Raw genomic sequence first — 57671 nt, 5'->3', positions numbered from 1 at the left:
TTCTCCGGGTTATTATAATCAAAGGCTATCCGCGTTATTCGTTGCATTATTGATTTAATTCCTTGCAGTTGACTATTATTCTTATACTAAAATAACACTAACTTGAAACGTTTTTACGAATAGAAATATCAAAAACGAGATATTCAATTATCTAGTATTATTTGTAAATAATTATTCACATATCGGTTTACTAATATTCATATTCGAAACGGCATTATTCATTTGTTTAACTATCTGTGTTGGGTTTTGAGCGATATAAACCTTACCTCCTGTTTTTTCCGCTACACAGTCAATTTTATGTTGTCCAGCAATATCGACAATATTTATCTTTAGACGGGGTTGTTGAGCTGCGATCTTGCCGGCTAAAGTACAAATATTCGCTTTGGTACAATTATCTTCGCCATCACTAATTACTAAGATGTAATCATCATGGTTTATGCCATCAAGCATTTTACTCGCTTGCTTTATACCACTGTATAAAGGCGTTGCACTGTTATTTTCTAATGGATTTAACCGACTAATTTTATTTTTTAGTTTACCTCTATTTTCATAATGATAAAACGAGGTAGTTTGTGCAGCAGGGCAAGCAGAAAGGGTAACTAACGCAATATTAACATCGGGTTGTATTTTATCAATAGTCGATAATGCAACCTTTTTACTACTTGATAAACGATTAGGTAAACGTGTCATACGTTTTTCGTATGCATCAGCTTCTTGTTCGGTCATTGAATACCAATCAGAATTTAAGTATTGATTAATGGAGGCTTGAGATTCCATCAATGTCAATGTCATTGAGGCTGAATTGTCAAATATCATAACCATTTTAGGCTTGTCAGTATTATTTGCAATTTCTTCACGAGTAATACAATTTTTAGGTGCTGGTATCGGTTCAGGCTCCGATTTTACAACGGGTTGTTCCTCTTTAGGTGGCTCAACAACTGGATCTGGTTTCTGTTCTTCAACAGGCAGAGTAATGACAGGTTCAACATCAGCAATCACTGGCTTTTCTTTTTCATATGGACAAAATAAATACCAAAGAATACCCAGTAACCCAAGGATTAATAAGGCTAAAAGTAAAAAATGCCACCAACGCCAAAATGATTTTGGTGGAATAACAGGGACTGGTGCAGGTAAAATGGGATCTTCAAAGATATTGACAATAACTGGGTCATCATTAATCACATAAATATGGTTACCTAAACTTTTAATTCTAGGTAACCATGATGAAATAAATGTCCGCTGCTCAGCAGTGATTGACATTAACTTAACCGTAGCTTCAATATCGTTAATACGATTTTGTAACGTTTTTTCTATCTTAGCTTTATGTGATTGATCGCTAATTTCACTCAATAAGATAGGCTGCCCTTCTAAAGGGCTGTACCATCCAATATATTGATTATCATCAATCAACCTTGGTATAGCTAAGATCGAAAAAGTACGTTCAGTTAAATGCGATTTTAGCAATGCTAACAAAGAATTATATTGATCGAATAAAGACATCTTTTCAGAATGATTATGATCAAAAATAATTCTTGTTATTCGCTGCATTGCTAATTCATTTCCTTTTATTTAGCTTCTGTTTTATTTAAACATTGATTTAGTAAAAATATATTTATATATTCAGTGCTTTTTGCAATTGTTGCAGCTTTTTATTTAACTTTTCAAGCTCAACTTGTTTTTCAAGTTCAGAACTATTTGAATTGTTGACCTTATTTAGTTGCTGTTCAATATCTTTTACTTGAGCCTGCAAGTCATCACGACCTTTGGCTTTTTGTTTTACTTCATTTGTCAGTTTAGTTAAATCAGTTTTCAACTTTTGCTGCTGTGCCTTTTTCTGTTTAATGCTTAACGAGGTGGCATTTTTTTGCTTCTCGATGGTGGCATAAATCTCTTTAAACTGCTGATTAGCTCTTACTTCATTTTCTAGAATTTGTTTTTTCTGATCAATTCGAGCCTGATAATTGCCTGAATAATTACAGCTGATTTTATCCATAATTCCAATATTGGTATTAGTCGGATCGCACTGTTCGGGCGTTGTTGAACAACCAGCTAAAAAAATAAGCGGGCTGAGTAATAGAAGGTATCTTTTTTTCATAATTAGCTCACCTTAACTGCTGAACGTTGTTTGGTAACAAGATTAATTTGATTTTCAAGTACTGATATTTGTTTATGCAATTGACTAATTTGTTGATCCAGCCTTGATACTCTAACACCTGATTGTCGTTCTTGAGAAGATATTGAAACCCAATCATTCTCAACTTTTTTCATGCTTTTTAATTTGTCTCTTAAATAAGCAATATTTGCATCAATTTGTGTCAAATCATTTTGTGCTTGTTTTTTATTTAATGTGTCATTTTTTATTTGATTATTTAATACTTTCAGTGTTGCTAAATTCTTATCTAATACTGCTTTAGCTGTTTCGGTCACCGCTTGTACTTCGTAAGTGTTCTTTTGAACATCTTGAATATAAACATCTAGACGCATCTCATCATCAGCATATTCAGCCCGTTTACTGTCAAGATAATAGTTAGCCCCCATCATCACACCACAACCAACAGCCGCAGACGCAAGACATACCCCTGTTTTTCCGCCAGCTAACATACAACCAATACCGCCTAAACCAGCACCGATAGCACAAGATTGCCAAGCTGATTTGCTAAAAAACTTAGCTGTATTGCTTTTTGTTAATGCAGGATCGACATTTCTAGAACTTACTCCTCCTGAGCCTTGACACCCTGTTAAAATAAGCGATATACACAAAGTCAGTATTACTATAATTTTATTCATCATTTTTTCCTTTTATCTCATTACACGTTTGTAGCCAAGCTATCCGCTCGATCTTCCCCGATTCAATATATTGATTAATATGTTTGAAATAGAGTTTTAAATAATCGCTCATATTCGCTTTACCGCTATTTTCGAGGATAAATTGCGTTGATTTAACTTGATCATTAATCGTATTTTTCTCGTAATTTGACGCTGTATTAACAATCGTGTCGGAATAATATTTTAATATAAAGTCCCTAGCACTTTTAGACTCATCAACGACTTGTTTTAAATTATCAAGCTTCACTTTTGAGCACATATTGTCATCGGTCACAGTATCTGCCTCTTTTGAATCACAAACTTCATTAATCATTGTTTTATATAAATTATCATTATACTCAAACTTGCCATTCAAATCTGAAACATTAGCGCACAAAAATGCACCTAATTGTAATGCAGATTGAATAGAACGATCTCGTTGCTCATCACGCGCTTGATTGGCGCTACGTAAAAGTGCATTGAGTTGATTTAATTCTTTTTTTGTTTTTTCATCTTCAACTTGTTTAGTGATTTTTTCAAGTTCACTGACAACATTACCATTTTTTGTGCTATCAGTTTCACTGCCTAATTCACTCCATTCTTTGTCCAGTTCTTTTATTTTGTCATTCGAATTCATCACTTCAGTTGTATAAACTAAGCGAAATCCAACATCTTTACTTTTATAAGCATTTTTATCATCATAGAAAGGCTTTTCAGTACGAAAAGCACTGGTAGTTGAAGATTCGGGCGTTAAATAGCTCCCCCCACGAACAATCATTCCTCCTTGTTGTCCATGGTAGCGATCAAGTTTATTCATTCTAAACGAATCAAACATCATTTCGCTCGCATTACCTAAAATATCATACAGATCTAGGGGATTAGGATCTAACCTACCAATAAGTTGCAATTTACCATTAGCAGACTTAGCACCAGAAAACCACGCATAATTTTCGAGATTTTTAGCCATAGGGAATCGTGATTCTCGAAATTCCGATTCTGTCACTTTTGAACCACCACGCGCGGCATATTCCCATTCCGTATTATTGGGTAAACGGACATAACCATTCGGTAAATTTATTGATTTTATTTTTGACTGGTTTGCAAGTAACCAACGATTATATTTATCTGTAAAAGCGATAGCATCAAACCAGCTAATATCGGTGATAGGAAAGGAAAGACTTATTTTAGGAGTTGGACAAGTATCATTCATGACGGATTGATATTGCAATGTGGTAATCTCATATTTACCTATCAAATAATAACGCTCTTTACCTGAGTCAGAAAAGCTACCAGCAATATAATTGGGCGTGGCATACTCGGCAAAACCGAGCTCTTTTTGATTGCTCCCTAAAATGACTTTGACATCATCTAGCGGTTTATCGGTAGGGGTAAATACCTTTTTCATCACTAAACTACCATCACATGGCATAGGTAAAACTACATCATCTTTTGCAGGCTTGGGATTATAAAATTTACTATCCCAAGGTTCAGCAAAGCTTAATGCCGGTAGTAAGCTAATTGTAGCCAATCCCCAACAAGCTAATCGGGTATAATTATGCTTCACGTAAGCTTTCTGCTGGTTGAATTTGAATAGCACTTCGCCCTCCTATAACCACAATGCCCGCTGAAATAAATAAAGTCACTAAAAATGCAATAATAAGATGATAAAATTGTAATTGACTCACAACGGATTGTGAAAGTAAATTTTTACCTAACACTAAATTAAAAGCACAATTTCCTACCGCAAACAGCCCACAAGAGATTATAAAAGCAAAACAGCTCAAAATCATTGCTTGATTAATTAAATAAAGCATAATGCCTTTCGAGCGAAATCCAAGTAATCGCATAAAAGCAATATCTTTGCGTTTACGTTCAATATTCGATAAAAATGACCCAGTAAATGATAAAACACATCCCAATACTGCCGTAATAGCAATAACGCTAAAAATAAAATTAAGCACTCGATCGATTGCTTGCATGTTTTCAATTGCATTAGCCTCGGTACGTGTTTCTATATGTTTTTCTCGTAATTTAAATGCTAATGGAGCCACATTATCCAGTGAGTCTGCATAAATACGGGCTCGCGCAAACGACGTATGATGAGGTGGATTTAATTGCCCAGTAGAAGTCACAAAAACATCACTTTGATAACCATCATAATAATTTTCCATATCAATCAGTAAATCTAAAGAGACAAAAGCTGCTGCACGGCTATAACGATTTTCGGGAATAATACCAACCACTTCTAATTGTGTCATTCCTTTTTCAAGTTTTCCATCAAGCTGCCTTGTGATCACCATTTTCACAAGACTTCCCATCGTGACTTGCATTTTTTCGGCCGATAATGAACTTAATAAAATTTGCTTTTTATTATTAGGTAATGGCAAATTTTTTGTTATTGGATCATCTTTAGCCGTGGGAATAATTTCGGTATTATTAACAAAATGGCTGGCATCTTTCATTAAATCAGCTTGCGTATTTAATGAACGTGTGAGTGGAATAACAAAAGCTGTTTCAGGTTGCTGTTTTATCCACTCAAACATTTCATCTTTAAGTTGCAAATTCCCCACAATTTTTATTTCTAAATTTTGCGGATCACTGAGTAATTGCTCTCGAAGCTGCGAAACAACACCGTATTTTAAACTAAATAACAATAATAATGGCGTAATCACTGATATTACTGAGGCAATAATACAAAATGATACTTTTTTGTCATACCATAAGTCCGCTAACGATAAACGAGTAACAAGTAACCATTTTGATATTGCTTTAGTCATTTTTTACGCCTTATCTTGTAACGGTGAAAATTCTGATGATTGTGCGGAAGTTAACTTAGCTGATAAATTCAATAACCCTTTGTTAGCTATACATTGCAAGTCATGTGTGACAATCATAGCAGTAATATTATCTTGCTGAGCTTGCTCAATAATTAAATCAAACAGTAAATTCGCATTATAGGGATCTAATGCCGAAGTCGGCTCATCGGCAAGTAATAACGCGGGTTTATGAATAATCGAACGAATAAAAGAAGCTCGTTGCCTTTCACCAATGGATAACTGTTTAGGGTGTTTATTGAGCAAATGTGCGATATTGAGTTTTTGCACTAGATAATCAAACCGGCTATTATCCACTTTTTTTTGTAATAACTTCAATGATAATAAAATGTTGTCACGAATCGTCAAAAATGGCAATAATCCACCTGTTTGCAGCATAAATCCTAAATATTGAGCGCGAATATCAGCAAGTTCATCGATTTTATCTTGCTTGATTAGCGTTGCGATATCAATATCATAATTATCAACAACTAAGTTATAACTATCAATGTGGTCTGGTTTTAATATCATTCCCACCATTTCAAGTAGCGTGCTTTTACCTGCACCACTATCACCTTGAATAACAACAACTTCACCTGAATTGACAGTAAGCTTTGGCAAGCAAACGCTAAAAAAGGATTTGCCTGTTGAGCGTGAAATCGATAATCGATTAATATTTAACATGTTACGGCAACATTTCTAATGGTATAGGATACACATTTTCACGCGGATCACTGCCGTCAGCTAATGAAATCCAACGATCGACATCCGCATTACATTTTTGATAATAGCGAATTTTACTGTTTAAATTACGGATAAATTTTTCTTGCTCAAGCCCACTCATACTTTTCCATGTATCTTGATCAAGTCCAGTGACATCGCTTTTATAAGGGATATTATCTAAATATTCACCTAGCAAACCTAAGTCAGCAATTTTTGTGACAGAATCGGATTTTAATTTACTTGGATCTTGCCCCATTGCCGCTGCAACAGAACGAAGTTGAGAGAACATATCATCAGCTGAAATCAATCCATCATTAGCCGCATTAGCGATTTTGCTAACCACGTCACTCAAATCACTCAGTTGCGATTTTGTTAATAATATACGCGGCTCTGCTGTTGGAATAGTCGGTTTAACAAAATCTTTATCGGCAATCCATGCTTTAAAAACTGACGGTGCTTGAGTGCCCTTAACATCCCCCAAATAAGCCAGTTGCATTGCCTTGCTTAATAGCAATGCATCTTTTAACATGTCTGAGTTATCGTCTTTTGCATTGATGGCATTACCAACAGAAGCTTCACCTTTATAAGCAAGTTTAACTTGTTCAGACAGTGCTTTTGCTAGCAAATCAACTTTTTGACCAAACTCATTCACATCACCTGCATTCACTGGGTAATAAAGTGATTTATGAATAAAATCGTTATACGTTAAGTCTGAATATTGCGCTGCCGCTATTTGGTGATCTTTTGCACCACTTGGCGTTTTTAAATGTAATGCATAAATTGCAACACCTTTATGCTGAGCTTCAAGTCTTAATTGCGCTGCATCCATGCCAGTGCTAGAGAGCTTATCATCACCAGGAATTGCACTCGCATCTGTTATTAAAATCATATAACGCGCACCAAAACTATTCCAATTAATATCATTTAATGCTTGAGCAACACCCGCATAAGAGTCTTCAGCAAAATACGAGGTAGAAACGGTAGCTTGTTTAAGCGAAGAACTCAGTTGTTTAAAATCTTCCTTATCTTTAACTTTATTGGGATCCGCAAAAATTTTGGTCACAAATTCAAGCTTATCTGATGCCTTTAAGCTTGACCGAAATGAAACCAATCCAAACTTAACTTGACTTTGCAAATTTTCTTTTTCAATATGTTGATAAACTCGCTCTACCGCTTCCTTAGTCCTTGAAATATAAGGATCCATAGAAATAGTCGAATCAATAACAAACACTATGGCAGCTTTAAAAGGAGCTACTTGGTTAGCACTATCATCAGTCGTTTGGGTAGTTGTTGGTTTTGTGTTATTTTTTATCAATGATTCTTGTTTACTAACGGAGGCAACTTCTAACACTCGCTCATAAAACCCTTGCCCATTCATCACTTCTTCACCTTGTAAAATAGGTAATAAATAGAAGTTACTTTTAAAATCAATGAACTCTTTCGGTTCTTGAGCCACCACTTCTGAAGCAGGTTTATTGGCTTTTAATGCATCACGAATAGGTTTTAATAAAGCTTCAGGCTTATCTGCCTCAACAATCGCCGTTAGTGAGGCCTTATCTTTAAAAAAGAGCAAAGGATCACGATCAACTGGATTTGTAAAAACCAATGTCATTTGCATATTCCAAGCGATCGCACATGAATTATTAATCCAACCAATGGTTTTTCCATAAGAATCTGGACCAACACTAAGCCACTCTTGATTATTGTCATTTTTGCGTTCATAAACATAATAACGGGAAAATGCAGGCAAGGATTTGCCTGTAGCATCGGTAATATTGTTTTTTAATTCACACGTTGGGGTACTTAATACTCGTTGGTATAGGGTTGTTTTTCCAGCCTGTTTAAGTGGCTCAGTTGCAAACCCTATCAACGGTAGGCATGTTAGACCTAGTGTGCAAATAAATTTCGAGATAGCTAGCTTATTCATTCTTGCTCCTCATTATTTTTGTAATTCGGTTAAACGATCTTTAACGAACATATTATTTGCATCATTAGTCAAAGATGTTTCATACCAATAAATAGCCGTTTCTTTATCTGCTTTAAAGCAATTATTTGCTTCATAATATTTTTCGTCATACTCTTTTGCATATAACATCGCAATTTTAGGATTAGTTTGAGCCTGATTTGCATATAACCGCTGAGCAATATTACATTTTTCAGTTTTTTTAGCTTCAGTAATGATTTGAATAATGGCATCCGTCTCTGGCTTGGTCTGTAAACATTGTTGAATAAAGGTTAAATCATCAGTAGAGGTGTTGTTCAAACTACATTGACCACTCATTTGCACTGCTGGAGTTGGTGCTGTTGGTTGTGATTGATTTTTGGAAAATAAAAAATACCATGCAGCAATGCCAAGTCCAATTAGCACTATACAACCGATAATAATAGCCACAATTAACCCTAGGCGACTTTTCGATTTAACTGGTTCCACTGGTTTTATTTCTAGTTCTGGTTCGATAGGTTCTGCTAACGTTTCACTTTCAGGGTCAAGACTAGATTCTTCAATTAATGGTGTTTGATCTTCAATAATAGAATCACTAACAGGATCTGGCTGCGCTATAGTTTGCTCGTCATTCGGTAATATTGTTTGCAAGTTTAATGCTGTTGATGAAAGAACCGAATCAGCAATACTCACAACGCCCCTATCAACATAATGCTCATTTTGCTTATCACGAATTTGTATAAGAAATCGAACCCTGCTTTCTTGTGATAATAAAGAGTCGACCAGCCATTCACCAATTTGGCCAGTTAATTGTTGATTATCAACAGACATATTTTCAACGGCGTGCCAGTTTTTTTCAGGGCTCCATTGATTCAAACCAGATAAATAATAGCCGTCTTGATTTCGTTGTATAAGCATATCAATGTCAGAACTACCATTCCATTTTTGAGCTAAAAACTTCGCAATACCCGGTTTATAACCATCTAATTCTATTCTTAATGCCATGATATCCTCTATTTTTATACTCAAATATTTGAGTATTGTTTATCTGAGCTATTGAATAGGAAAGGGCTTTTCGCTCAAAAAGACTTTCCTACTATACTTTGTTATTTTTAATTAATCCGCGATTGCTTAAAAAAAGCAAGAATGGTGCCCAATTGGCTATTTTGTTCTTGGCTAATTTCGCGTCCTGCATGATGCCCTACATTTTCTTGCGCAAGCATAGCAAAGGCAATAAACCAATCAAATATTGCATATTGAGAATAATTTTTAGTATTATCATCTAGCTTTGGTAATAAATGCGATGATTGCACATTAAATTCGCTTAATGGTGAAGAAAATATTGGTTTATCCTGATTAACTTTGCTCATTGGTATATTACTTGCTTGCCCTTGAATAAAACCAAGCCAAGCAATAAAGTCGGCCAGTAAGGTATGAATAGTGCTCACTTGTCTAGACTCTAGATCATCACGTTTACTACCTGTGTTTTCATTATTCAAAATGCGTTCGCTTAAACTTGCTTCAAGTTTTATTCGATTTGCAGCAGTAATCAGTTCTTCTACCATAAAAGAAAGCGATTTTTGATTGATACCGAAAAACTGCAAGATATGCTTATCTAGCACAATATTTCTTAAATGCTCTAACCATGCCGAAAAAACTGTTTTTGCAAACTTTGATTCAGTAGGTAATTGGGTGCTTTGTTTGGTGGTTGATGATGAATTAACATCAGAAAATAGTTCAAAATCAGCCGTTAAACCAAAATCATTGGATAAATTATCTAACACATTATCATTATCAGCTTGCTGCGTTTCATCTTCAACAGTATTGGAATGATAAAGCGCTCTAATGGTTTGATCTGGCAATTCAAACGCTTTAAGTAGCTCACCTAATAATAGTGCTTTACTCTGTAACTCTTTAACAACATCAGCAATGATTTGTTTTTTCTTAGCTAGCTCTTCATCATTGTTTGCTTGATACCAAGTATCAAAACGCATATTAATAATATATGCAATTTTTTCATTAAGCTGTTCAACAATTCGTTGCTGTTTGACTTCAGTAATAGCCACTTGTTCTAAGTATTGGCTAATTCGCCCTATACCACCATCATTGAGTTTTAACATGGCATCCCATGCTTCTTCTGGCTGGAACACATACTGTTTGATATCACTATTTTGCACAAATGTATTTCTTAATACATTCATTTTATCTTGGTAATTTTCATTATAAGATTGCTCTTGGCAGGTGTTCGGCTCGACATTTAAAAACGGTACATCAAATCCCGGTTTACGGACAAGAAAGACATTATTAAATTTATGTTCGTTAGACCAGTTGCTTAACCAATCGTAACTACCAAAGCGTTCTAAAATAGTTTGCTGAAGTAACCCACCTTTACCCCAGCTATTTTTAAGATTGTCTTCTGATAGAGTTAATGAGGTACCAATGCGTTTATCAAACATGGTAATTGCCCATAATAATCCCGCTTTTTTCGTTGCTCTTTTTTCAGCTGTTTCACCTTGAGTTTTATCGATCCAACGCTCAAGTACTGGACCAACATCATTAACATCTGATTGTTTATCTGACGGAGTGCAAACAACTAGCACGTTCATTTCTTGGCTATCAGTATATTTTTCAAAAAGATAAGCAACTTTACCCCGTAATAAAAGCTGAGCAATAGGGTTACCTTCTTTCACATCTGAAATCGATATCAAATTTAAACGCCCTCGATATCCAGGAAAATCAAGTAAATCCACATTTTCAAAAGTTGGCACTCTGGTTTTATTGACTAATGGGAAAATTAATTCGGCGGTTAAAAAAGCCAATTGAGCTAACGATATTGATGTTGGTGCACTATTTAATGGCGTTATGGTAATCGATGAATCTTTGTCGGTATTTAATCGCTCAAGAATATCGACATTCATAATACTGTCAATTTGCGACTTGGTGCCATTATTATCTTTCACTAATACTGAAAGCGGTGCATACACAGTTTCAGCATGGTGTAAACTTGATAATGTTGTCGCCAATTGAGTATAAATTATCGTCAGCTCAGTAATTCCACCCCATAAGACAGAAAACAGCTCGCCACGCTCTGCTATTGATAAATAAGGAATAAGGTACGTTACTTTTTCCCAATATCCTCCTTTCAATTCTTCAAGCGAGTTACCAAAATTTTCAGATAAATAATCGTAAAGATCAACAATATCATCCTCGTTAACACCACCAACATAATTGGTTTGTTTCTGATTTTCTAAGCGTTGAATTGTCTGATTTAACGGTGCAAACTCGATTTTATTAGATACTTTTTGCTGATCAAAATCTTTAAAATAAGCATTTATCAAGATTTTGACAATTTCGATCTCTTTAAATAATTTTAATTCTAACGGATAGTTAGGTATGCCCCCTTTGGCAATGCGGCTAAAGCGAGTGACAAGCCCCGTCGCCTCTTTACCACTACCCACGGGATTAACATGGTCAATAAAATCTAACACTTCATTATCGACAACCGTTTCAAGCTTACCATTCTCACCGGCTGCCAGTGCTGAAATAAGGTAGGATTTACCGGCCTGTGATAATCCAAAAAAACCAACTGCAACAGATTTAGTTGAGACATCTCCCAATCGTTTTGCGCTGTTACGTAACCGACGCAAATCCAAAATTAAGTTATCCGCTTCGCTATTTAAACGTTTAGATGAATGGCGTGTTTGATTCACCCACTCAATGGCCTTTGCAGATGCTTGATAGACCTGATCCCAAGATTTAGGCAGTTGTTCATTTAAGTTTTTCATCGTTTTATCATTCCACTATCAAGCCAATATTGTGTACTTATTAACCCCGAGTTAACCATGGTATTTAAACTTAGTTTAATATCCTGATTTTTATTACAGGCTCGCCCATCAGAGGCTTTTACTTCTTTAATATAAAAATTTTCGATCGCTTTTTGTTTATTTTTTATGCCTAAAGTCACTTCTAGCACGACGCCTTCAGCGCTTAATCGCTTAGCCACTTCACTGCTTTCAATCGTTAAAATATAGATAGGCGATGCTGGCCAACGGTCAACGTCAAGTTGCCTAAAACCAAGTCTTGTAGTGCCTCGAATTTCAAATGAGAGATTAGGAAAATCATAATCAGGATTATCCAGATCAATATCTTGGTAATAGACATTTTCTTTTTTAATCATATTAAGATTATCTAAAAGTCCAATGTACTTAACAGTTGAATATAAATCTATATTAGAGGATCTAAAATAGAAATTAGGTAATCGTAAATTCTTACTTAAAAAGCACAACATCGCCCCCACGGCTGCCGTTGTTTTAGGATCATCAATTCGTTCTTGTTTATGGAAAGGATACCAACCACCAGTATAATAACCATGCAAAGGTAAAATTCGACCAGCAGGCATGGATAAGCGTGATCGAAAATAACTTTGGATACCGGGTAAACGCGAAGGTCGACCAGTTAACAAAAGAACATCACACTGATAACAACTAATAATTTCGGATAACGCATCAAACGTTTTACAAATATTGTAATAATCACCCCGAATAAACATATAATGAATACGTTTAAGATTAATTTCGATACTTAAGTTAAGTACTGAAAAATCAGGATTATTTAATGCGCGCTTAATCGGTTCATTAATAAAATTAAGCACATTATCGGTCATCATATTGTGTTGTAATAATTCACCGAAAGTAGAACAATAGACATGTTGCTCTGTGTGTAATGGATCATAAAGTTCGTACGCTTTTAATATTTGTAATCCAATTGGTGTAAATAACTGTAAGGTAAGTTGCTGGCGTAATACCGCATCTTGAATTGATAGTTGCTGAGAACCAATAATGGTGGACAAAATTGGATTAGGGTCTGCAATTCCAGCTTGTTTTAAACCATTTGTTAAAGCCGTTATAACGGTATCTTGGATAATATCGAGTAAAATATCATCTCCAGCGACTTTGAACCCATCACGAAAAAGCTGAGTTGGCACAATATAGGCATTACTACTGTTGGCTTGCCCGTTAACGCCGTAGTCTAATTGATAATCGTTAATCACCAAATCGGTTGTGCCACCACCAATATCAACCGTTGCAATCGTTAGTTTTTGCTTATCGGCTTTCCCAGGACGGATCATTGAGGCAATAAACTCTTCACATCGCCCATTATAATTATTTTGTGTTTCGTTAAAAAGATACACAACTTGGCCACAAGTCGCTTCATCCCATTGAATATAAACTTCAGGAATATTTGGCCAAACACTTTTTAATTGTTCAGGGTTATTGAAATCAATATTGTCATCTGAACTATCCCAACCAAGGCTTTTCCAAACCAAACCGATGGCTTGATATACACAACTTTTAAATATTGCTTGTTCGGGTTTTGGCATGGCTGGCGGAATCGTTAAAATAATTGAACGTAAATTACGTGGTGTTTTCGCATGCTCTAATTTATTACGCTGAGCGACACTATTCATTTGCATTAATGCATGCATTAATACTTCACATAACATAAACGTCATCAAGGAGCTACGAGAATATTTTGGGTGGAAAACCGGCATTTTGCGATCATACTCTTCTTGAATATCATTGCTAAGAATATGCAATGCTTCACCATATTCATTAATTAAACTCGAAAAAGGCTCTGCCGTTGCAAATGGTTCATGATCACTTTTTACATAATGAGAGTTAAAACGCCACCCTTGTTCATATTTATCTTGATCCCACAAATAACGTTTTGGGCTTGAAAGTCCCGTTGCGCCTTCATTGCCTTCACGCCGACTTGCAAGTCGGCTTGCTTCTTGACCAACACGGACAATACTTGGCCAACGAAACGTGTCACGTCGCCCACTTTGCAAAGAAAAATGTTCCTTGCCAAAAAAAGTTTGGGCAAATTCAACTCGACTTTCAAACGGTTCATTATAAATATGTTCAGGCTGAGTTAAATCACGGATTTCAAGCTCATAACGATGATTTAAACTATCTTTATCTTGGGCATGATCTTCAATTAGAATCCCACAAGTACGTGAATTACCCACATCTAAAATCATATCGACAGGAATTGATTTCACCACATCATCTTTATTGTTTGACACAATTTTAATTGTCGGTAATTGCAATGAATCGGCAAGTAAATGGATGATATTTAGGTAGTGTCCATAATAAGATTTGCTTTTTATTTCTTGATTAAGATCATCTTTATGGATCTTTAACCGCTCAGATTGTGGCGCCAGCTCTTGAAAGAGATCAATTAACCAACTGGTTATCCATTTAAGCTCTAAATACCATGAAACCTGATCTGAACGATGTGCTAAACTAAAGACTGCGCCAGTCATCACATCATTTTCGGTTGGAGCAAGGTAAGCCACATCTTGTAAGTTAGCAAATACTTTTGTATCAAAAGCAAACGTAATTCGATGTGTATTACCACCAGGATCTTCACCTTCAGGAATGCTAACAATTCGAACCCGACTCCAATTATGCGGTCCTTGATCAAAGCGCTCTGGCGGTATTGAACGCAAAACAGGCACAGGTAACCAAATACCATCGTATAATTTTAACGACTGATCAACACTAATTTCTTGTGTTGGTTTGACAGCAAATGTTGGATTATCAGGTGTAAAAAATTGACCACTTTCAACATCTTCAATCAACCTGATGAGTGCACCACTTTCTGATGGATCAATAAAGGATCCATTGACTTTACTGCGCCATTGATTATCTTTCCAATCGATTTTAAGTGCAAAATCAAGAAACTGAATACCACTATTCATAATCAGTGTCACTTCTTGACCATAATTGCGTAATTCTGGAAGCATATATAACCTTTATTGTTTTTTCATCGTTATTGGGAATGCAGTCCCATTATTATAAATTCCTTGGCAATTGGCTTTATTATCTTTGCCTGGTGTGCATTGAATTTTGGGTAATTGATATTTGGTATTATCACTACAAACAGCCTCAGTATTACCCGCTATACCTAAATTAGCATTTTTAATATCGGTGCCAACATTACCTGTACATTTTACACCGTCACTACGTGTTATAGTGACTTCGCCATTACCATCTTTAAAATTATAACTTAATTGCAACGGTTTACCTGTGGCTTTGTCTTGAATACCCCCATTGGCGGACCATTGACCATCTAAGAATTTTGTAGAACCTTGCTTGATTGCATCTGCAGGTAAGGCTAAGTTATTGGTTTGATCAACCGCAGCATTAGAATCTGCTTTATTGTCTTTATCTGATGGTGAAGAAGTTTGGTCAGTACTATCTTTGTCTTGTCCATTTTGAACATCTGTATTATCTTTTTTATCGGGATCGGTAGGCGTTGATTTTTCATCTTTATCATCTGTTTTACCCACATCAGGCGCAGTCACTTGATCATTTTTATTATCTTGCGCATCTGGATTTGAAGTATTATTACCCTCATTTGCATTATCCGGTGCTAAAGAATGATCGACCGAATCACTTGCTACATCGGGGTTAGTCGGAGTATTGGTTCCATTGTCTAAAATCGTGCCATTTGGTATAGCACTACCCGTGACACCCAACCGATTATCAACAACCACATTTCTTGACTCAGTTTTTAATTCTGGTTCTGTCTCTTTTTTATCCTGCTTGTCATCCTTTTCAGGTTGACTAATATTGCTATTATCTAAAGATACATTCGGATTAATCGATATCTCAGGTTTTAACCAACAACCGCGTAGCAAAAATAACGCTAATAAGAGCAACAATAATAATGGTAATAACCCTAGCAACCATATCCACCAACGTTTCCACCATGGTTTATTATCAATAGACGTCGCAGAAGTAACGGCTGCTGCTTGTGTAACTTTTGCTACCGGCTCTAAACTATAGAATGGAGAATTACTCTGAGAGGTGTGCGGATACACAAATCCCCAGAAAGTAATCACCGGTTTACCGTTAACAATATAAACAAATTGATTACTTGGAAAACGTATTGCCATCAAATTAGGTTCGGCACTATCAACATTATTTTTTGGATCATAAATGAGACGGCTAAAAAGCAGTTGATCACCTTCTAAATTAGGATTACTGGCTAGCTGTTTGCCGAAACTCATCACTTTATGTTCAAATTCTTTCAGTAAAGCCAGCGCTGACTGTTGCTCAGATTCACTAGCTGAAGTCCAAGGAATAATATCATATTGCCCATCAGGCTGATTTGAATCAAAAGGAATATACCAATCAATAATATTGCCCTGATCATTGCGTTGAGGAATAGCTAAATAATCGGCATATTGTTTGCCTAATTTAACTCTAAACATTTCACGGATTTGAGCTGCAACTAAATAAGCGGCTTTACCGTCATGCCCTAGCATTTTAAAATCTTTAATATCACCACTTCGAAGTAACGTATTTGCCATATATTCCTTTCTATTATTGTATTTCTAGCATTCCTACCCAACAAAAATAAGTTTAACAGAAAACACCATTATTGTAATTGATATCATTATGGATATTATGAATTTTTAGTCATATTTTTGATAAGTTTCACCATAAATAAAACGATTTATATAAACTATAAACAAAAACATATAACAAATTGTTTTATAAAAATTTTAATATCAATTATTACACCTATAACTAGTTACAAATTTATACTGAAACACATACTTTCCTGAAATTTTTTTTCTAATTATTTTAAAAAATCTTGATCTGTCAATACACGTAATGGTTGCATATCGCTTTCGCCTTTGATCACTAAAGTAGGATCAGAACGTAGACAAGTACCACCATAATGACCGCCCACTGTAAAAGTACATAATTGTAGATAGCGATCTTCGACTTTTGGTAAGCACCATAATTCTTGGTAAATATTTTCTTGCTTAGCAAAACGTCCAACGGTTTTATCAAGGATCTGTTCTTGATTACTTACTAATTGAATATCACTTCCACGACGCCCTGCTATTGGTTTTACGGCATAACCTTTTTTAATTAGGCTTTCATTAAGTTCGAACGTTGATTCTAATAAATAGCGATGATTTGGAAACAATGACCATAATACTGGCAAAATAGCTTTATTACTTGGAATCACCGTCCATAAGGGCTCAAAAACCGATACTTCTGGTCGCAGTAATACATCAATTAACCTGACCGTATTTTCTGGATGCCAAGTACGGATCGGCAAGCCGGCAATCTGAGCTTCACTTTCTTCACGAAGTTGATCTAATACAGTTTCCCAAGCCCATGTTTTCCAAACGCAGGTGACTTGGCGCTCTTCATCATCCACAAGTCGACCACGTTTATCCCATCTTAGCCCATTGAGTCCCCTCAAAATTTTACTGTCAAACCCTGCCTGAGTAAGGGCTGTTTGCATAAATAACGCATGATAATTTTCTTCACTGTCATCATCTTGCATGATATGAACAAAAGGTTGAGCATCACTATGCCGCCAACAGTTGGCTAAAGAATTGAGTAAGCCACAACCAGGATTAGTACCTATATTTAACCCAGCTTGATCCGCCCATTTTTGTAAAATATCCCCCGCTTCTGTATGACATGAAGCTGAATCGGCGTTATATTCATACACTTTTAAGCCGCGTTCATCCATACAAAAATCTAATCGTCCTGTTATCATTTGATAACGACGTTGCTGCCATGAAAGTCTTAACCTTGGCCATAGTATTTCGGGAATATTGAAGTTTTTTAACAGATCATTATTTTTTAAAACCTTGTCAGTCGCATGCAAATACATTAGATGTAATTCATTAGTAGCTCGAATTAATTCTTGCTCCGCACTTTCAGAAATCGTGAAATAACGATAATGATCATCATGACTAATAGCATGACCTGCAGCGAATATATAGGCATTTTCTAATGGATTTGACTCATTAAGCCATTTTTTTTCAAATTGCCCTTCGTTTTTAAGGTGAGCACTATGAACCGTCAATAATGGATTAGGAACTGTCGGTTGTGGCAAGCTGTGCTCTGTATCATCGGTTTGTATCATCCACCCTAAGATCTTGGTATCGTCAAACGTATCATGTAGTTGGTAGCCTTCGCTCGTTACTGACATTTGAAGTTCACGCGTCCATTGCTGTCCAATGGGTAATCGTATATGGATGACATTTTGTTCTGCAACTCGAACTTTATCTTCAAATACTTCAATGATAACCGCAACATGACCCGTTCTATCAAAAACACCGCCATCATCCCATATCAATAAAGAGCCTGCTTCTGGCTTTTTCTTACTACCATTGGCAAACGCCTGCAAAGGTAAAATCGCCTCGTTAACTACTTGTCTTAAAAAGCGTAACGAAAAAATTTCATGCGCCATCCCTACATCGCTAAACACAATCCCATAATTTAAAAATAAAAATCGCCTTGCAAATTCAACACATTGCCATTTATATCCCATATACTCATACCCACAATAGCTACGAAATGATGCATCATTGGGATACAGTTTTTTATCCAAGGTTTCATAATCAGATGAATAAATAGCAACGCCGCCTGGTGCATAACCTAGTAATGTGCCGAAAGGTTCTTTATGATTGGACTTAGATAACATGATGTTTAGCCTTATTGGTAAATAGCAAGATACATTTATTTTACTATGCTAGAATTTCCTTATCATAGCTCAAAATATATACTTAAAAAAGCAATGTTTATTGTTCGTTACTTGAAGAATGCTAAACCGCCTATATATACTAATCATTCTTGATACCGATACATCGAACCAGTAACTGAGAAAATTAATATTATGCAACCAACAAAATTAAATGAATTATTAGAGTTTCCATGTTCTTTTACCTATAAAGTTATGGGGGAAGCTAAGCCTGAACTTGTCGACAAAGTAGTATCCGTGATCCAGCGGCATGCTCCGGGTGATTATACGCCATCAATTAAACCGAGTAGCAAAGGTAACTATCATTCGGTTTCAATTACAATCAATGCTACCCATATTGATCAAATCGAGAACCTTTATAAAGAATTAGGCGAAATCGATATTGTAAGAATGGTTTTATAATACTTTACTTTTTTGATATTTTTTGCACAAAATAGAGCCTTATTATTATAATTAAGAGGCTCTCATATGAAACCAGAAACAGCCGTTCTTCACGCAGGCTATAATCCTGAACCAACAACTCACTCAGTCGCTGTACCAATTTATCAAACAACTTCTTATGCCTTTGATGATACTCAGCATGGCGCCGATCTCTTCGATTTAAAAGTAGCCGGTAATATTTATACACGAATTACTAATCCAACTAATGCCGTACTTGAAACTCGTGTCGCTACACTTGAAGGCGGTATTGGCGCATTATCAGTAGCATCAGGCATGGCAGCCATCACTTATGCTATTCAAGCCATTACTTTTAGTGGTGAAAATATTGTTTCTGTATCAAAACTATATGGCGGTACTTATAATTTACTTGCTCACACTTTACCCAATTTTGGTATTACAACAAAATTTGCTCCACATGATGATCTTGAGGCAATTGAAAAACAAATTGATGATAAAACTAAAGCAATATATTGTGAAAGCATTGGTAATCCTGCCGGCAATATTGTTGATTTAACTGCGCTCGCAACTATTGCACATCGTCATGGTATCCCTTTAATTGTTGATAATACTGTTGCAAGCCCTGCTCTTTGCCGTCCATTTGAATTTGGCGCCGATATTATAGTTCATTCTTTAACTAAATACATTGGTGGGCATGGTAATAGTTTAGGTGGGATGATTGTTGACTCAGGTAAATTTCCATGGAAAAAGTATGCTGACAAATATCCAATGTTAAATCAACCTGATCCATCTTATCATGGCGTTTCATATACTGAAACATTTGGCGATGCCGCCTATATTGCTCGATGTCGTGTCATTCCATTACGAAACATGGGAGCAGCATTATCACCATTCAATACTTTTTTATTGTTACAAGGTCTCGAAACATTATCTTTACGAATAGAGCGACACTGCCAAAATACACTTAAAGTTGCCAAATACCTAGAATCTCATCCACAAGTTAGCTGGGTGAATTACGCAGGTCTTGAGAGTCATCCAGAACATCACTTAGCAGTAAAACAGATGGATAATGGCTTACCTGCAGGAATTTTATCATTTGGTATAAAGGGTGGTAAGCAAGCAGGAGCTAAATTTATTGACGCTTTAAAGTTGATTATTCGCTTGGTGAATATTGGAGACACACGATCATTAGCTTGTCATCCAGCATCAACAACACACCGTCAACTTAATGATGAAGAACTGAAAAAAGCGGGAGTCAGCCAAGAAATGATTCGTTTATCAATTGGTATTGAACATATTGACGATATTATCGCAGATCTAGAACAAGCCCTTAAAGCAACGCAATAATATAATTAACAGAAAAAGCAAGATAGATTTAAATATCTTGCTATTTAAATTGATAACCAATTATCCTAAAATTTTAGCTAATTCTTTTGTTACATCAGCAACAGGCTGGGTCCCATCTACACGGAAATAGTGTGTGCGCCCTTCTTTGGCTTCATGCTGGTAATAACTAATAAGTGGTTTAGTTAGCTCGTGATATTCAACAAGTCGTTTACGCACAATATCTTCATTATCATCTTTGCGAATAGTCAGCGGTTCACCAGTGACATCATCAATATTTTCAACTTTAGGTGGATTATGACGAACATGATAAACACGACCTGAAGCAGCATGAATACGTCTTCCACTCATACGATCAATAATTACAGCATCAGGCACATCAAATTCAAGCACATAGTCTACATCAATACCTGCCGCTTTCATGGCATCTGCTTGAGGAACGGTGCGAGGAAAACCATCTAACAAAAAACCATTTGCGCAATCGCTTTGTGCAATACGCTCTTTCACTAATGCAATAACAAGTTCATCGGTAACCAATTTACCCGCATCCATCAATTCCTTTGCTTGCAAGCCAAGCGCTGTACCCGCTTTTACTGCTGCACGCAACATATCACCAGTTGAAATTTGGGGAATACCGTATTTTTGCATAATAAATTGTGCTTGGGTTCCCTTTCCTGCTCCTGGTGCGCCTAATAAAATAATTCGCATAAAATAACCTCTTATGGCTTTAATATAGATAATATCTTCTATTCTGATAAATAATGAAATATCACCTTACTGCTGGAGATTAAACCATCAGTTGGGCAAATATAGTTCACCGATCCGCAGCCCTTAATCATCTGCGCTTTTTGCTGACATGTCGGGCAAATATATTGTTCAAAATAATCTTGCTTACAATGAAGACAATTAAAATGTTGAGGCGAAATAATACTCATTTTATGATGACACTTTGGGCAAATGCCTTCTTGCCCCTGCTCAACTGCCAGTGATTTTGACATAAACTATTTTCGGCCTCTAACATGTTTCATCAATCGGCGTCGTTTGCGTTGCTGTGATGCGGTTAAACTATTTTTCCGCCCTTCAAATGGGTTAGCCCCTTCTTTAAACTGAATTCGAATTGGTGAGCCCATAATTTTTAGCGAGCGTCTAAAATAGTTCATCAAATAACGCTTATAGGAATCAGGCAAGTCTTCAACTTGATTACCATGAATAACGACAATAGGTGGATTATACCCCCCAGCATGCGCATATTTTAATTTAACACGACGCCCTCGCACCAAAGGAGGCTGATGATCATCTTGTGCCATTTGCATAATCTTAGTCAATAAGGCGGTGTTGACACGGCGCGTTGCACAATCATACGCTTCTTGAATGGAGTCAAATAAGTTACCAACACCACTACCATGCAAGGCAGAAATAAAATGTACACGAGCAAAATCAATAAAGTCTAGCCTATCATCTAGTGTTGTTTTCACTTGCTCTTTGATATCTTGTGATAAACCATCCCATTTATTAACAGCTATCACAAGTGAGCGCCCACTATTAATAATAAACCCTAGTAATGATAGGTCTTGATCGGATATACCTTCACGGGCATCTATAACTAAAATGACAACATTAGCATCTTCAATGGCTTGTAACGTTTTAATGACGGAAAATTTTTCAACGGTTTCGGTGACTTTTCCACGCTTACGAACACCAGCGGTATCAATCAAGATATACTCTCGTTCATCACGTGTCATGGGGATATAGATACTGTCACGCGTTGTGCCAGGCATATCATATACAACAACGCGCTCTTCCCCTAAAATTCGATTAGTTAGTGTTGACTTACCCACATTTGGACGCCCCACTATAGCAACTTTTATAGGTTGGTTAATTAATGATTCTGTATCATCAAGATCGGAATCATCATAACATTGAGATAAGTCGTTAGATTGTTCATCGTCATCAAAATCGCTATTTTGTTCATCATCAAACTGAAAAATAGGATCTAATACGGTTTCAATTAACGAGCTTACACCTCGACCATGGCTAGCTGCAATAGGATGAATTTCACCCAATCCTAAGCCGTAAAAATCAGAAATTGCAGTATCGGCATCAATACCATCAATTTTATTAGCTACTAAAAAAGTGGCTTTTTGACGAGAACGTAAGTGTTTAGCAATAGCATGATCGGCAGGCATCGCACCCGCTCTAGCATCAACCAAAAAAAGAACAATATCGGCATCTTCTATTGCTTGCAGGGATTGTTCAGCCATAAAGCTTTCAACCCCATCTTCAGAGCCATCAATACCACCAGTATCAATCAAGATATATTCATGGCCCTTAATTTCTGCTCTTCCATACTTACGATCACGAGTTAATCCAGGAAAGTCAGCCACTAAGGCATCTCGGGTTCGCGTTAACCGATTAAATAAAGTCGACTTTCCAACATTTGGACGACCAACAAGTGCTACAACAGGTACCATGTTTATTCTCTAAATTACTTTAATTTTGTATATTAATTTTTTGTAAAAGCGTAAATATCACCATTTTTAGCTTGAACAATCACTTTATTGTCTACTACTAATGGTTTAGATATTAATCCGCTACTACTTACTTGTGTTTTTGCGACAAGTTCACCATTTTCAGCATTTAGCCAATATAGGTAACCTTCAAAATCACCAAACACAACATAATTTTGGTAGATCACTGGATCAGTTAACTGACGATGAGCAAAGTTTGATTGAGTCCAAAGTTCACTGCCACCATTCTTAGCAATAGCTTGCACGTTGTCGTTTTGGTCAATAACAAATAATCGATTGGTATCAACAGCAAAGCTATGAATAGAGCCAAGTTCTTTGCGCCAAACTGGTTGACCGTCACTTAAATTAAGCGCAACGACGCTACCATTATAACCAACGGAATAAACTAAATTACCTTCAACTACAGGTGTAGAATCCACATCATTTAATTTTGCAATTTCAGTAGAGCCCGATGGTTGTGAAATACGCTGTTGCCAAATTAATTGACCATCATTAATGTAGTGAGCATTTACTCGACCATTATCATCGCCAACAATAGCTGCACCATGAGCAATCGTCGGTGTAGAGTTACCTCTTAGCGACAATGCAGGAACTTCGAAGGATACATCCCACAAATTGTCGCCTGTATCACGATTAAGACCTTGAAGAATACCGTTTGCCGTATGGATAATTAATTTATCTTCGGATGGTACAGGTCGAGCAAGCACCTCGCCTTTTACTGTTTTTTCCCACACGGTTTTACCGTCTTGACGATCTAACGCATACACAACAGCACGCTCACTGCCCACATAGACATATTTATCATCAGCACTTACACCACCAGAAAATAGTGCTGTTTTACTGCTAAAAAGTGTACTCTGTGATAGGTTTACATCCCACAATGTGTTACCGCTCGATAAATCAATGGCTTTAACTTGCCCACTACGACTTGCTGCATAAATAGCATTATCATAATTAATCGGACCTAATAATGAATAAATATGAGTATTGCCGGCAGTGCTATTTCGCCACACTTGTTGAATAGGAAATTGGTTGTTTACCGTTGGGGACGGGGAAACTTGAACTATTTCTTCTTCCCCACCGAATAAAGAACACCCAGCAAGTGAAAACATAAAAACACCAGTAAAAAGATATTTTGATAACTTCATTGTATAGACCCTTATAGCAGGATAAATTAATTGTTACTTCCTTCTGTTTCAGCTTGTTTTGCTTTCGCCTCTTGCTCGGCTTTTTGTTTCGCTGCTTGAACTTCTTGTTCTGCCTTTTCTTGGGCTGCTTGTTGGGCTTCTTGTTCAGCTTGTTGTTTTGCTTTTAAATATTCAGCTTGATTCAGCTTCATTTTAATGTTTTCTACTAAATCTGGAGTTGGTGAAGAAGTTAAAGCCACGTTATAAGCATCAACCGCTTCAACATAACGCGTCATTTTAACCAATACATCACCACGAAGATCATTAATTACTGCGCTCCAATTTTCATTAGCAACACGGTTTAGTGTTGTTAAGCTTTCTTGATATTGACCTTGTTGATACTGTAAACGTGCGATACGAATATTAATAATTGTTTTAATTGGTTCTGAACTGGTTTTCTTTAATGCATCAACCAATAATACTTCTGCACCAGGGTAATCTTTTAAAACTTCGACATAAAATTTGGCCGCACGTAAATTAGCAAACACACCGTAAATTGTGTCATTGTCTTTAGCAAAAGAGACGAGTTCATTAACAGAATCTGTTTTAGTATTATCTAATTGAGCAATTAGTTGTTCATACTTATCTGAATATTCTATCGCCTTTTCAGCTTTATATGACTGCCAATAACGCCAACCATAAAAGGCTAATAATCCGATCACAAGGACTGCAACCATCATCTTCCATGTTTTAGCAAAAAAGCCCTTTATCTCTTCAAGTTGTTCTTCACTCGATAACTGATGACTCACGTTTTTCTCCTATTTCTTTTACTTTATCGACAAGCAAGTTTGGACAACGTCTTTTTGTGCAACTTCAACTTGTTTGCCTGTTTGTAAATTTTTAATCATAACTGACTGATTAGCTAGTTCATTTTCACCAATAATGACAGCTATTTTAGCACCTAATTTATCAGCCTTGGTAAATTGTTTCTTAAAATTACTACTACCGTAATTCGTCATGATTCGCCAGTTAGGTAAACCATCTCGTAACTGCTCTGCAATATTTTGTGCAACTGAAATAGTCTTTTCATCGCCAGACGAAATCATATAAACATCAATTGAATTATCACAATTTAGCGATGGATTAACAGCTTGAACCAATAACACTAAACGCTCAACACCCATTGCAAAACCAACTGCGGGGGTCGATTGTCCACCCAGTTGACTAACTAGCCCATCATAACGACCACCACCACACACGGTACCCTGCGCACCTAAACTACTGGTTACCCATTCAAAAACAGTTCGATTATAGTAATCTAATCCACGCACTAATCTTTGATTAATATTGTATTTTATTCCAGCATTATCCAATAAACGACATAACCCTTCAAAGTGCTGTTTAGATTCTTCATCTAAATAATCAAACAGTTTTGGTGCCTGATTAAGTAGTTCTTGTACGACTGGATTTTTTGAATCAAGAACACGCAATGGATTAGTATACATTCTACGCAAACAATCTTCATCCAATTTGTCTTTATGTTGCTCAAGAAAAGCAACTAAAGCATTTCGATAATTAGCTCTTGCCTCTAGTGAACCAATCGAGTTAAGTTCTAAAGAGGTATGCTTTTCAATACCTAAAGCTTTCCAAAAACGTGCAGTTAAAAGGATAAGTTCAGCATCAACATTTGGTCCTTCAAGCCCAAAGACTTCAACACCAAATTGATGAAATTGACGATAGCGCCCTTTCTGCGGTTTTTCGTAACGAAAAGCAGGCCCTAAATACCAAAGACGCTGTTCTTGATTGTAAAAAAGACCATGTTCAATGCCAGCACGAACACAACCGGCAGTAATTTCAGGGCGCAGGGTAATGCTTTCATCATTACGATCGTTAAAAGTATACATCTCTTTTTCAACAATATCGGTAACTTCACCAACAGCTCGTTTAAATAGCGCAGTATCTTCAACAATCGGCGTTCTAATTTCGTTATAGCCATAGCTGTTTAATACACCTTTGACAATTTTTTCGATCTGTTGCCAACTTGTACTGTCTGTTGGGAGTAAATCATTCATCCCTCGTATAGATTGGATTTTTTTCTCTATCATTTATTTATTCGCTATTTAATAAAATTATAATTCAGTTGCTGCAATTCTGTTTTTCAAAACTAATGCTTTAGCACGAATTTTAGCTTCTAGTTCATCAATCATTTGTTCATTATCAATACGGCCAATACGCACACCATCTTCATAAAAACCGCTTTTATTATGACCACCAGCAACGCCCATTGTTGAAGCTAACGCCTCACCGGGGCCATTAACGACACAACCAATAATAGATACATCCATTGGCGTAATAATATCTTCTAATCGCTGCTCTAATGCATTGACGGTATTAATCACATCAAACTCTTGGCGCGAACAGGTTGGACAGGCAATAAAATTAATACCACGAGCCCGTATACGCAGTGATTTTAAAATATCAAATCCAACTTTCACTTCTTCCGTAGGATCGGCAGCTAAAGATACTCGGAGTGTATCGCCAATTCCTTCTGATAGCAATAATCCCAATCCAATAGCCGATTTAATTGCGCCACTCCGCACGCCACCAGCCTCAGTTATGCCTAAGTGTAATGGTTGCTTAATTTGCTTAGCTAACAAACGATAAGCGTCAACTGCAGTAAACACATCAGATGCTTTTACACTAACTTTAAACTGTTCAAAATTAAGTCTATCCAGTATATCGACATGACGCATTGCTGACTCGACAATCGCTTTGGGAGTGGGCTCGCCATATTTCTCTTGGATATCTTTTTCTAGTGAACCTGAATTAACCCCAATACGTATTGGAATATTTTTATCTTTTGCACAATCAACAACCGCGCGGATCCTTGATTCATTACCTATATTGCCTGGGTTAATTCTTAAACAATCAACCCCATATTCAGCCACTTTTAAAGCAATACGATAATCAAAGTGAATATCAGCAATCAGTGGTACGTTTGCTTGCTGTTTAATCAATTTAAACGCTTCGGCTGCATCCATCGTTGGAATGGAAACACGCACAATATCCACTCCAACACGTTCAAGTGCGTGAATTTGAGCTACCGTTTTTTCGATATCTGTAGTACGAGTATTTGTCATCGATTGGACAGCAATAGGCGCCCCCCCACCGATGGGCACTTTGCCGACGTAAATTCGAGTAGATTCTCGTCTAATAATAGGTGAATCTTGATGGCTCATAACATGCCTAATTATATAACAAAATAACTAGCTGGCAATCTTAACAAGATTTAAAGCAAATGTCTGTATGAGAATAAGAAAATTTGCTAACTGTTAACATGATTGGAGGGAGATGGTGAAATATAATGACTTACTTCGACAAAATGGCTTTTATTGTCTTTATTAATATAATATAAAGTTACACCAAGTGCACCAAGAAGAATAAATATACTGATAAAGATAAGAGGAGTCTTTCTTGTTTTTCTCGTCATAAATGCTTGTGTTTGAAATTTTTTTTGTTGGGACTTAGATTGTTTGGTTAATTGATCAAGATAAGGCTGATATTGATCTACTGATAAGCCAACAACTTCTGCATAAGAACGAATATAACCTTTAACAAACACAAGAGGGGCATGAGGTAATTGGTCTTTTTCGATATAATCAATTACCGTTTTTCGCACATGAATTTTATTGGCAATATCATCTTGAGTTAATCCCATTTTTTCCCGTAAATCCGCGAGCATTACCCCTAATGAAATATCGTCCATTATCCCCTCATAAATTCAATGCTAATCGTTAGTCAATTTTATCTTTACATATTTTTACACATTTTAATAATTAATCAATTTTTTTCGCATTAAACCATTGAGTAGGCTTTTCTATTTCATTTTGAGCAGCAACTAATTGTAGTTCATACTCATCTTGCTTTAAGGTTTCGAGCATAACCGCATACACCGCTGAAGTAGTATGTTCTAGGGCTTCGACCAATGATTTTCCAAGTAAAATATTAGCTAAAAATAATCCACTTGTCATATCACCAACACCAACAGGTTGTCTTACGCCAAAATCAACTAATGGACGATCAATATGCCATGCGTCATCTTGAGTCACTAGCAACATTTCAAAACGATCAATTTTATATCCAGCTCGGCTTAAATGTTTAACTAAAATCGCTTTAGGCCCTTTTTTACATAACTTTCGACAAGCTAAAATAGCTTCTTCAACATTATTGATACGTTGTTTACCATTTAGCTCTTCAAGCTCCAAAATATTTGGTGCCATCATATCTGCCATAGGCAACGCAGTATTACATAAAAACTCTGATACACCTGGGGCAACAAAACATCCTTTTTCTGGATGTCCCATTACTGGATCGCAAAAATAAATAGCATTTGGATTAACCGCTTTTACTTTTTTAACAATCTCAATAATAGCATTGCCTTGCTCAGGTGATCCCATATAGCCACTTAATACCGCATCACAACGTTTTAGTTCATCAATTTCATGAATTCCATCAGCAATCTCAGTTAAATGAGATGCAGACATTACCGTTCCAGTCCATTGGCGATATTGAGTATGATTAGAAAATTGTACAGTGTTTAAAGGCCAAACATTTACACCTAATCGACGCATAGGAAATTCCGCTGCGCTATTTCCAGCATGACCAAAGACTACATGTGACTGGATCGATAAAATATTTTTCATAAAATTAATTCCAAATTAGCAAACAGTAATATTTTTTACCGCGACGAAGTAAAGTATAACGATTAAAAAGTTTATCGCTATCAGCAAAACGGTAATCTGTTGTTGTATTTCTTTCACCATTAACTGAAATGGCATTGGATTCAATCATCGTTCTTGCTTGCCCTCTTGACGGAGCAAACTGCGCATTAACGATTGCTTGTTGTAAATCAACATCACTTTCAACAACTAACGTCGGCATACCATCTTGGGCTAACTGCTCAAAATCAGCTTCAGATAAATCCATTAACTTACCAGAAAATAGGCTTTCTGTAATACGTTTTGCTGCAATGAGTCCATTCTCACCATGAACTAAACGAGTAACTTGTTCAGCAAGTACATATTGAGCTCTTGGTGCAACACCACTATTTTTATCTTCTTCTTCCAATGCGTCAATTTCACTTAACGGCATAAATGTAAAGAATTTTAAGAATCGATAAACATCCGCATCTGCCGTATTAATCCAGAATTGATAAAATTTATACGGACTGGTCTTTTTAGGATCAAGCCATACTGCACCACTTTCAGTTTTACCAAATTTAGTCCCATCTGATTTAGTGATTAATGGTACAGTTAAACCATAAACTTGTTTTTGATGTAAGCGACGAGTCAAATCTATACCAGCGGTAATATTTCCCCACTGATCAGATCCACCTATTTGTAAAACAACGTCATGCGATTGATTCAAACAAGCAAAATCATACGACTGTAATAAACTATAAGAAAACTCAGTAAATGAGATCCCTACCTCGTCACGATCAATACGTTGCTTAACTGATTCTTTATTGATCATCGCATTAACCGAGAAATACTTACCAACATCACGTAAAAATGTCAGCACATTCATACCACTAAACCAATCGTAGTTATTGGCAACAATTGCCGCATTTTCACCACAATTAAAATCTAAAAATGGTGAAACTTGTTGTTTAATTTTTTCACTCCACTCAACCACTGTCTCTTCAGTATTGAGTTTTCGCTCAACGGCTTTAAAACTTGGATCACCAATTAATCCTGTTGCTCCACCGACTAAAGCTACAGGTTTATGTCCAGCTAATTGAAAGCGCTTTAAACAAAGCAACGGTACCAAATGTCCAAGATGCAAGCTATCGGCTGTTGGATCAAAACCACAATAAAGCGCAATAGGATTTTTTTCAATTTGTTCTACTAGTGCTTTTTCATCGGTAAGCTGCGCAATCAGTCCACGCTCTTGCAGTTGTTTGATCACATTTTTTGTCATATATTCTACCTATTAAATTTTATTACGTTTATATTCTACTTTAATGAAATTTATACTGTTTTATTATGATAACGTTTATACGCTTGTTTAAAATGATCTTCCACTATTTCATTAGGTTTTTTATCACATAAGCTAAACACAACAATCGCAATTGAAGCAAATAAAAACCCAGGAATGAGAGAGTATAGATTAAACCAATTAAAATTAATCCAAAGCAATACGGTTACTGCACCAATTATCATACCAGCTAATGCGCCATTACGAGTCATTCGTGACCAAAATACCGAAAAAACAATAATTGGGCCAAACGCTGCACCAAATCCAGCCCAAGCATGGCTGACTAAATCAAGTACGCTATTATTTGGATTAATGGCTAATAAAATCGCAATAACTGAAACTAATAACACCATTATACGCCCAACCCAAACAAGTTCTTTTTGTTTTGCTTTTGGTCTAAAAAAGGCGCGGTAAAAATCTTCCGTTATAGCACTAGAACAAACTAATAGCTGGCAACTTAATGTGCTCATTACCGCAGCTAAAATAGCTGCAAGCAATACACCTGCAATCCAAGGATTAAATAATAACTTTGAAAGCTCAATAAAAATGCGTTCATGTTTGCCGTTATTAATCAAATAGACAAACTCTGGATGATTAGAGAAAAAAGCAATACCAAAAAAGCCAACCGTAATAGCTCCAGCTAAGCATAAAATCATCCAAGTCATACTAATTCGGCGTGCATTTTTCATCACCTCATGGGAATCTGCTGCCATAAATCTGGCTAAAATATGGGGTTGACCAAAATAACCCAGTCCCCAACCTAACAATGAAATAATGGCGATAAAATCCATGTGAGCAAATAAATTGGTGTAATCAGGATTAAGCGATTCAATATATGCCATTGCATCAGAAAAACCCCCAGCATTCACCATAACCATAATGGGTGTTAAAATAAGTGCAAACATCATTAAACTTGCTTGAATAGTATCAGTCCAGCTTACAGCTAAAAAACCGCCAATAAAAGTATAAGCAATTGTTGCACCAGCACCTGCAAGCATTGCCCAACCATAACTCATACCAAACGTACTTTCGAATAATTTTGCGCCAGCAACCACACCAGAAGCACAATAAATAGTAAAAAAGATAAGAATAATCACCGCAGAAATAATGCGAAGTAAAGAACTTTTATCATCAAATCGACGAGCAAAATAATCAGGTAATGTTAAAGAGTTATGGTTGATTTCGGTAAAAACACGCAACCTTCCAGCAATCAGTAACCAATTGAGATACGCGCCAATTATCAAACCAATGGCAATCCAACTTTGTGATATACCAAACAAGAAAACCGCGCCAGGTAACCCCATTAATAACCAACCACTCATGTCTGAAGCACCTGCTGAAAGTGCTGTGACCACACTACCAATACGGCGTCCACCTAGAATATAATCACCAAAGTTTTGCGTTGCACGAAACGCAAAAAAACCGATCGCAATCATCCCTAAAATGTACACAGCAAAGGTGACAATCATTGGTAACGACATTTTTATAACAAACCTTGTATTATGAAATTAAATAGTGGGCTAGCTTATCACAAAAAGCCCATGCTAAAAAGCAGACGATTTATGTATTTGAGTGAATAAAAATTAGATGATATTGTTATTTGGTAAAATTACAATCTACATATATCGTTGATAGCCAAAACTAAAACGTCTATAAAAACTAAATTTAACTTACAGATAAACTGCAAATACAGTATATAATACCAAATAAACTATTTTGGGATATTAATTATTTAGTGAAACAATCAACTCGAATTCAAATTTTAGACAGACTAAAAGATCATATTAAAGATCCAACCACCGAGCTTGTATACCAAACGCCATTTGAATTACTTATTGCTGTTGTTTTATCAGCTCAAGCAACCGATGTAAGCGTCAACAAAGCAACAAAACCGCTTTTTGCTGTAGCCAATACAGCACAACAAATTTTAGCACTTGGCGTTGATCAATTAAAAAGTTATATTCGTACCATTGGGCTTTATAATAGTAAAGCTGAAAACATTATAAAAACATGTCAAATTTTAGTAGATAAATATCAAGGCGAAATACCAGAAAATTTCGATTCACTTATTGAGTTACCTGGTGTGGGTAGAAAAACAGCCAATGTTGTGTTAAACACCGCTTTTGGTTGGCCAACCATTGCCGTCGATACGCATATATTTAGAGTAAGTAACCGTACAGGTTTTGCACCTGGTAAAACTGTCGAAGCAGTTGAAGAAAAATTGCTGAAGGTCGTACCCAAAGAATATAAAATAAATTGCCACCACTGGCTAATATTACACGGTCGTTATACCTGCATTGCCAGAAAGCCTAGATGCGGTTCTTGCGTTATAGAAGATTTGTGTGAATTTAAACAAAAAGTTTACCCAGAGTGAAAATTAATGCCAAATAAATTTAATTTAGACCAAGATGACATAAACTTGTTTAAAAATAGTATTGGTAACACCAAAAAGCTAAAACAAGATACTATTATTCATAAACCGGTGAAACGCTCAAAAAAAATAATGGAAACACAAAAACTACAACATGAAAAAACACATGCTGAGTTTTATTTTTCCGATAATTATCAACCGCTATTGCAACAAGATCCTATCCGCTATAGTCGAGAAAATGCCGATCCCTATGAAGTAAAAAAATTACGCCGTGGATTTTATGAACCAGAATTTTTTTTGGATTTACATGGACTCACTCAGCAAGAGGCTAAAAAAGAGATTGCAGCGCTTATCGCCGCGTGTTTACGTGAAAGAGCCCATTGCGCATGCATCATGTATGGGCATGGAAAAAATATATTAAAAACACAAACACCCATGTGGCTTGCACAACACCCTCGCATTATGTGTTTTCACCAAGCACCCAAAGAGTTTGGCGGCAGCGCAGCATTACTCATTTTATTTGACATCAACAATGAATTAGCAAATAACTAGTATTTGAAAATAAAACAGTTATGAATAACCCAAAAATAAAAAAGCCAGCTTAGCGATGCTAGTCTGGCAAACATTGGAAGCAATGTGAGCAATGTCATACTTTTTCAGAAGCTGTTTAGGCTCTAACAAAGTACATAATAATGATAATGATTCTCATTACTAAAAGCAAGCATTTTTTAAGCTTTCCTAAATTAAATGAAAATAAATACCTGACTCACTTATCTCATAAGACAAGTTTTATATTCAACCATATAAAAAATAAGCAGAAAATTTCTTTTCTGCTTTTATTGCTTTTATAAAAGGATTTTACACAATAGCTAAATCAAGATAAAAAGACCGTAATACTGATTATTTTTGATAAATAAATTCTACGCCCTCTTCATCACTTTCATCCCAATCATCAAAATCATCTTCATCAAAAGCTTCATCCATTGCTTGTTGATGATAATCATCCCACATAAATTCAACTTTTTCGGGTGATGATTTTTCTTGTTCGGCTTCTCGTGGATGAGCATTGATATATTCCATTAAATCCCAGCATAACGCTTTAACACCTTCTTGATTAATGGCAGAAATAACATAATATTTATCCTGCCAGTCAAGCGCCTTAGCAATTTCAGCCGCACGTTTAGCACTCTCTTCAGGCCCTAATACATCCATTTTATTAAATACTAACCAACGTGGTTTATTCGCTAATTTTTCACTATATTGTTGAACTTCTTGAATGATTACTTTAGCGTTTTCTATCGGATCTGATTCATCTACTGGCGCCATATCAATTAAATGAACTAAAACACGACAGCGTTCAAGGTGTTTTAAAAACCGAATACCAAGCCCTGCGCCATCTGATGCACCTTCAATCAAACCTGGAATATCAGCAACAACAAAACTTTGCTCATTATCCATTCGAACAACACCCAAACTAGGTACTAAAGTGGTAAATGGATAATCGGCAACTTTCGGTTTAGCCGCTGAAACAGCGCGAATGAAGGTTGATTTACCAGCATTAGGCAAGCCTAACATCCCCACATCAGCAAGCAATAATAATTCTAATAGCACATCACGCTTTTCACCCGGGGTACCATCGGTTTTTTGTCTTGGCGCACGATTAACCGATGATTTAAAACGTGCATTACCCAAACCGTGAAAGCCACCTTTGGCAACTAACACTTTTTGTTGATGATGCGTTAAATCACCGATAATTTCGCCAGTATATTTGTCCGTAATACGTGTTCCCACGGGCACTTTAACAGTAATATCTCGACCACGTTTACCCGTACAATCAGAACCTTGTCCATTTTGACCTCGTTCTGCGCGATAATTTTTTTCAAACTGGAAATCAACAAGTGTGTTTAAATTTTCATCAGCAATAAAAAAGACATCACCACCATCACCACCGTCGCCACCATCAGGGCCACCTTTTGGTATATACTTTTCTCTGCGAAAACCGACACAACCGTTTCCACCATCTCCTGCTTCAACTCGAATTGATGCTTCATCAACAAATTTCATTATTCTTCCCCTTTATTGCGGTTAATTAGCCAGCCTTTTCTTGGATGCCAAAGGTAATGCCCAATGGTGGCAAACATTGCGCCCGCAACAACAGACACTGCGCCAATATAACCTAAAATATTTAAATATTGCATAGCAAACTTTTCAGGCCAAATTAATGCAAACAAATCTGAAAAGATAAGTGCAAATAATGGTGTTAAGGTTGTTATAGCACTCACTTGTGCGGCTTGCCACCTTTCCATTGCCATCACTAACGCCCCGTAAGCAATAATGGTATTCAAACCACAAAATATGATAGCAAACAGTTGCGTTGCATCAGCATTGGCTACTTTACTTGGTGAAGTAAAAGGCAACAAAAATACAGTGCAAATAAGATAGATTAACCAAAGTAATTGTTCTGCACGTAATTTTCGTAATAGCACTTTTTGGGCAAGCGCATAGCAAGCCCACGATACAGAAGCCAATAAACCAAGCCAAACACCAATACCATACGCAGACATATTAGAAAAAAGATCGACAATATTTTTATTAAAAAATAGTACAAGCCCAGTGAGTAAAACTAAAATACCAATAATCTGCGTCGGTCTTAGTCGCTCTTTAAAAATAAAAGCACTTGAAATCATAAATATCACAATGCCAGTTTGCCCAACCACCTGCGCTGTTGTAGCAGAAAGATACTGAACAGCACTTGCAAATAATGCAAAATTACCCAACAATCCAAATCCAGCAACCATCAATAAAATAAAACGGCGACGTTTTTTAAACATCATTAAATTAGGAAATTGCTTTTTGTAAGCCAACCAAATGGTAATTCCAAGTGCTGAAATAGCCAATCGCGACCAAGCTAACGTCAATGGATCAACAACCACTAGCGCATATTTCATTGCAACTGGCACAATGCCCCACATCACTGCAGTTAACATGGCAAGTGCAAAACCTAATTTAACATTTTGCTGTTTTATCATATCGCCATCAATTTTATATAAATTTCAAGAAATGAAAAAAGCCCCACAATAACTGTGAGGCTTCTATAACTTTTGAACCGCTTTTAAATTAGCTATTAGCAACTACACTAACATAACGACGGTTTTTAGGTCCTTTAACTTCAAACTTTACTTGTCCATCAATTAAGGCAAATAGAGTATGGTCACGACCACAACCTACATTAGTACCTGGGTGGAATTGAGTTCCACGTTGACGAACTAAAATGTTACCAGCAAGAACTTCTTGACTACCATAACGTTTAACACCTAAACGTTTACTTTGGGAATCACGACCATTACGTGATGAACCACCAGCCTTCTTATGTGCCATTGTTCGATACTCCTATTAAGCGATTGCAGTGATCTTCACATCAGTGAACCACTGACGGTGACCTTGTTGTTTACGATAGTGTTTACGACGACGGAATTTAACAATTTTCACTTTATCGCCACGACCGTGCTCAACAATTTCTGCTTTAATTGTTGCACCTTCAACAAACGGAGCACCAACTTTGATGTCTTCACCATTTGCTACCATTAAAACTTTATCGAAAACAACTTCTGCACCTGTTTCGACTTCAATTTTTTCCAAGCGAACGACTTGTCCTTCGCTAACTCGGTGTTGTTTACCACCACTTTGGAAAACTGCGTACATACTTAACTCCGCAATAAAAAGCAGACGATTACTTGATTAAACATATATGTCTGCGCGATTAATCTTATAGGGCGTGAATTTTACGCAAAATTTATCCTTGTTGCAAGCGCTGTTTACCAAAAGATCGCAAAAAGTGATAAAAAAGATCAGCGATATACTGTTTTTCAAGCTACAATCATAAATTACAATTTATCTTCAAAATAAAATTATAAAATAATGTTGAGTGTTCATATGCCGAAAAAAAAATTTCGCTACACTGCATCAATTATTAATCGTTTAACGCTATTAATGTTTTTTTTAGGTGCTATTGCTTTAGTCGCATTATCGTTTTCAATTCAAGTAGCCAATGATGCAAAAGGTGGTGCATATATGGTCAATCAATTGGGGTTACTGAGAATGAAAAACTACCAACTACTGACCATGATTCCACTCAATGAAAAAGAGTATGACCGTTTAAATATTTTTATGGATATTTCTTCATCACAACAACATTTAATGATCTTAAAACGCTACAACTTAATTAATGAATTTAATCAATTAGAAATCGACTGGAAAACACAACTTACTACCAAAATAAAGCAAGCACAAAAAATTGATGATATAAAAACTGATATCGAAAACTATGTTAATCGTATTAATCATTTGGTACATAGAATTGATCAAAAAACCGAAAACAAAATTTATTATATTTCACAAATACAACTATTATTTATCATTATCATCATCTGTTTTTTAATTATTCAAATTTATTACTTACGTCACCACCTCCTTGCTCCATGGAAAAAACTGATTAAGATGGCTGACGCAATTTCTAATCACGATTTTAGTCAACGATTTAATATTGGAACAAAAAAAGATGAATTTGATCTATTAGGATTAGCTTTCAATAAAATGTCAGCACAGATCGAATCACAATATTTATTGCTAGAAAAACAAGTTATTGAAAAAACAGCCAAATTACAAGAAACCAATAAAATTGTTTCGTTTCAATATCAAGCAACCAAGCAATTACATACGTCAGAACCACTGTGTGAACGTTTTTTAAAAATACTACGTAAATTAGAAGATTTAGTGCCATTAACACAATTTCAAATTCGCTTTTATGAATCCGATGATCCTAACCACTATCAACAAATCAGTTACGATAATCAACACAAACTACCTTACTGCCAAAACTCCAAATGTAGTGCTTGTTTAACCACAACAACGTCTTATCAACAAAATGGTTTTCAGCGTTATTGGTATCTTCAAGAAAATGGGGAAAAATATGGGATATTATTTGCGTTGCAACCAACAGAAGTAATATTAACTAATGAACAAGAAAGCTTAATTATGGGACTAATTGAACAAATGACCACCGCAATGAAGCTAGAAAGAAAAGTTGAACAACAAAAACAATATTTATTAATGAAAGAGCGCTCAGCCATGGCTAGAGAGCTACATGATTCGATAGCGCAATCACTATCTTGTTTAAAAATACATCTTAGCTGCTTACAAATGCAGTCAGATTTAACATCTCAAAACAGTATTGATTTATTAGCAACCATGCGTAAAGAGATCAATATCACCTACTCTCAGTTACGAGAACTGATTACCTCTTTCCACTTACGCCTTAATCAAACTGGATTTTATGCCAGCTTAATGGAGTTAATTGAAGAATTTAATCAAAAGTTACAATTCAAAATTCAGTTTGAATACCACTTGCCACTTAATATTATCAATAGTAAATATGCTTTTCATTTATTACAAGTAATTCGGGAAGGACTTAATAATATATACAAACATGCCAAAGCTTCACATGCCTCAGTGAGTTTAAAAATAGATGATAACCAAATCATCTCTATTTACATAAAAGATGACGGTATTGGTTTACAAAATGATTTAAAAAAAGATAATCATTATGGTCTAATTATTATGCGTGATAGAGTCGAAATACTAAATGGCAATTTAGCAATAGATAGTAATCCCAACCAAGGAACACAAATTGTGGTAACATTCAAAGCGAACAAAACCATTCCATTACAGATGAGTAAAAAATGGAACAAATAAATAGTTCAATACTTCTTATTGATGATCACCCAATGTTAAGAAATGGTGTAAAACAGTTAATTAATACAGTAAACCATTTTGAAGTTGTAGGGGAAACAGGCTCTGGTATAGAAGGCATTAAGCTAGCAGAAAAACTCGACCCCGATATTATTTTGCTTGATATCAATATGCAAGATGTTAACGGGTTAGAAATATTACGCTATTTGAGAGAGAAAAATATCTCTAGCCGTATTATTATATTTACAGTATCAGATGCGAAAGAAGATATTATCACAGCACTAAAAAACGGCGCAGATGGTTATTTATTAAAGGATATGGAGCCTGAAGATTTTCTAAAATCGCTACATGATATTTCGATAGGCAAGCTCATTATGGATAATGCTATTTCGCATATTATCCTCAATTATATGCGTCATAACAAAGAGCCAATTACAAAGCAAATACATGATGTCAGCTTGTTAACACCAAGAGAAAATGAAATTTTTAATTTACTAGTCCAAGGATTATCAAATAAATTGATTGCGAAAGAACTTGGTATCGTAGAAAGTACAGTGAAAGTACACATCAAAAGTATATTCAAAAAACTTAATTTTAAATCCCGAATGGAAATGACCGTATGGTATTTACAAAGTAAGGAATAAAATTATCCATTGAAAAATAAAAATAGATAAATCTTCATGCGTTATCCTTAATAAGATAATTATCAAACACAAAAATGGAGCATGGTCATTCAAAACTACAAAAGTACAATAACTTATAATAGAATTGGATGAACAAATAGCCGCTAGTTATAGCCATAAAACACACAAAATCTAAAATAGGAATGTTTGAAATGCCAATATTGATCAATGCTTATTCTACAGTAACACATCCACCAGCCATTGATTTCCCTTGTGAACGTTTATATCATCGCGGATTAGATGATTCTGAATTGATGAAACACCTTGATGGTTTTATCGGTTATGTCATGCAAGCAGGAGATGGGCAGATGAATTCACATCGTTATGCTTTGTATCGCCATATCCAACGAGTTAAACATCAATTTGCCTTTGAGATTGAAGAAGATAATTTCGGTGAATTTACCACTTGGGGCTGGCAGGCAAATGCCATTATATTGATGCCGGATGGAACTATTCGTAATCCTGATGGAGATGTATTACAATATCCTGATGGTGATATTGATTTAGATGCAGTTATCCCTTACCCACCAGAAGCATTAAAGCGCAAAACAAAAACGGAGCAGTATTTAGCCAAATTGGGATTGCATACGCCGACACATTTACCACCGGTTATTGCCGAATCCGAAGTAATTCTTAGAACGCCTGATGAGGTAACTAAACGTGCTTTAGCGATAATGTTAACAGGTATTCAAGCTGAAAGTTTTCGCGAGAATGATCCGATTAATCCAATGGAATTTAAAGAACGTTGCCCAATAGGATTTGCGGCTTTATCAAATAATGAACATGACTTTATTTATAGCGGGCAACCAACAGAGCAAGATGTGATCGATATGTCTTGGAAATATGAGGCTCTATTACCTTTACAATGGGCGATCAATTGGCAATCTGAGCTCCCTTTTGCTGATACTTTTTGCGATGTTTCATCGCTAGTTGACGAAGGAATGCAACATAATGAGCAAGACATGTCTACAGTGACCTTAAGACCTGTTAGTGAATTGTTAGATGCTTTAGATTTGCACTACCGCTTACATTGGATAACCACAGATTTTCGAATGAAAGATAAGCAACCACCTGCATCGATTATAAGTGATGTTATTCAAGAACGCCATTATGCATTAAATTGGTTAACTTGCTTTGAAAATGCAGATTGGGATGATGTTGATACCCCAACCTGATATTTTTATCTCATCATTTAGCTAGCATCATGCCCATATTAAATTGATAGCTACTTTATTCATTGGCTAATGATCTATTTCATTAGCCGTTTTTTAAAGTTAATAACTAAATTTTTAATAAGTGGCAAGAAAATATAATTTTAGAATTGCGCATAACTAAAACTAACATATCTATTCCGCTTAATGTTCAGAAAACCAACTGAGCTTTTCACGTAATGCCACAACAGGTCCAATAATAATTAAACTTGGGCTACAAGCTTGCAAAGATAATTGTGTTAAATCACATAATAATCCCGATACTACTTTTTGTTTTGTCGTAGTGCCTTCTTCAACAATAGCTACCGGCGTATTTGCATTCATACCATGCTTAATTAATTGTTTTTCAATATTTTCAGCTTGCGACAATCCCATGTAAAAGACTAACGTCTGTTTTTCAGCCGCTAGGCTTTGCCAATCAAGGTGACTACCATCTTTTAAATGACCAGTGATTAAACGCACACTATGGGCATAATCTCGATGCGTTAATGGGATGCCGCTATAGGCAGAGCAACCTGAAGCGGCTGTAATTCCAGGTACGACAGAAAAAGGAATATCAGCGTTAAATAATGTTTCAAGCTCTTCACCGCCACGACCAAAAATAAAGGGATCGCCGCCCTTTAAGCGTACAACACGCTTACCTTTTTGCGCTTGCTGTAAAAGAATCTGGTTTATTTGATCTTGAGGAACACAATGGAATCCGGCTCGTTTACCAACAAATACACGCTTAGCATCTCGACGAGCAAGATTCATAATGTCATCTGAGACCAATCGATCATAGACAATAATATCCGCTTGTTGGATCTGTTGTAATCCCTTTAGCGTCAATAATCCCGCATCACCAGGCCCTGCGCCAACTAAAACCACTTCGCCACGGGCATCAAGCGATGTATCAAATAACTCATTCGTGAGTTTTTCAACATCATCAAAATCACTATTAGCAAGCGCTTGCGCTAATCTATCATGCGAAAAGAGTCTTTCCCAAAAACGACGTCGTTCCGTCATTGTATGGTAGGTTAGTTTAACTTTATCGCGTAAATAACCAGCATATTTAGCTAATTTACCTAAATGTTGGGGTAATATAGACTCTAGTTTTTCGCGCAATAATCTGGCCAAAACAGGAGCATGCCCTTCTGAAGAGACAGCAACCATAATAGGAGAACGATCAATAATTGAAGGCATAATAAAACTTGCCGCTTTAGGCGCATCAACAACATTACAAAAAATACATCGTTTTTCAGCCTCAATACTCACTTTTTGATTAGTCTCTTGGCAATCTGTCGCAGCAATGACTAGCCACTTATTATCAAGTAATTCAGCATTAAATTCCCCTTGAGCTAGGGTAAGTTGTTTTTGCTCATGCCAACACATAAATTGTTCATTAAATGTTTGCGCATTCACTGTGATACGGGCACCCGCTTCAAGCAATAATCGCGCCTTACGTTCAGCGACTTCACCACCACCGACTAATAAACAATCACGGTTTTCTAACTTACAAAATAGGGGGAAATAATCCATAACACCTCAAAATAGAACATTCTCTGTTTAAAAAAACCACCAACACCTAGCCTCTAATAATAGAACTTTATTGATTAGCCTACTTTTAATCACCCCGCTATTTTGTATCATTAATAACAATTAACACAAAATAGAAGACTAAACAATTTAGTACTTTTTAAAAGAAGGGGAATTATTCACTATACATTCCCCTCCTAGGTTGATTATGGTAATAACATCTCGTTAATTAAGTGGTTATGCTGGGCGCTCTGCTTTCGGCGTTGAATACCAATATCCTAGCCCCATAAATAATGCGCCAGATACAAGATTTCCTAATGAAACCCATAACAAATTATAACCAATTCCAGCTAATGTGTAAGCATCACTATGATGACCAAACCACGAAAGAGCAAATAAGGTCATATTTGCAACCGAGTGTTCATAACCACAAGCAATAAATGCTAATAAACACCACCAAATAGCAATAAATTTTGCTGATCCTTCAACTCGATTAGCCATCCAAATTGCTAAACAAACTAGCCAGTTACATAACACACCTCTAAAAAATAATGCAGACGCCGTAGCCGATGTTTTGGCTAATGCTGCGGTATGAACCAAGCTGGTATCAGTGGATAATAAAGGCGTTGCCGCATAACAATACAATGCAGCTACAAAAATTGATCCTAATAAATTACCTAACCATGTTTGCGGTAATACTAACCACATTTGGCCATGGGTAATTTTTTTGCATTTAACGCCAAGCGTTAAAAACATAGTATGCCCAGTAAATAATTCCGATCCGGCTATAACAACCAACGTTAATGCAATACCAAACGTTGCTCCCATAACTAACGGTCTGATTGCTGGATCAACAAGATTTCCTAAAGTAAAAATTAAAATAATACCAAGCCCTACATAAGCCCCAGCCATAGCAGAACTTACCCAAAAACCAAATGGATTTGTTTTTGCCAAACGAATAATGCGCGCAGCATTGGCTGCACATTTATTAATTGTTTCTGTATACATAACAACTTTGTCCTTTTAAAAGTAAGTTTAGTGCGATTTTACTTGTACCATCCCATCATCATTAACGATGACTTCATAATGAGCGATCGAGTATTGTTCATCCTCAAAACAATAGCCATCTTTTAAACGAAACCGTTGTTTTTTTAGTGGGCTTGCCACCCATAACTGATTTTCGTGCTCCGCAATAATGCCACGAGATAAAACACTGGCCTTAGCAAAAGGATCAATATTACTAATCGCATAAAGCTCAGCATTATCATAAGGACGGAAGATAGCAACATGATCATTACCGACCAGAGCACAAACGCCAGTACCTGGCAAAATATCATCAAGTTTACAAATAGTTATCCATTGACTCATATTATTCCCCTAACATTACTTTACGTTCTTCTGCTGTAGCTGGTCGATGCTGATCGCGTTCAGGTACAATTTGCACATTTTCATCCCGTTTGCTGCTGTTAATAAAATGCGCAAATCGAATTTGGTTTGCATTATTTTCAACCGTTTCTTTCCATTCGCATACCATTAATTTACGTAAGCGTGCCATCTCACTTTCTAGTTCCGCATTAACACCTAACTTATCGTCTATAATAACGCTTCGCAAATAATCAATACCACCTTCTAAATTCTCAAGCCAAACTGACGTTCGCTGTAATTTATCTGCAGTGCGAATATAAAACATCAAAAAACGATCGATATATTGAATTAGTGTATTTTTATCGAGATCCGCAGCAAGTAAATCGGCATGACGAGGCTTCATTCCCCCATTACCGCAGACATAAAGATTCCATCCCTTTTCAGTGGCAATCACCCCAATATCTTTACCTTGCGCTTCGGCACATTCACGCGTACAACCAGATACACCCAGTTTAAATTTATGCGGTGCACGAATACCTTTATAGCGGTTTTCAAGTTCTACCCCCAACCCCACACTATCACCTACACCAAATCGACACCAAGTGCTACCCACACAGGTTTTTGCCATTCTTAACGCTTTAGCATAAGCATAGCCACTTTCAAACCCTGCTCCTATTAGATCTTTCCAAATAGCAGGCAGATCATCTTTTTGTGCACCAAATAAACCTATACGCTGTGATCCGGTAATTTTAGAATAGAGTTGATATTTTTTAGCTATTTGACCAATGGCAATTAATCCTTCTGGTGTAATTTCGCCACCGGCACTGCGGGGAATAACAGAATAAGTACCATTTTTTTGAATATTACCTAAGAAAATATCATTACTATCTTGCAAAGGAATTAAATTATCTTTAAGAATATAATCATTCCAACATGATGCTAATAACGATCCAACTGTAGGTTTACAAACTTCACAACCGTAGCCATTACCATGTTTTTTAATCACTTCATCAAATGACTTTAAGCCTTCAACACGAATTAAATGATATAACTGTTGGCGCGAGTATTTAAAATGTTCACATAAAGCATCACTGACCTCGATCCCTTGTTTAGCTAATTCCAAATTAAGAATTTGCGTAACTAATGGAATACAGCCACCACATCCAGTGCCGGCTTTAGTTTCTGCCTTAATGGCAGCAACTGTATGACAACCTGCATTAATCGCATGAATAATTTTTTCTTTAGTCACATCAAAACAAGAACAAATTTGTGCTGAATCGGGAAGCGCATCAACCCCCATAGCCGGCTTTGCACCTGCATGTGCTGGTAGTATCAACGTATCTGGGTGTTCGGGCAAATCCATATCATTAAGCATTAATTGTAATAAATTACTATAATCCGAAGTATCGCCGACCAATACCGCACCCAAGAGTTTTTTATTATCACTCGAAACGACTAATTTTTTATAAACTGGCGTTGTCTCATCTAAGTAAACATAACTACGACTGCCCACAGTTTTCGCTTTAGCATCGCCAATACTACCAACATCGACCCCCATTAGTTTTAGCTTGGCACTCATATCGGCGCCTTCAAATTTATCAGCTTGCCCCATTAAATGGGCTAAGGCAATCTGAGCCATTTTATAGCCAGGTGCAACCAAACCAAAAACCTTGCTTTGCCAACAAGCACATTCCCCAATAGCATAAATATCAGAATCCGATGTTTGACAATAATCATTAATCACAATCCCACCGCGTGGACCGATTTCTAACTCACACTCTTGAGCTAATTTATCGTTTGCTCTAATACCTGTTGAAAAAACAACAAAATCGACTTCAAGTGCAGAACCATCTGCAAATTGCATGATTTTACCTTCAGGTGTGTGAATAATTTCTTGGGTATTTTTACTGGTGTGAACCCCGACCCCCATCTCTTCAATTTTACGACGTAATTGTTCTCCGCCTTGCACATCAAGCTGTTCAGCCATTAGCACTGGGGCAAACTCAACCACATGCGTTTGCATACCTAAGTTTTTCAAAGCGCCCGCAGCTTCAAGCCCTAACAAGCCACCACCCACAACAGCGCCTTTTTTACAACGCTTTGCACATTCTCTAATGGCATCAAGATCTTCTATCGTACGGTAAACAAAACAATCCAAGCCGTCAGCCCCTTTAATCGGCGGCACCCAAGGATAAGATCCTGTCGCAATAATCAATTTATCATAAGCAACAATTCGTCCTTGTTGAGAATGCACCTCCTTACGCTGACGATTGATTAATATAGCCCGTTCATTAAGTAAAATATTAATATTATTCTCTTGGTATAATCCTTCACGAACCAGAGAAAGCGCTTCGGCAGTATGCCCAGAAAAATAAGAAGAAAGATGCACCCGATCATAGGCAAGACGTGGCTCTTCACAGAAAATAGTAATATTGAATTGATTGGACTGCTTTTTATCAATTAACTCTTCGACAAAACGGTGCCCAACCATCCCATTACCAATAATAACGAGATTGGTTTTACTCATACAAAACTCCAATTTTATTTTAATTTAATGATTTAATTTTATTTTGATAACATTGTATGAAACTTTGTACAGATTATAACTACCCTCAAGGATTACCACTTTAGTAGTAAGAGTGATTGTTGAAGTCATAATTTGCAGATAAGGCTTGTTTAAAAATAGATAAAAATCAAAAATGCCTATCAAAATACCCGACTTAATTACCCGGCAAATCGATAAAAACAGCTAAAAAAGTTGCCAACCATAATTAAATGTTTATAATTAGCCGACTAAATAAATCGAGTAATGATAATTGAATTACAATTCAAGAAAACTTCCTTCACGTGAAACCTTAGCACGTGCACAAAGATTTAATAATGACATTGTTGAAGTTTCCGGTGTTGATCTGGTTTTAAGTTTAATCACAACCGCCGATCTCATTCGCGCGAATATCTATGCACAATTAGATAAGGATTACGGCGTTTCTGAGGGTAAATTTGCCCTACTGATGTCACTGTATTCAGAAGGTGAAACCTGTGCCAGCGATCTTGCTTTGCGCATTGGCGTCACACCGGCGACGGTATCTGTCATGGTTAAACGCATGCTGGCATCTCCAGCGCCTTTAATCTCGATGACAAAAAGTGGTGAAGATGGTCGCTCTCGCCTAATCACCTTAACAGATGCCGGTGAAAGGCTGATTCAAGAGGCATTGCCTAACCACCTTAAATCGATTCGCGCTTTTGCGCAGGTGTTAAACTCGCAAGAACAAGAGTCTTTAATTGTGATGTTGCGCAAATTATTACGAAAATAACAGACTTTAATCATTAAAGTCATTCTTTTTACCTAAATAGTTAGCTGACTAAATAAATGGAAAATAATCTATATATGAAAAAAAATGTCAAAATTCCTGTTATCTTTTTACTTCTACTCATTTTTGGCTCATTTTTAATCTTTGTAGGTTCAAGAAATGATGCGGTATCTGTTGCCAAAAGCATTAAATCTGGCGTATTAACGGCTGACGAAATTAATATTGCCTTTCAAAATGTCGGCGGAAAAGTCACCCAACGATTTGTGCAAGAGTCACAAATGGTTAAAAAAGGTGATCGGTTAATGCAATTAGAAGATATCGATACCAAGCTGGCTATCGATCGCTTACAAGCTTTAGTTGATAGCCAAAAAGCAGCAGTCAATCAAGAACAAGCCGCTATTGAAATTACGGAAAACGAGACTAACCTTTCAGAATTAACAACTTGGCGCAAAATTGAAGAAGTACAAGCCAATTTAGAAGCAGCAAAATCTGCTCAAAATTTAGCGACAACTGAATTTGATCGCCAAACCCAATTACGAAAAACAGGTGGCAACTCACAGTCACAACTTGATAATGCACGTAATGCATTTATTAATGCCAAAATGCAAGTTGTGCAAATTGAAAGTCAATTATCGACTTTAATGATTGGCGCAACACCAGAACAAATAAGCCAATTTGAACAAACACAAAATGCAACCGGCATGACATTAAAGTCCATCTTAATTGCTCGGCAAAAACTCCAAAATCGCCAAAATCAATTAGCACAGCTTAAAGCACAACTTGCGCAAGGTGAAGCCGAATTAAAACAGCTACAACTCAATTATGAACGACTAACGTTAACAGCACCTGAAGATGGAAAAATATTAAAACTGATGTTTGAAGATGGCGAAATAGTACCAAACGGCGCACCCGCAGTATTGTTAGAAACTAACCGCAAATATATCGACATTTATGTGAATGAAAAAATGGTGAATGATTATCAACCTGACACAACTATCACCGCTAATGTGATTGCACTGAATAAAGAAGTAAAAGGTAAAGTGCGCTTTGCCACCGCTGCACCATCATTTGCCGATTTACGTATGACTCGAGAACGTGGTCAAGCCGATCTAACCTCTTATCAAGTTAGAATTTACATAGAATCGATTCCAAAACTATTAACCGGAATGACACTTGAGGTGGTTCAATGATGCAAAACATCATTAAATCTATGCTCGAAGAGCTTGATGCTATGTTGTCAGGTCACTTTATACCTTATTATAAAGTCTCGCTTGGCTTAGCGGCCATTGTTTCACTGGTATTTTCAATGGTATTAAGTCACGGAGCCGTATTTGAAGGTAAAATTGCGGTGATTGACCTTGACGGTTCAAATTATTCGACGGAATTAATTAGTAAAGTCAATACGTCACCTTACATTGAAGTGACCGAGGTCATAAGATCGCCAGTAAACCCCATAACCTTAGTTTCACACGACCGTAATTTAGGTGTTTTATATATTCCTAAAGGCTTAGAAAAAAGCTTAAAAAAAGGCGAGCAAACCGTTCGCCTAGGTTATTTTGCTGATGATACCAATGATGCACAAAATGCCAAAGTACTACAAAGTCTTAATGAATATATTCCTGAATTAGGTGCCGAACTGAGTGTTGGTAAAATCGCCGCATTAGGGCTTGGTAAAGAAGGCATTGAAGCGACCTTATCACCCATGCAACTTAAAACACGTTACCTGTTTAATCCAGCGAGTTCATCGACAATTTCAACAATTATTTATTTTGTTTACTTTTTTTCATCATTAACTTACGGGTTAACCTCATTAATGATTATTGGTCGATTAAAAGTAACCGGCATGTGGCAAATGGCCATAGAAAGAGGCTTCTTACCTTTACTTGCAAGAACAATTCCTTATGCGCTATTTTACACAACCGCATTAACTCTTATTACCGCTATACTGGTAATATTTGGACAACTGCGTTTTGAAGGTAACTATTTTGCTTTTGTACCAAGTGTATTTATGACAGGGCTTGCTTTTGGTTGGTTAGCCTTTTTACTTTCTTGGACAACAAAAAATCCGGGCGAAGGTGCAGGCCGAATGATCTTCTTGGTTCCGCCGGGGTTTATTATGGGGGGATCGACAATGGCAGTGGGTATTATGCCAATTTGGACATACTACATTAGCCACGCATTTCCATTAGTTTGGTTATTTCGGTTTTTCCGCGATTTTGCCATGCGAGGGCGTTCGCTGATTGATATGTTAGCAACTTATGGGGCTTACATCATCTATTTAACGGTTATTGCTTTTGTGGTAATGATGTTTGTTGAGCGAGTCAAAAAGACAGCTAATGCATCATAATTATTAGTGGTTTTAGTTTCGAGTGTTTTAAGCATTATAAAAAATAACAATGCCTGCTCGAAACAAAATAATCGATAAAATTATCTATATTAAAAAAAGCCTAATTCACTCATCATACTTAATTAAGCACAAAACCTATTATGTTTCTATTCTAAACGACTGTAAATTTCAACTATCTTGCTCATAAAGGGGAAAATTTGTGAGCACCATCACTTATAGCATAAAATTTCATTTCTTTTATTCTTATCAAGGATTATCTTTTTACAAAAAATAAAGAAAGCCGTTATTGCATAATCCAATTAAAACTCAAATACCGAGAATCAGTTTTTATTCTTATAAAAACATTGTGCAGACAACAATTACCATAAAAAAATTAAGCATTGCATCAATGAAATCATCATCTATATAATTCAGAGGAAAACATATGAAAAAAATAGTATTAAAAGGGATATTCGGTTTAGCATGTATTGTATCATTTTCAACATATGCAGCAGATAACCATGATGATTACACTTTAGAGCAAGTTGTGGTTTTTAGTCGCCATGGTTTACGTGCTCCGTTAGCTAGTCCAACAAGTACTCTAGGAAAAATCACCCCCAATCAATGGCCACAGTGGGATACACCAGCCAGTTATTTAACGACACGAGGAGGAGCATTAGAAAGCTATTTTGGCCACTATTTTAGTCAGTGGTTAGCCGATAATAAATTATTAACCGCCGATAACTGTCCAAACGAAAAAGATGTTTATATTTATACTAATAGTCTTCAACGAACTATTGCAACAGGTCAGTTTTTTATTGTCGGTGCCTTCCCCGGATGTATTTTACCGATCGTTCATAAAGAAAAACTTGGTCAAATGGATCCCTTATTTTCCCCTGTAATTAGAGATGACAGTGTTGAATTTAAGCAGGCTGCTATTGCTTCAATTAACCAAAATGCGGATGTAAATGGTATTACAGGTTTAAATAAAAAACTTAACAACGCATATCAAAATATGGCTAAGATAATTGATTATCAAAAATCAACTAATTGCATAACTGACAAACAGTGCGACTTTATTGATTTACCAACAGAATTAATAATAGAAAAAGGAAAAGAACCAGGCATTACTGGACCACTGCGTACCGGCACATCAATTGCTGACGCCTTCATTTTACAATATTATGAAGGAACACCTTTAAAAAAGATTGCTTGGGGTAAAATAAAAGATGAGCAACAGTTAAAACAACTTGTTGCTATTAAAGAGCATTATAATACTGTACTATTTGGCTCACCTACCGTGGCAAAACATGTTTCTGCAAATTTAGTGAATTATATTAATCACGCTTTTACTGACAATGGAGACACAGCTAAATTCACTCTTTTAGTGGGGCACGATTCCAATGTTGCTTCATTATTTTCCGCTATGCAAATTCAATCCTATAACTTGCCTAATCAATTTGAAACCACACCGATCGGAGGTAAAGTCGTATTTGAAAAATGGCGCGACAATCGTAGTGGTGAGAATTTAATGAAAATAGAATACTTTTACCAATCCACTGAACAAATTCGCAATTTATCACCATTAAATCGTAATAATCCACCACAAAAAGTTACGCTAACCATGACAAACTGCCCAACCAATGCGAAGGGGTTCTGTTCTTTTTCAACATTTAAACAAATTATGGGAGATATCACTAAATAAAGAATAAAACCATTCATAGTAAGCCATACTTGATTGTGATTTCAATGCTTACTATGAATCTAGTCAGTACAAATTATTTCTTATTACTTAAATCAAAATCAAACAAAATTATCTTTGTAAAATTAGGAAATTAAATAAAGAAATCGATTGCTTAACCATTTGTTCGGCAATACCCAATGTACCATGTAAGACTTAAGAAATATCAACCTCAAATAAATAGTGTGCTATCTATTTAAGAATTAAAAATAAAATCTGATCCAGATCACAAAAAAAACTTTTTTCAATTGCAAAAAAAGATTAACGTGCAAGAATGTTACCCGTAACAATCAAAGGTATACTAAGGAACAGCAATGACAAAAAAAAACAAACAAGTTTTTGTATTAATGGGTGTATCGGGTTGTGGTAAATCAGCGGTAGCCAAACAAGTAGCTTATAACTTAGATGCCGCGTTTTTAGATGGTGATTTTTTACATCCTAAAGCCAATATTTTAAAAATGCGCAGTGGCACGCCTTTAAATGATGAAGATCGAATGCCTTGGCTTAACTTAATCAGCAATGCCGCATTTGCCATGAGTAATGTTAACGATGTTTCGATTATTATCTGCTCGGCATTAAAGCGAAAATATCGGGATATTATCCGTGGTGAAAATGAAAACGTACATTTTATTTATTTAAAAGGCAGTTTCGATGTCATCGCTGAACGCCTAGCGAAACGCACAGGCCACTACCAAAAAACCGGCATGCTTCAATCGCAATTTGATACACTTGAAGAGCCAACAGCCGATGAAAAAGATGTCTACAACATCAACATTGAGCAACCATTAAAAGACGTTGTGCATGATACTGAGCAAGTAATACGCGCAACATGCCATTGCTAAAAAAGAAAAGAAAAGAAAATAAAACATAAGCGAACAAAGAAGAGGTCAATGTGAATTCAACTGTCCAAGCTGTAACAAAAAGAATTATTGAACGTTCAAAAGCATCGCGCGAAGCTTATTTACAAAAAATAGAAAAGGCAATGCGCAACAAAGTCACCCGCGCCAGTTTGCCTTGTAGTAATTTGGCCCATGGTTTTGCCGCTTGTTGTATTGATGACAAAAACGATCTAAAAAATATATTAAAAAGCAACATTGGCATCATCAGCTCTTACAACGACATGCTTTCAGCGCACAAACCTTACGAATTTTACCCTGAACAAATCCGCAAAGTGCTTCACGAAGTGGGCGCGGTTGGACAAATGGCGGGAGGAGTACCGGCAATGTGCGATGGCGTAACCCAAGGTGAACCCGGAATGGAACTGTCATTAATGAGCCGAGACATCATTGCCATGTCTGTTGCAGTTGGTCTTTCACACAACATGTTTGATGGCGCTTTATACCTTGGCATTTGCGACAAAATCGTACCGGGATTATTTGTCGGCGCATTAACCTTTGGACATTTACCTGCCATTTTCATACCTGCAGGACCAATGCCATCAGGATTAGCGAATAAAGAAAAAGTCCGAATTCGCCAGCTTTATTCAGAAGGTAAAGCAACGCGTGAAGATTTATTAGAATCAGAATCAGCCTCGTATCACACTAGCGGAACGTGTACCTTTTATGGCACTGCCAACAGTAACCAAATGGTAATTGAATTAATGGGATTACATTTACCCGGTGCTGCATTTGTTCAGCCAGAAACCGCATTGCGCTTTGAATTAACCAATGCAGCGGCCAAACAAATTACTCGCTTAACCCAACAATCAGGTAATTACATGCCTGTTGGCAAAATGGTGGACGAAAAGGTCATCGTCAATGGACTCGTTGCATTACTCGCAACTGGTGGGTCAACCAATTTAACGATGCATATAGTCGCGATGGCAAAAGCGGCAGGAATTATTATTAATTGGGATGATATCTCAGACCTGTCAACCGCCGTACCACTACTTTGTCGAATTTACCCAAATGGTCCCGCCGACATCAACTACTTCCAAGCAGCTGGTGGCACAGCTTTATTAGTAAGGGAATTATTGGCAGGTGGTTTACTACATGAAGATGTTGAAACTGTTGCAGGCCACGGCCTAAGCCGCTATACCAAAGAACCAATATTAGAAAATGGCCAACTTGTTTTCCGCGAAGGTCCAACCAAATCATTAGACGAAAACGTCATTGCTTCAATAAACAAACCATTTAACTCACATGGTGGGCTAAAAGTCATGTCAGGCAACCTTGGGCGGGCGGTAATGAAAACATCGGCTATCGCGCCAGAGCACCAAATTATCGAAGCCCCAGCCGTTGTTTTCAATAGCCAATACGATTTAGATGCTGAATATAAAGCGGGCAAATTAGATAAAGACTGCGTAGTTGTTGTACGCTATCAAGGCCCCAAAGCCATTGGCATGCCAGAATTACATAAACTGATCACACCGCTAGGCGTACTACAAGATAAAGGTTACAAAGTTGCCTTATTAACCGATGGTCGACTATCGGGCGCGTCTGGCAAAGTGCCGGCGGCTATCCATGTCACACCTGAAGCTTATGATGGTGGTTTATTAAGTAAAGTACAAGATGGCGACATAATCCGCGTTAATGGCCAAACTGGCGAAATCACACTACTTGTCGACGAAGCAGAACTAACTAAACGCCACCCAGCCCCATTTGATCTCATCGATTCTCATCAAGGTTGTGGACGTGAACTTTTCACTATTATCCGTGAAAATTTAACCTCAGCAGAAGAAGGCGCTGTCAGCTTCTAGTACCAACACTCTGCCGCATATAGCGGCAGAGATCTTAAGTATAAATTACTTCTTGATAAAATTATCTACCAGTAAATTAACAACATCCCCCATTTTCCCGTGTAATGAAGCTTTTACGCTATAAAGAGCCATCCCCATAACTTGCGATGGTAGAATTTCAGGAGGCATTACTAACTCATTAGAGCTAGTTTTCACATCTAACAAGGCAGGGCCGGGGTGTGATAAAAATGATTGCATCGCCTCCTCAAGTAAATCAGAGCTATCAACTCTTATTGCAAATAGTCCCATGGATTCGGCAACTTTAGCAAAATTAGGATTTTGTAAATCGGTATAGTGATCAACCAACCCTTCAGATTTCTGCTCCAATTCGACAAAGTTGAGAGAACTATTATTAAGCACAATAATTTTGATTGGCAACTTTTCTTGAATTGTGGTTAACAAGTCACCCATCAACATACTAATACCGCCATCACCTGATAAAGTAATAACTTGCCGATTAGGAAATGCTTTTTGAACACCTAATGCTTGTGGCATTGCATTTGCCATTGTGCCATGTTTTAGGCTAATTACTGTGCGCCTTTTTCCATTGGTATTAAAATGCCGACAAGCCCAAACCATAGCGGAACCAACATCGGCACAGAGCACGGCATCTTCTGTTGCATATTTATCAACAAGCTCTGTTAAATATTGAGGATGAATTGTTGTTTGCGAAGGCACTGCTTTCTTATTCAATTTATTCATTGATTTGGTATACAATTCACGGCATTTTTCTACAAAACTAGTATCTTTTTTTTCATCCACTAAAGGAATTAAAGCTGCCAACGTTGGTTTACTGCTACCAACAACCCCAACACTCACAGGATGACGTCGTCCTAGATGGGTCGCATCAATATCAACTTGAATAATAGTGGCTTTATCTGGATAAAACTGCGACCATGCAAAATCAGCACCTAACATAAGCAGCACATCACATTCTTTAATCGCCGTCGTTCCCGACTCCATACCAAACATCCCCGTCATCCCCACATTATACGGATTATCATATTCAACAAAATCCTTACCTCTAGAGGTATGCACAATAGGCGATTTTAATTTTTCAGCAAGCCCAACAAGTTCATCATGAGCTTCACAAACACCTTGCCCAGCAAAAATAGCGATATTTTGATTTTTATTAAGTATTTCAGCAATTTGATTAAGTTCTTCATTAGATGGGCGAATAACCGGTTTAGGGTGATAAATCTTATGCCCGCTATTATCCTCTACTTTAACTAAACTAATATTATAAGGTATCACTAAAACCGCCACACCGCGTTGATTAATTGCGGCTTGAACTGCGGCTGTCGTTATTTGTCTTGCTTGAGTAGGATCATTGATTTCCTGACAAAATACAGAACAGTTTTTATAAATAGATTCAAAATCGACTTCTTGCGGAAAATCAGTACCTTTTTGTGAAGTCACTAGCTGACTTGCCAATAAAATAACCGGCACTTTATTACGTTGAGCTTCGTAAATACCATTAATAAAATGCAAACTCCCCGGCCCACACGAACCGGCGCAAGCCGTAATTTGATCAGTTAAATACGCTTCTGCTCCTGCTGCAAAAGCGCCAACCTCTTCATGGCGGACATGCACCCATTCGATATTACTTTTTTTAATAGAAGAGGTAATATAATTCAAGGTATCACCAACAATACCATAACAATGTTTAACACCAGCTTCGGACAAAACATCAACAATTATTTGTGCAACGGTTTTTTTTGACGACATACTTTCTCCTAAAAAAGTTACGGGTTAAATAATTTAAATTACTTAAATTACACCTACTTTTCGGTAAAGCGAATAGGCGATAAAAAAAACAGCAAAAAATGTTAAAAATGTCATAATAGAACAAATTTTGTCATATAAACTTAATGCAAAAATATTCCCTATTGCAATAAATCAAGGTATTATGTGCAAAATATAATCGACATTTATAGAGCTACTTTTTGTGGAACATTTGTCACCTGAGCATAAATTAGTATCATCAATTACACAATTCTTACCGAATAACATTATTGAATACTATCCGCTGATTACCGTCTGTTTATTATTATTAATAGCTATTTTAATGTTTTCATTCAGCAAATTAAGAATGGACATTATCGCCCTACTCACCATCACGGCAATCACCATCACAGGCGTATTAACCCCTACCGAAGCACTATCAGGATTTAGCGATCCCAACATCATTTTAATTGCGCTACTCTTTGTTATTGGCGAAAGCCTTGTCAGAACCGGCATATCATACAAAATGAGCGAATACATATTAAAAATCGCGGGCAAAAACGACATACGCATCATCACCTGCATCATGCTAGGCGCCGCCTTACTGGGTTCAATAATGAGCTCAACAGGCGTTGTTGCCATCTTCATCCCCGTTGCCATTAGCATTGCAAATCATACAGGTATTCATGTCAAAAAATTAATGATGCCACTATGCATAGCAGCACTCATTAGCGGCATGATGACATTAGTCGCAACGGCGCCAAACCTAGTTGTTAATAGTGAGTTAAACCGCTCGGCATTAACTGAATTCAGCTTCTTCTCGATTACGCCAATTGGCATTGGTGTTCTAATTGTTGGTGTGACTTATTGCCTACTAACACGCAATTGGCTACTCACTGCCGAACAAATCACCCCAAACAACACCCAACCGCAAAGACGCAAAATTACCGACCTTATTCGCGACTACAAATTAATTGGCCGTGCTCATCGAGCACAAATACTAGCAGGCTCGCCTTTTGTTGGACGCACTATCGATGGCTTACATTTACGTAGCAAACATGGCGTAAATGTTATTGGTATTGAACGTTGGCGTAAATTTCACAAAGTATTAATTCCCGTTAATGGTTCCACCGAATTTCGTGAAAATGACATATTACTACTAGACATGTCGCACTCCGAAGCCGATTACCGTACTTTTTTAACCACCAATAACCTTGAACCCAAAATATTACGGGGTGAGTATTTTTCGGAACAAGTAAAACAAGTCGGCATGGCCGAAGTCGCTCTACTACCAGAATCAACACTGTGTGGCAAAACACTTAACGAAATCGATTTCAGAGGAAAATACTGCCTAACAGTCATCGGCATATGGCGTAATCACGCTCCGGTTGAAACCAACAACCTATTCCAAGAACGTTTAGAAATGAGCGACACATTATTAGTCTGTGGTGATTGGGGATCGATTCAAAAATTACAAACTCGCACCAATGATTTTGTTGTATTAGACTACCCAGCAGACATTGACGACATAGCGCCAGCAAGCAGCCAAGCGCCGGCCGCATTAATCAACTTAGCTATTATGATAACCTTAATGGTTACCGGCATTGTACCCAACGTAGTTGCGGCCTTAATTGCCTGCTTACTTATGGGCGCCACGCGTTGCATTGACATGACTAACGCTTATAAATCCATACACTGGCCAACCTTAATTTTAATTATTGGCATGATGCCTTTTGCACTCGCGCTCAATAAAACGGGTGGAATTTCGCTCATATCCGCTTGGCTTGAAGTTCACCTATCCTCGTTCGGCCCCTATATGGTGCTGACATTTATTTTCTTATTATGTTCAACAATTGGATTATTTATATCCAATACCGCAACCGCTATTTTAATTGCGCCAATCGCCATTGATTTAGCACTAAAATTTGGGTATTCGCCCTACCCATTTGCCATGACGGTTGCCATAGCCACCTCCGCCTCATTTATTACCCCCGTATCATCACCAATAAAAACCATGGTGGTTGCACCGGGTGGGTACAGTTTTGGGGATTTTGTTAAAATTGGGGTGCCGTTAACGTTTTTGGTTATGGCGGTGGATATTGCTTTAGTGCCGGTGTTTTTCCCGTTTTAAAGCCTAGCTATGGTAATGATTGAAAAATAAGAGAATTAAAATGTTGTCGGCACATTCTGACGCCGGAATAAGACAAATAACATAACCATCGTTTTTGGGATGGGGTGTTGTGTTTTTGTTAGGCGGTTTTTGTAAAAAAACAGCCAGAAAAACTTTAATAAAATCAATACCTTTTCTGACCGCTTTTTTGTGAGTAAATAAGGTGTTTTTTGTGAAATAAAAACGTTTAAATTAATGCGCTTTTTTAATTTTGTTTTAGTTTTGGCCTTAGCTTAAATCCTCATCATTCACCTGCGCCATAAACCAATGTTGCCAACCAGTGGTCTGCTTTTGGATGTTGTCGATGGATTGGTTGAATAAAGCAAAAGCACCGTGTGATATCATTTTCATTTTCCAACCTACACACAATAGCCCTTTGATAACATCTAACGAGGCGCGAATATGTTGTAACTGTTTAATGGCGGATTGGCATTCTTTGATGTTATCTCGGTCAACTATATTAGATA

47 protein-coding genes and 1 pseudogene (1 of these 48 running past the window's edge) are annotated in these 57671 nt (G+C 36.7%); 14 read left to right on the top strand and 34 right to left on the bottom strand.

The genetic code is table 11. From position 1 onward, the window contains the following. From GQ598_RS02710 to gss, 13 genes are all read right to left on the bottom strand, one after another. Positions 1–47 carry the 5' portion of a hypothetical protein gene (locus GQ598_RS02710; protein ID WP_160402248.1) on the bottom strand. 1414 nt of this gene lie to the left of the window's left edge, so the window shows 47 of its 1461 coding nt (coding positions 1–47); its start codon is at positions 45–47; its stop codon lies beyond the left edge, outside the window. Between the two features lie 124 nt (positions 48–171). Continuing rightward, entirely contained in the window at positions 172–1548 is a 1377-nt protein-coding gene (locus tag GQ598_RS02705) for a VWA domain-containing protein (RefSeq protein WP_160402247.1), read from the bottom strand. Between the two features lie 64 nt (positions 1549–1612). After that, on the bottom strand, positions 1613–2095 hold the full coding sequence (locus GQ598_RS02700; protein ID WP_160402246.1) for a hypothetical protein: 483 nt from the start codon (positions 2093–2095) through the stop codon (positions 1613–1615). Between the two features lie 2 nt (positions 2096–2097). Further along, on the bottom strand, positions 2098–2787 hold the full coding sequence (locus GQ598_RS02695) for a hypothetical protein (protein ID WP_160402245.1): 690 nt from the start codon (positions 2785–2787) through the stop codon (positions 2098–2100). Next, complete coding sequence (locus GQ598_RS02690) at positions 2780–4402, bottom strand: SUMF1/EgtB/PvdO family nonheme iron enzyme (RefSeq protein ID WP_202112650.1); 1623 nt, start codon at positions 4400–4402, stop codon at positions 2780–2782. The genes GQ598_RS02695 and GQ598_RS02690 overlap by 8 nt, the downstream gene beginning before the upstream one ends. Further along, positions 4359–5582, bottom strand: a complete 1224-nt coding sequence (locus GQ598_RS02685; RefSeq protein ID WP_160402244.1) for an ABC transporter permease — start codon at positions 5580–5582, stop codon at positions 4359–4361. Before GQ598_RS02685 ends, GQ598_RS02690 begins: the two co-directional genes overlap by 44 nt. Before the next feature lie 3 nt (positions 5583–5585). After that, positions 5586–6302 carry an ABC transporter ATP-binding protein gene (locus tag GQ598_RS02680; RefSeq protein WP_160402243.1) on the bottom strand — a complete coding sequence of 239 codons (717 nt, stop codon included), beginning with the start codon at positions 6300–6302 and terminating at the stop codon, positions 5586–5588. A 1-nt stretch (position 6303) separates the two neighbouring features. Next, positions 6304–8268 (bottom strand): vWA domain-containing protein, encoded by a 1965-nt coding sequence (locus GQ598_RS02675; RefSeq protein ID WP_160402242.1) that lies wholly within the window; start codon positions 8266–8268, stop codon positions 6304–6306. A 12-nt stretch (positions 8269–8280) separates the two neighbouring features. Then, complete coding sequence (locus GQ598_RS02670) at positions 8281–9288, bottom strand: hypothetical protein (protein ID WP_160402241.1); 1008 nt, start codon at positions 9286–9288, stop codon at positions 8281–8283. A gap of 107 nt (positions 9289–9395) precedes the next feature. Then, complete coding sequence (locus GQ598_RS02665) at positions 9396–12068, bottom strand: putative virulence factor (protein WP_160402240.1); 2673 nt, start codon at positions 12066–12068, stop codon at positions 9396–9398. Then, positions 12065–15091 (bottom strand): virulence factor SrfB, encoded by a 3027-nt coding sequence (locus GQ598_RS02660; RefSeq protein ID WP_160402239.1) that lies wholly within the window; start codon positions 15089–15091, stop codon positions 12065–12067. The genes GQ598_RS02665 and GQ598_RS02660 overlap by 4 nt, the downstream gene beginning before the upstream one ends. Before the next feature lie 9 nt (positions 15092–15100). Beyond that, positions 15101–16663: an SrfA family protein gene (locus tag GQ598_RS02655; RefSeq protein WP_160402238.1), complete on the bottom strand. Its 1563-nt coding sequence runs from the start codon at positions 16661–16663 to the stop codon at positions 15101–15103. Positions 16664–16935: 272 nt separating this feature from the next. After that, complete coding sequence (gene gss, locus GQ598_RS02650; protein ID WP_160402237.1) at positions 16936–18810, bottom strand: bifunctional glutathionylspermidine amidase/synthase; 1875 nt, start codon at positions 18808–18810, stop codon at positions 16936–16938. 192 nt (positions 18811–19002) lie between these two features. Here gss and ybeD point away from each other — a divergent pair, with 192 nt between their 5' ends. Continuing rightward, positions 19003–19269: a DUF493 family protein YbeD gene (gene ybeD / locus GQ598_RS02645; RefSeq protein WP_085247195.1), complete on the top strand. Its 267-nt coding sequence runs from the start codon at positions 19003–19005 to the stop codon at positions 19267–19269. Positions 19270–19335: 66 nt separating this feature from the next. Continuing rightward, positions 19336–20613 (top strand): bifunctional O-acetylhomoserine aminocarboxypropyltransferase/cysteine synthase, encoded by a 1278-nt coding sequence (locus GQ598_RS02640; RefSeq protein WP_160402236.1) that lies wholly within the window; start codon positions 19336–19338, stop codon positions 20611–20613. A gap of 60 nt (positions 20614–20673) precedes the next feature. Here GQ598_RS02640 and adk read toward each other — a convergent pair whose 3' ends face one another. The 11 genes from adk to putP all read right to left on the bottom strand — a co-directional run bounded on the left by adk (position 20674) and on the right by putP (position 31788). Further along, complete coding sequence (adk, locus tag GQ598_RS02635) at positions 20674–21318, bottom strand: adenylate kinase (protein ID WP_160402235.1); 645 nt, start codon at positions 21316–21318, stop codon at positions 20674–20676. 38 nt (positions 21319–21356) lie between these two features. Then, positions 21357–21608 carry a zinc-ribbon domain-containing protein gene (locus GQ598_RS02630; protein WP_160402234.1) on the bottom strand — a complete coding sequence of 84 codons (252 nt, stop codon included), beginning with the start codon at positions 21606–21608 and terminating at the stop codon, positions 21357–21359. A gap of 3 nt (positions 21609–21611) precedes the next feature. Beyond that, on the bottom strand, positions 21612–23081 hold the full coding sequence (gene der, locus GQ598_RS02625) for a ribosome biogenesis GTPase Der (RefSeq protein ID WP_160402233.1): 1470 nt from the start codon (positions 23079–23081) through the stop codon (positions 21612–21614). Between the two features lie 32 nt (positions 23082–23113). Then, positions 23114–24286, bottom strand: a complete 1173-nt coding sequence (gene bamB / locus GQ598_RS02620; RefSeq protein WP_160402232.1) for an outer membrane protein assembly factor BamB — start codon at positions 24284–24286, stop codon at positions 23114–23116. A 26-nt stretch (positions 24287–24312) separates the two neighbouring features. Continuing rightward, entirely contained in the window at positions 24313–25074 is a 762-nt protein-coding gene (locus GQ598_RS02615) for a tetratricopeptide repeat protein (protein ID WP_160402231.1), read from the bottom strand. Between the two features lie 18 nt (positions 25075–25092). Further along, complete coding sequence (hisS, locus tag GQ598_RS02610; protein WP_160402267.1) at positions 25093–26367, bottom strand: histidine--tRNA ligase; 1275 nt, start codon at positions 26365–26367, stop codon at positions 25093–25095. A gap of 27 nt (positions 26368–26394) precedes the next feature. Beyond that, the gene (gene ispG / locus GQ598_RS02605; protein ID WP_160402230.1) at positions 26395–27504 is read right to left on the bottom strand and encodes a flavodoxin-dependent (E)-4-hydroxy-3-methylbut-2-enyl-diphosphate synthase; all 1110 of its coding nucleotides are present in this window, start codon (positions 27502–27504) and stop codon (positions 26395–26397) included. Between the two features lie 86 nt (positions 27505–27590). After that, complete coding sequence (locus GQ598_RS02600; RefSeq protein WP_160402229.1) at positions 27591–28031, bottom strand: RodZ family helix-turn-helix domain-containing protein; 441 nt, start codon at positions 28029–28031, stop codon at positions 27591–27593. A 70-nt stretch (positions 28032–28101) separates the two neighbouring features. Continuing rightward, positions 28102–28968: a pyridoxal kinase PdxY gene (gene pdxY / locus GQ598_RS02595; protein WP_160402228.1), complete on the bottom strand. Its 867-nt coding sequence runs from the start codon at positions 28966–28968 to the stop codon at positions 28102–28104. Positions 28969–28972: 4 nt separating this feature from the next. After that, positions 28973–30244, bottom strand: coding sequence for a tyrosine--tRNA ligase (gene tyrS, locus GQ598_RS02590; RefSeq protein ID WP_160402227.1), 1272 nt, complete (start codon positions 30242–30244; stop codon positions 28973–28975). Between the two features lie 50 nt (positions 30245–30294). Beyond that, positions 30295–31788, bottom strand: coding sequence for a sodium/proline symporter PutP (gene putP, locus GQ598_RS02585; protein WP_160402266.1), 1494 nt, complete (start codon positions 31786–31788; stop codon positions 30295–30297). A 248-nt stretch (positions 31789–32036) separates the two neighbouring features. Between putP and nth the strand changes: the two genes are divergently transcribed. Both nth and smrB read left to right on the top strand, forming a co-directional pair. After that, positions 32037–32675, top strand: coding sequence for an endonuclease III (gene nth, locus GQ598_RS02580; protein ID WP_160402226.1), 639 nt, complete (start codon positions 32037–32039; stop codon positions 32673–32675). A gap of 6 nt (positions 32676–32681) precedes the next feature. Next, positions 32682–33224, top strand: a complete 543-nt coding sequence (gene smrB / locus GQ598_RS02575; protein WP_160402225.1) for an endonuclease SmrB — start codon at positions 32682–32684, stop codon at positions 33222–33224. Between the two features lie 348 nt (positions 33225–33572). Here the strand turns inward: smrB and cgtA are convergent, their stop codons facing one another. From cgtA to rplU, 4 genes are all read right to left on the bottom strand, one after another. Continuing rightward, positions 33573–34736, bottom strand: a complete 1164-nt coding sequence (cgtA, locus tag GQ598_RS02570; protein ID WP_160402224.1) for an Obg family GTPase CgtA — start codon at positions 34734–34736, stop codon at positions 33573–33575. After that, positions 34736–35701, bottom strand: a complete 966-nt coding sequence (locus GQ598_RS02565) for a DMT family transporter (protein ID WP_160402223.1) — start codon at positions 35699–35701, stop codon at positions 34736–34738. The genes cgtA and GQ598_RS02565 overlap by 1 nt, the downstream gene beginning before the upstream one ends. An 88-nt stretch (positions 35702–35789) precedes the next feature. After that, entirely contained in the window at positions 35790–36050 is a 261-nt protein-coding gene (gene rpmA, locus GQ598_RS02560) for a 50S ribosomal protein L27 (protein WP_034915250.1), read from the bottom strand. 15 nt (positions 36051–36065) lie between these two features. Beyond that, positions 36066–36374, bottom strand: coding sequence for a 50S ribosomal protein L21 (gene rplU, locus GQ598_RS02555; protein ID WP_025314436.1), 309 nt, complete (start codon positions 36372–36374; stop codon positions 36066–36068). Between the two features lie 231 nt (positions 36375–36605). On the opposite strand from rplU, the gene narX reads away from it, so the two are divergent. The 3 genes from narX to GQ598_RS02540 all read left to right on the top strand — a co-directional run bounded on the left by narX (position 36606) and on the right by GQ598_RS02540 (position 40278). Then, entirely contained in the window at positions 36606–38423 is a 1818-nt protein-coding gene (gene narX, locus GQ598_RS02550; protein WP_160402222.1) for a nitrate/nitrite two-component system sensor histidine kinase NarX, read from the top strand. Beyond that, positions 38411–39064: a two-component system response regulator NarL gene (gene narL, locus GQ598_RS02545; protein WP_160402221.1), complete on the top strand. Its 654-nt coding sequence runs from the start codon at positions 38411–38413 to the stop codon at positions 39062–39064. The genes narX and narL overlap by 13 nt, the downstream gene beginning before the upstream one ends. A gap of 191 nt (positions 39065–39255) precedes the next feature. Then, entirely contained in the window at positions 39256–40278 is a 1023-nt protein-coding gene (locus GQ598_RS02540) for a DUF4272 domain-containing protein (RefSeq protein WP_160402220.1), read from the top strand. A gap of 180 nt (positions 40279–40458) precedes the next feature. On the opposite strand, the gene cysG is transcribed toward GQ598_RS02540, so the two are convergent. The 4 genes from cysG to nirB all read right to left on the bottom strand — a co-directional run bounded on the left by cysG (position 40459) and on the right by nirB (position 45721). Then, the gene (gene cysG, locus GQ598_RS02535; protein ID WP_160402219.1) at positions 40459–41832 is read right to left on the bottom strand and encodes a siroheme synthase CysG; all 1374 of its coding nucleotides are present in this window, start codon (positions 41830–41832) and stop codon (positions 40459–40461) included. A gap of 234 nt (positions 41833–42066) precedes the next feature. Next, a complete protein-coding gene (gene nirC / locus GQ598_RS02530; RefSeq protein WP_160402218.1) occupies positions 42067–42837 on the bottom strand; it encodes a nitrite transporter NirC in 771 nt (256 codons plus the stop codon). A 27-nt stretch (positions 42838–42864) separates the two neighbouring features. Beyond that, positions 42865–43197 (bottom strand): nitrite reductase small subunit NirD, encoded by a 333-nt coding sequence (gene nirD, locus GQ598_RS02525; protein WP_160402217.1) that lies wholly within the window; start codon positions 43195–43197, stop codon positions 42865–42867. 1 nt (position 43198) lies between these two features. Further along, positions 43199–45721 carry a nitrite reductase large subunit NirB gene (gene nirB / locus GQ598_RS02520; protein WP_160402216.1) on the bottom strand — a complete coding sequence of 841 codons (2523 nt, stop codon included), beginning with the start codon at positions 45719–45721 and terminating at the stop codon, positions 43199–43201. Positions 45722–46010: 289 nt separating this feature from the next. Here nirB and GQ598_RS02515 point away from each other — a divergent pair, with 289 nt between their 5' ends. The 6 genes from GQ598_RS02515 (at position 46011) to edd (ending at position 53270) form a co-directional block, all read left to right on the top strand. After that, positions 46011–46508 (top strand): MarR family winged helix-turn-helix transcriptional regulator, encoded by a 498-nt coding sequence (locus GQ598_RS02515; RefSeq protein ID WP_160402215.1) that lies wholly within the window; start codon positions 46011–46013, stop codon positions 46506–46508. 74 nt (positions 46509–46582) lie between these two features. Then, positions 46583–47695 carry an HlyD family secretion protein gene (locus tag GQ598_RS02510; RefSeq protein WP_202112647.1) on the top strand — a complete coding sequence of 371 codons (1113 nt, stop codon included), beginning with the start codon at positions 46583–46585 and terminating at the stop codon, positions 47693–47695. Next, a complete protein-coding gene (locus tag GQ598_RS02505; RefSeq protein WP_202112646.1) occupies positions 47692–48852 on the top strand; it encodes an ABC transporter permease in 1161 nt (386 codons plus the stop codon). The genes GQ598_RS02510 and GQ598_RS02505 overlap by 4 nt, the downstream gene beginning before the upstream one ends. A 424-nt stretch (positions 48853–49276) precedes the next feature. Then, positions 49277–50536, top strand: coding sequence for a bifunctional glucose-1-phosphatase/inositol phosphatase (gene agp / locus GQ598_RS02500; RefSeq protein WP_160402213.1), 1260 nt, complete (start codon positions 49277–49279; stop codon positions 50534–50536). Positions 50537–50886: 350 nt separating this feature from the next. Continuing rightward, complete coding sequence (locus tag GQ598_RS02495; RefSeq protein ID WP_091348480.1) at positions 50887–51414, top strand: gluconokinase, GntK/IdnK-type; 528 nt, start codon at positions 50887–50889, stop codon at positions 51412–51414. Between the two features lie 50 nt (positions 51415–51464). Continuing rightward, a complete protein-coding gene (gene edd / locus GQ598_RS02490; protein WP_160402212.1) occupies positions 51465–53270 on the top strand; it encodes a phosphogluconate dehydratase in 1806 nt (601 codons plus the stop codon). A gap of 45 nt (positions 53271–53315) precedes the next feature. On the opposite strand, the gene GQ598_RS02485 is transcribed toward edd, so the two are convergent. Next, positions 53316–55037: a thiamine pyrophosphate-dependent enzyme gene (locus GQ598_RS02485; protein ID WP_160402211.1), complete on the bottom strand. Its 1722-nt coding sequence runs from the start codon at positions 55035–55037 to the stop codon at positions 53316–53318. A gap of 340 nt (positions 55038–55377) precedes the next feature. On the opposite strand from GQ598_RS02485, the gene GQ598_RS02480 reads away from it, so the two are divergent. Continuing rightward, positions 55378–57165: an SLC13 family permease gene (locus GQ598_RS02480; RefSeq protein ID WP_160402265.1), complete on the top strand. Its 1788-nt coding sequence runs from the start codon at positions 55378–55380 to the stop codon at positions 57163–57165. Positions 57166–57432: 267 nt separating this feature from the next. On the opposite strand, the pseudogene GQ598_RS02475 reads toward GQ598_RS02480, so the two are convergent. Then, positions 57433–57671, bottom strand: a pseudogene (locus GQ598_RS02475) (hypothetical protein); the annotation flags it as partial.

It is taken from the genome of Gilliamella sp. Pas-s95 (assembly GCF_009795795.1).
Lineage (GTDB): Bacteria > Pseudomonadota > Gammaproteobacteria > Enterobacterales > Orbaceae > Gilliamella > Gilliamella bombicola.
The sequence above is the reverse complement of the archived record's forward strand: the minus strand, read 5'-3'. Positions and strand labels throughout refer to the sequence as shown.

What these genes read in the sequence shown, in the direction of transcription:
- GQ598_RS02680 (WP_160402243.1), bottom strand. Translation starts at nt 6,302, where the DNA reads ATGTTAAATATTAATCGATTATCGATTTCACGCTCAACAGGCAAATCC.
- GQ598_RS02660 (WP_160402239.1), bottom strand. Translation starts at nt 15,091, where the DNA reads ATGCTTCCAGAATTACGCAATTATGGTCAAGAAGTGACACTGATTATG.
- GQ598_RS02495 (WP_091348480.1), top strand. Translation starts at nt 50,887, where the DNA reads ATGACAAAAAAAAACAAACAAGTTTTTGTATTAATGGGTGTATCGGGT.
- bamB (WP_160402232.1), bottom strand. Translation starts at nt 24,286, where the DNA reads ATGAAGTTATCAAAATATCTTTTTACTGGTGTTTTTATGTTTTCACTT.
- GQ598_RS02510 (WP_202112647.1), top strand. Translation starts at nt 46,583, where the DNA reads ATGAAAAAAAATGTCAAAATTCCTGTTATCTTTTTACTTCTACTCATT.
- cgtA (WP_160402224.1), bottom strand. Translation starts at nt 34,736, where the DNA reads ATGAAATTTGTTGATGAAGCATCAATTCGAGTTGAAGCAGGAGATGGT.
- narX (WP_160402222.1), top strand. Translation starts at nt 36,606, where the DNA reads ATGCCGAAAAAAAAATTTCGCTACACTGCATCAATTATTAATCGTTTA.
- nirD (WP_160402217.1), bottom strand. Translation starts at nt 43,197, where the DNA reads ATGAGTCAATGGATAACTATTTGTAAACTTGATGATATTTTGCCAGGT.
- GQ598_RS02665 (WP_160402240.1), bottom strand. Translation starts at nt 12,068, where the DNA reads ATGAAAAACTTAAATGAACAACTGCCTAAATCTTGGGATCAGGTCTAT.
- nirB (WP_160402216.1), bottom strand. Translation starts at nt 45,721, where the DNA reads ATGAGTAAAACCAATCTCGTTATTATTGGTAATGGGATGGTTGGGCAC.
- GQ598_RS02670 (WP_160402241.1), bottom strand. Translation starts at nt 9,288, where the DNA reads ATGGCATTAAGAATAGAATTAGATGGTTATAAACCGGGTATTGCGAAG.
- GQ598_RS02640 (WP_160402236.1), top strand. Translation starts at nt 19,336, where the DNA reads ATGAAACCAGAAACAGCCGTTCTTCACGCAGGCTATAATCCTGAACCA.
- GQ598_RS02540 (WP_160402220.1), top strand. Translation starts at nt 39,256, where the DNA reads ATGCCAATATTGATCAATGCTTATTCTACAGTAACACATCCACCAGCC.
- GQ598_RS02565 (WP_160402223.1), bottom strand. Translation starts at nt 35,701, where the DNA reads ATGATAAAACAGCAAAATGTTAAATTAGGTTTTGCACTTGCCATGTTA.
- narL (WP_160402221.1), top strand. Translation starts at nt 38,411, where the DNA reads ATGGAACAAATAAATAGTTCAATACTTCTTATTGATGATCACCCAATG.
- GQ598_RS02480 (WP_160402265.1), top strand. Translation starts at nt 55,378, where the DNA reads ATGTTTTCATTCAGCAAATTAAGAATGGACATTATCGCCCTACTCACC.
- adk (WP_160402235.1), bottom strand. Translation starts at nt 21,318, where the DNA reads ATGCGAATTATTTTATTAGGCGCACCAGGAGCAGGAAAGGGAACCCAA.
- GQ598_RS02705 (WP_160402247.1), bottom strand. Translation starts at nt 1,548, where the DNA reads ATGCAGCGAATAACAAGAATTATTTTTGATCATAATCATTCTGAAAAG.
- GQ598_RS02685 (WP_160402244.1), bottom strand. Translation starts at nt 5,582, where the DNA reads ATGACTAAAGCAATATCAAAATGGTTACTTGTTACTCGTTTATCGTTA.
- GQ598_RS02630 (WP_160402234.1), bottom strand. Translation starts at nt 21,608, where the DNA reads ATGTCAAAATCACTGGCAGTTGAGCAGGGGCAAGAAGGCATTTGCCCA.
- GQ598_RS02695 (WP_160402245.1), bottom strand. Translation starts at nt 2,787, where the DNA reads ATGAATAAAATTATAGTAATACTGACTTTGTGTATATCGCTTATTTTA.
- ybeD (WP_085247195.1), top strand. Translation starts at nt 19,003, where the DNA reads ATGCAACCAACAAAATTAAATGAATTATTAGAGTTTCCATGTTCTTTT.
- rpmA (WP_034915250.1), bottom strand. Translation starts at nt 36,050, where the DNA reads ATGGCACATAAGAAGGCTGGTGGTTCATCACGTAATGGTCGTGATTCC.
- GQ598_RS02700 (WP_160402246.1), bottom strand. Translation starts at nt 2,095, where the DNA reads ATGAAAAAAAGATACCTTCTATTACTCAGCCCGCTTATTTTTTTAGCT.
- GQ598_RS02505 (WP_202112646.1), top strand. Translation starts at nt 47,692, where the DNA reads ATGATGCAAAACATCATTAAATCTATGCTCGAAGAGCTTGATGCTATG.
- der (WP_160402233.1), bottom strand. Translation starts at nt 23,081, where the DNA reads ATGGTACCTGTTGTAGCACTTGTTGGTCGTCCAAATGTTGGAAAGTCG.
- gss (WP_160402237.1), bottom strand. Translation starts at nt 18,810, where the DNA reads ATGTTATCTAAGTCCAATCATAAAGAACCTTTCGGCACATTACTAGGT.
- nirC (WP_160402218.1), bottom strand. Translation starts at nt 42,837, where the DNA reads ATGTATACAGAAACAATTAATAAATGTGCAGCCAATGCTGCGCGCATT.
- GQ598_RS02655 (WP_160402238.1), bottom strand. Translation starts at nt 16,663, where the DNA reads ATGGCAAATACGTTACTTCGAAGTGGTGATATTAAAGATTTTAAAATG.
- tyrS (WP_160402227.1), bottom strand. Translation starts at nt 30,244, where the DNA reads ATGACAAAAAATGTGATCAAACAACTGCAAGAGCGTGGACTGATTGCG.
- agp (WP_160402213.1), top strand. Translation starts at nt 49,277, where the DNA reads ATGAAAAAAATAGTATTAAAAGGGATATTCGGTTTAGCATGTATTGTA.
- rplU (WP_025314436.1), bottom strand. Translation starts at nt 36,374, where the DNA reads ATGTACGCAGTTTTCCAAAGTGGTGGTAAACAACACCGAGTTAGCGAA.
- GQ598_RS02485 (WP_160402211.1), bottom strand. Translation starts at nt 55,037, where the DNA reads ATGTCGTCAAAAAAAACCGTTGCACAAATAATTGTTGATGTTTTGTCC.
- GQ598_RS02675 (WP_160402242.1), bottom strand. Translation starts at nt 8,268, where the DNA reads ATGAATAAGCTAGCTATCTCGAAATTTATTTGCACACTAGGTCTAACA.
- ispG (WP_160402230.1), bottom strand. Translation starts at nt 27,504, where the DNA reads ATGAGCCATCAAGATTCACCTATTATTAGACGAGAATCTACTCGAATT.
- GQ598_RS02600 (WP_160402229.1), bottom strand. Translation starts at nt 28,031, where the DNA reads ATGGACGATATTTCATTAGGGGTAATGCTCGCGGATTTACGGGAAAAA.
- smrB (WP_160402225.1), top strand. Translation starts at nt 32,682, where the DNA reads ATGCCAAATAAATTTAATTTAGACCAAGATGACATAAACTTGTTTAAA.
- cysG (WP_160402219.1), bottom strand. Translation starts at nt 41,832, where the DNA reads ATGGATTATTTCCCCCTATTTTGTAAGTTAGAAAACCGTGATTGTTTA.
- pdxY (WP_160402228.1), bottom strand. Translation starts at nt 28,968, where the DNA reads ATGAAAAATATTTTATCGATCCAGTCACATGTAGTCTTTGGTCATGCT.